At 69.7% G+C, this 54,565-nt stretch carries 56 protein-coding genes and 9 pseudogenes (1 of these 65 cut by a window edge); 46 read left to right on the top strand and 19 right to left on the bottom strand.

Translation table 11 applies throughout. The annotated features are described in order from the left end of the window. From ACFXJ5_RS14035 to ACFXJ5_RS14025, 3 genes and pseudogenes are all read right to left on the bottom strand, one after another. Positions 1–221, bottom strand: the 5' end (the start) of a protein-coding gene (locus tag ACFXJ5_RS14035) for a LytR/AlgR family response regulator transcription factor (RefSeq protein WP_384630610.1). 559 nt of this gene lie to the left of the window's left edge; the window shows 221 of its 780 coding nt (coding positions 1–221); the start codon lies at positions 219–221; its stop codon lies off the left edge, out of view. Further along, complete coding sequence (locus ACFXJ5_RS14030) at positions 218–1,408, bottom strand: sensor histidine kinase (RefSeq protein WP_384630609.1); 1,191 nt, start codon at positions 1,406–1,408, stop codon at positions 218–220. Before ACFXJ5_RS14030 ends, ACFXJ5_RS14035 begins: the two co-directional genes overlap by 4 nt. A 70-nt stretch (positions 1,409–1,478) precedes the next feature. Beyond that, positions 1,479–1,715, bottom strand: a pseudogene (locus tag ACFXJ5_RS14025) (LysR family transcriptional regulator); the annotation flags it as partial. Between the two features lie 110 nt (positions 1,716–1,825). Between ACFXJ5_RS14025 and ACFXJ5_RS14020 the strand changes: the two are divergent. The 7 genes and pseudogenes from ACFXJ5_RS14020 (at position 1,826) to ACFXJ5_RS13990 (ending at position 8,074) form a co-directional block, all read left to right on the top strand. Next, positions 1,826–2,857 carry an aldo/keto reductase gene (locus tag ACFXJ5_RS14020; RefSeq protein WP_384630608.1) on the top strand — a complete coding sequence of 344 codons (1,032 nt, stop codon included), beginning with the start codon at positions 1,826–1,828 and terminating at the stop codon, positions 2,855–2,857. 9 nt (positions 2,858–2,866) lie between these two features. Further along, the gene (locus tag ACFXJ5_RS14015) at positions 2,867–4,153 is read left to right on the top strand and encodes an MFS transporter (RefSeq protein ID WP_384630607.1); all 1,287 of its coding nucleotides are present in this window, start codon (positions 2,867–2,869) and stop codon (positions 4,151–4,153) included. A 5-nt stretch (positions 4,154–4,158) separates the two neighbouring features. Further along, positions 4,159–4,317 (top strand): annotated as a pseudogene (locus tag ACFXJ5_RS14010) (TetR family transcriptional regulator); the annotation flags it as partial. A gap of 328 nt (positions 4,318–4,645) precedes the next feature. Then, a pseudogene (locus ACFXJ5_RS14005) lies at positions 4,646–4,828 on the top strand (transposase); the annotation flags it as partial. Between the two features lie 106 nt (positions 4,829–4,934). After that, on the top strand, positions 4,935–5,585 hold the full coding sequence (locus ACFXJ5_RS14000; protein WP_384630606.1) for a DUF1326 domain-containing protein: 651 nt from the start codon (positions 4,935–4,937) through the stop codon (positions 5,583–5,585). Beyond that, the gene (locus tag ACFXJ5_RS13995) at positions 5,586–6,359 is read left to right on the top strand and encodes a DUF2182 domain-containing protein (protein ID WP_384630605.1); all 774 of its coding nucleotides are present in this window, start codon (positions 5,586–5,588) and stop codon (positions 6,357–6,359) included. It begins immediately after the preceding gene. A gap of 752 nt (positions 6,360–7,111) precedes the next feature. Next, the gene (locus ACFXJ5_RS13990; protein WP_384630604.1) at positions 7,112–8,074 is read left to right on the top strand and encodes an NAD(P)H-dependent flavin oxidoreductase; all 963 of its coding nucleotides are present in this window, start codon (positions 7,112–7,114) and stop codon (positions 8,072–8,074) included. A gap of 49 nt (positions 8,075–8,123) precedes the next feature. On the opposite strand, the pseudogene ACFXJ5_RS13985 reads toward ACFXJ5_RS13990, so the two are convergent. Beyond that, a pseudogene (locus tag ACFXJ5_RS13985) lies at positions 8,124–8,261 on the bottom strand (IS5/IS1182 family transposase); the annotation flags it as partial. 227 nt (positions 8,262–8,488) lie between these two features. Here ACFXJ5_RS13985 and ACFXJ5_RS13980 point away from each other — a divergent pair. From ACFXJ5_RS13980 to ACFXJ5_RS13955, 6 genes and pseudogenes are all read left to right on the top strand, one after another. Then, entirely contained in the window at positions 8,489–9,289 is an 801-nt protein-coding gene (locus ACFXJ5_RS13980) for a hypothetical protein (RefSeq protein ID WP_384630603.1), read from the top strand. A gap of 232 nt (positions 9,290–9,521) precedes the next feature. After that, a pseudogene (locus tag ACFXJ5_RS13975) lies at positions 9,522–9,836 on the top strand (transposase domain-containing protein); the annotation flags it as partial. A gap of 295 nt (positions 9,837–10,131) precedes the next feature. Next, positions 10,132–10,617: a hypothetical protein gene (locus ACFXJ5_RS13970; RefSeq protein ID WP_384630737.1), complete on the top strand. Its 486-nt coding sequence runs from the start codon at positions 10,132–10,134 to the stop codon at positions 10,615–10,617. Between the two features lie 224 nt (positions 10,618–10,841). Next, on the top strand, positions 10,842–11,864 hold the full coding sequence (locus tag ACFXJ5_RS13965) for an isopenicillin N synthase family dioxygenase (RefSeq protein ID WP_384630602.1): 1,023 nt from the start codon (positions 10,842–10,844) through the stop codon (positions 11,862–11,864). A gap of 13 nt (positions 11,865–11,877) precedes the next feature. Then, positions 11,878–12,546 carry a solute carrier family 23 protein gene (locus ACFXJ5_RS13960; protein ID WP_384630601.1) on the top strand — a complete coding sequence of 223 codons (669 nt, stop codon included), beginning with the start codon at positions 11,878–11,880 and terminating at the stop codon, positions 12,544–12,546. Next, on the top strand, positions 12,438–13,241 hold the full coding sequence (locus ACFXJ5_RS13955) for a solute carrier family 23 protein (protein WP_384630729.1): 804 nt from the start codon (positions 12,438–12,440) through the stop codon (positions 13,239–13,241). The genes ACFXJ5_RS13960 and ACFXJ5_RS13955 overlap by 109 nt, the downstream gene beginning before the upstream one ends. Positions 13,242–13,270: 29 nt before the next feature. Here ACFXJ5_RS13955 and ACFXJ5_RS13950 read toward each other — a convergent pair whose 3' ends face one another. Continuing rightward, positions 13,271–13,474 carry a hypothetical protein gene (locus ACFXJ5_RS13950; RefSeq protein ID WP_384630600.1) on the bottom strand — a complete coding sequence of 68 codons (204 nt, stop codon included), beginning with the start codon at positions 13,472–13,474 and terminating at the stop codon, positions 13,271–13,273. A 59-nt stretch (positions 13,475–13,533) separates the two neighbouring features. Next, positions 13,534–14,139 carry a helix-turn-helix domain-containing protein gene (locus ACFXJ5_RS13945; protein ID WP_384630599.1) on the bottom strand — a complete coding sequence of 202 codons (606 nt, stop codon included), beginning with the start codon at positions 14,137–14,139 and terminating at the stop codon, positions 13,534–13,536. Positions 14,140–14,243: 104 nt separating this feature from the next. Here ACFXJ5_RS13945 and ACFXJ5_RS13940 point away from each other — a divergent pair, with 104 nt between their 5' ends. The 17 genes and pseudogenes from ACFXJ5_RS13940 (at position 14,244) to ACFXJ5_RS13860 (ending at position 32,014) form a co-directional block, all read left to right on the top strand. Then, positions 14,244–14,747 carry a flavin reductase family protein gene (locus ACFXJ5_RS13940; RefSeq protein ID WP_384630598.1) on the top strand — a complete coding sequence of 168 codons (504 nt, stop codon included), beginning with the start codon at positions 14,244–14,246 and terminating at the stop codon, positions 14,745–14,747. Further along, positions 14,744–15,631, top strand: coding sequence for an MBL fold metallo-hydrolase (locus ACFXJ5_RS13935; RefSeq protein WP_384630597.1), 888 nt, complete (start codon positions 14,744–14,746; stop codon positions 15,629–15,631). The genes ACFXJ5_RS13940 and ACFXJ5_RS13935 overlap by 4 nt, the downstream gene beginning before the upstream one ends. Further along, entirely contained in the window at positions 15,628–16,830 is a 1,203-nt protein-coding gene (locus ACFXJ5_RS13930; RefSeq protein WP_384630596.1) for an amidohydrolase family protein, read from the top strand. Before ACFXJ5_RS13935 ends, ACFXJ5_RS13930 begins: the two co-directional genes overlap by 4 nt. 101 nt (positions 16,831–16,931) lie before the next feature. Then, complete coding sequence (locus ACFXJ5_RS13925) at positions 16,932–17,678, top strand: ABC transporter ATP-binding protein (protein ID WP_384630595.1); 747 nt, start codon at positions 16,932–16,934, stop codon at positions 17,676–17,678. After that, positions 17,675–18,694 (top strand): ABC transporter permease, encoded by a 1,020-nt coding sequence (locus ACFXJ5_RS13920; protein WP_384630594.1) that lies wholly within the window; start codon positions 17,675–17,677, stop codon positions 18,692–18,694. The genes ACFXJ5_RS13925 and ACFXJ5_RS13920 overlap by 4 nt, the downstream gene beginning before the upstream one ends. Before the next feature lie 55 nt (positions 18,695–18,749). Continuing rightward, positions 18,750–19,919, top strand: a complete 1,170-nt coding sequence (locus tag ACFXJ5_RS13915) for a hypothetical protein (protein WP_384630593.1) — start codon at positions 18,750–18,752, stop codon at positions 19,917–19,919. Further along, on the top strand, positions 19,919–21,322 hold the full coding sequence (locus ACFXJ5_RS13910) for an FAD-binding oxidoreductase (protein ID WP_384630592.1): 1,404 nt from the start codon (positions 19,919–19,921) through the stop codon (positions 21,320–21,322). The genes ACFXJ5_RS13915 and ACFXJ5_RS13910 overlap by 1 nt, the downstream gene beginning before the upstream one ends. Continuing rightward, entirely contained in the window at positions 21,319–22,092 is a 774-nt protein-coding gene (locus tag ACFXJ5_RS13905) for a creatininase family protein (protein ID WP_384630591.1), read from the top strand. Before ACFXJ5_RS13910 ends, ACFXJ5_RS13905 begins: the two co-directional genes overlap by 4 nt. 55 nt (positions 22,093–22,147) lie before the next feature. Beyond that, positions 22,148–22,576 carry a cupin domain-containing protein gene (locus tag ACFXJ5_RS13900; protein WP_384630590.1) on the top strand — a complete coding sequence of 143 codons (429 nt, stop codon included), beginning with the start codon at positions 22,148–22,150 and terminating at the stop codon, positions 22,574–22,576. Continuing rightward, positions 22,573–24,096 (top strand): amidase, encoded by a 1,524-nt coding sequence (locus tag ACFXJ5_RS13895; protein ID WP_384630589.1) that lies wholly within the window; start codon positions 22,573–22,575, stop codon positions 24,094–24,096. The genes ACFXJ5_RS13900 and ACFXJ5_RS13895 overlap by 4 nt, the downstream gene beginning before the upstream one ends. After that, positions 24,089–24,841, top strand: coding sequence for a cysteine hydrolase family protein (locus ACFXJ5_RS13890; RefSeq protein ID WP_384630588.1), 753 nt, complete (start codon positions 24,089–24,091; stop codon positions 24,839–24,841). The genes ACFXJ5_RS13895 and ACFXJ5_RS13890 overlap by 8 nt, the downstream gene beginning before the upstream one ends. Continuing rightward, on the top strand, positions 24,838–25,899 hold the full coding sequence (locus ACFXJ5_RS13885; RefSeq protein WP_384630587.1) for an acetamidase/formamidase family protein: 1,062 nt from the start codon (positions 24,838–24,840) through the stop codon (positions 25,897–25,899). Before ACFXJ5_RS13890 ends, ACFXJ5_RS13885 begins: the two co-directional genes overlap by 4 nt. An 88-nt stretch (positions 25,900–25,987) precedes the next feature. Further along, positions 25,988–26,932: pseudogene (locus ACFXJ5_RS13880) on the top strand (ISAzo13 family transposase); the annotation flags it as partial. A gap of 363 nt (positions 26,933–27,295) precedes the next feature. Continuing rightward, positions 27,296–27,661, top strand: a pseudogene (gene thyA, locus ACFXJ5_RS13875) (thymidylate synthase); the annotation flags it as partial. Positions 27,662–27,721: 60 nt separating this feature from the next. After that, a pseudogene (locus ACFXJ5_RS13870) lies at positions 27,722–28,741 on the top strand (multicopper oxidase family protein); the annotation flags it as partial. An 832-nt stretch (positions 28,742–29,573) separates the two neighbouring features. Beyond that, positions 29,574–30,734: a PLP-dependent cysteine synthase family protein gene (locus tag ACFXJ5_RS13865; protein WP_384630586.1), complete on the top strand. Its 1,161-nt coding sequence runs from the start codon at positions 29,574–29,576 to the stop codon at positions 30,732–30,734. Further along, a complete protein-coding gene (locus ACFXJ5_RS13860; protein ID WP_384630585.1) occupies positions 30,731–32,014 on the top strand; it encodes an MFS transporter in 1,284 nt (427 codons plus the stop codon). Before ACFXJ5_RS13865 ends, ACFXJ5_RS13860 begins: the two co-directional genes overlap by 4 nt. A 60-nt stretch (positions 32,015–32,074) precedes the next feature. On the opposite strand, the gene ACFXJ5_RS13855 is transcribed toward ACFXJ5_RS13860, so the two are convergent. After that, positions 32,075–32,653, bottom strand: coding sequence for a TetR/AcrR family transcriptional regulator (locus ACFXJ5_RS13855; RefSeq protein WP_384630584.1), 579 nt, complete (start codon positions 32,651–32,653; stop codon positions 32,075–32,077). A 128-nt stretch (positions 32,654–32,781) separates the two neighbouring features. Between ACFXJ5_RS13855 and ACFXJ5_RS13850 the strand changes: the two genes are divergently transcribed. After that, positions 32,782–33,033 (top strand): hypothetical protein, encoded by a 252-nt coding sequence (locus ACFXJ5_RS13850; protein ID WP_384630583.1) that lies wholly within the window; start codon positions 32,782–32,784, stop codon positions 33,031–33,033. Here the strand turns inward: ACFXJ5_RS13850 and ACFXJ5_RS13845 are convergent. Then, positions 33,015–33,245: pseudogene (locus ACFXJ5_RS13845) on the bottom strand (cation transporter); the annotation flags it as partial. The gene ACFXJ5_RS13850 and the pseudogene ACFXJ5_RS13845 sit on opposite strands and share 19 nt — an antisense overlap. Before the next feature lie 54 nt (positions 33,246–33,299). Then, positions 33,300–33,593, bottom strand: a complete 294-nt coding sequence (locus tag ACFXJ5_RS13840) for a heavy-metal-associated domain-containing protein (RefSeq protein ID WP_384630582.1) — start codon at positions 33,591–33,593, stop codon at positions 33,300–33,302. Positions 33,594–33,735: 142 nt separating this feature from the next. On the opposite strand from ACFXJ5_RS13840, the gene ACFXJ5_RS13835 reads away from it, so the two are divergent. Both ACFXJ5_RS13835 and ACFXJ5_RS13830 read left to right on the top strand, forming a co-directional pair. Beyond that, positions 33,736–34,143: a DUF6153 family protein gene (locus ACFXJ5_RS13835; RefSeq protein WP_384630581.1), complete on the top strand. Its 408-nt coding sequence runs from the start codon at positions 33,736–33,738 to the stop codon at positions 34,141–34,143. Between the two features lie 85 nt (positions 34,144–34,228). Beyond that, the gene (locus ACFXJ5_RS13830; protein ID WP_384630580.1) at positions 34,229–34,858 is read left to right on the top strand and encodes a DUF305 domain-containing protein; all 630 of its coding nucleotides are present in this window, start codon (positions 34,229–34,231) and stop codon (positions 34,856–34,858) included. A gap of 147 nt (positions 34,859–35,005) precedes the next feature. On the opposite strand, the gene ACFXJ5_RS13825 is transcribed toward ACFXJ5_RS13830, so the two are convergent. After that, positions 35,006–35,182 (bottom strand): metal-sensing transcriptional repressor, encoded by a 177-nt coding sequence (locus tag ACFXJ5_RS13825; protein WP_459253986.1) that lies wholly within the window; start codon positions 35,180–35,182, stop codon positions 35,006–35,008. A 100-nt stretch (positions 35,183–35,282) separates the two neighbouring features. After that, the gene (locus ACFXJ5_RS13820) at positions 35,283–36,071 is read right to left on the bottom strand and encodes a peptidoglycan recognition protein (protein ID WP_384630579.1); all 789 of its coding nucleotides are present in this window, start codon (positions 36,069–36,071) and stop codon (positions 35,283–35,285) included. Positions 36,072–36,406: 335 nt separating this feature from the next. Between ACFXJ5_RS13820 and ACFXJ5_RS13815 the strand changes: the two genes are divergently transcribed. Both ACFXJ5_RS13815 and ACFXJ5_RS13810 read left to right on the top strand, forming a co-directional pair. Further along, positions 36,407–36,913: a SigE family RNA polymerase sigma factor gene (locus tag ACFXJ5_RS13815; protein ID WP_384630578.1), complete on the top strand. Its 507-nt coding sequence runs from the start codon at positions 36,407–36,409 to the stop codon at positions 36,911–36,913. After that, complete coding sequence (locus ACFXJ5_RS13810; RefSeq protein WP_384630577.1) at positions 36,910–37,503, top strand: hypothetical protein; 594 nt, start codon at positions 36,910–36,912, stop codon at positions 37,501–37,503. The genes ACFXJ5_RS13815 and ACFXJ5_RS13810 overlap by 4 nt, the downstream gene beginning before the upstream one ends. 75 nt (positions 37,504–37,578) lie before the next feature. On the opposite strand, the gene lhgO is transcribed toward ACFXJ5_RS13810, so the two are convergent. The 3 genes from lhgO to ACFXJ5_RS13795 all read right to left on the bottom strand — a co-directional run bounded on the left by lhgO (position 37,579) and on the right by ACFXJ5_RS13795 (position 40,571). Then, the gene (lhgO, locus tag ACFXJ5_RS13805) at positions 37,579–38,823 is read right to left on the bottom strand and encodes an L-2-hydroxyglutarate oxidase (RefSeq protein WP_384630576.1); all 1,245 of its coding nucleotides are present in this window, start codon (positions 38,821–38,823) and stop codon (positions 37,579–37,581) included. After that, positions 38,820–39,638, bottom strand: coding sequence for a fumarylacetoacetate hydrolase family protein (locus ACFXJ5_RS13800; protein ID WP_384630575.1), 819 nt, complete (start codon positions 39,636–39,638; stop codon positions 38,820–38,822). The genes lhgO and ACFXJ5_RS13800 overlap by 4 nt, the downstream gene beginning before the upstream one ends. Positions 39,639–39,743: 105 nt before the next feature. Continuing rightward, positions 39,744–40,571: an IclR family transcriptional regulator gene (locus ACFXJ5_RS13795; protein WP_384630574.1), complete on the bottom strand. Its 828-nt coding sequence runs from the start codon at positions 40,569–40,571 to the stop codon at positions 39,744–39,746. Positions 40,572–40,978: 407 nt separating this feature from the next. Here ACFXJ5_RS13795 and ACFXJ5_RS13790 point away from each other — a divergent pair, with 407 nt between their 5' ends. The 9 genes from ACFXJ5_RS13790 to ACFXJ5_RS13750 are packed head-to-tail and all read left to right on the top strand — an operon-like array spanning position 40,979 to position 49,627. After that, positions 40,979–41,782: a cyclase family protein gene (locus tag ACFXJ5_RS13790; RefSeq protein WP_384630573.1), complete on the top strand. Its 804-nt coding sequence runs from the start codon at positions 40,979–40,981 to the stop codon at positions 41,780–41,782. Then, on the top strand, positions 41,779–42,573 hold the full coding sequence (locus ACFXJ5_RS13785) for a cyclase family protein (protein ID WP_384630572.1): 795 nt from the start codon (positions 41,779–41,781) through the stop codon (positions 42,571–42,573). Before ACFXJ5_RS13790 ends, ACFXJ5_RS13785 begins: the two co-directional genes overlap by 4 nt. Positions 42,574–42,578: 5 nt before the next feature. Beyond that, positions 42,579–43,382: an SDR family NAD(P)-dependent oxidoreductase gene (locus tag ACFXJ5_RS13780; protein ID WP_384630571.1), complete on the top strand. Its 804-nt coding sequence runs from the start codon at positions 42,579–42,581 to the stop codon at positions 43,380–43,382. Beyond that, a complete protein-coding gene (locus ACFXJ5_RS13775) occupies positions 43,379–44,296 on the top strand; it encodes a 3-hydroxyacyl-CoA dehydrogenase family protein (protein ID WP_384630570.1) in 918 nt (305 codons plus the stop codon). Before ACFXJ5_RS13780 ends, ACFXJ5_RS13775 begins: the two co-directional genes overlap by 4 nt. Further along, a complete protein-coding gene (locus ACFXJ5_RS13770) occupies positions 44,293–45,054 on the top strand; it encodes an SDR family NAD(P)-dependent oxidoreductase (protein ID WP_384630569.1) in 762 nt (253 codons plus the stop codon). Before ACFXJ5_RS13775 ends, ACFXJ5_RS13770 begins: the two co-directional genes overlap by 4 nt. Positions 45,055–45,064: 10 nt before the next feature. Next, the gene (locus ACFXJ5_RS13765; RefSeq protein ID WP_384630568.1) at positions 45,065–45,676 is read left to right on the top strand and encodes a DAPG hydrolase family protein; all 612 of its coding nucleotides are present in this window, start codon (positions 45,065–45,067) and stop codon (positions 45,674–45,676) included. Then, positions 45,673–46,554: a branched-chain amino acid ABC transporter permease gene (locus ACFXJ5_RS13760; protein ID WP_384630567.1), complete on the top strand. Its 882-nt coding sequence runs from the start codon at positions 45,673–45,675 to the stop codon at positions 46,552–46,554. Before ACFXJ5_RS13765 ends, ACFXJ5_RS13760 begins: the two co-directional genes overlap by 4 nt. Further along, a complete protein-coding gene (locus tag ACFXJ5_RS13755; RefSeq protein WP_384630566.1) occupies positions 46,551–49,079 on the top strand; it encodes an ATP-binding cassette domain-containing protein in 2,529 nt (842 codons plus the stop codon). The genes ACFXJ5_RS13760 and ACFXJ5_RS13755 overlap by 4 nt, the downstream gene beginning before the upstream one ends. Further along, positions 49,076–49,627, top strand: coding sequence for a cupin domain-containing protein (locus tag ACFXJ5_RS13750; RefSeq protein ID WP_384630565.1), 552 nt, complete (start codon positions 49,076–49,078; stop codon positions 49,625–49,627). Before ACFXJ5_RS13755 ends, ACFXJ5_RS13750 begins: the two co-directional genes overlap by 4 nt. On the opposite strand, the gene ACFXJ5_RS13745 is transcribed toward ACFXJ5_RS13750, so the two are convergent. Further along, positions 49,615–50,385, bottom strand: a complete 771-nt coding sequence (locus ACFXJ5_RS13745) for an IclR family transcriptional regulator (protein ID WP_384630564.1) — start codon at positions 50,383–50,385, stop codon at positions 49,615–49,617. The genes ACFXJ5_RS13750 and ACFXJ5_RS13745 overlap by 13 nt on opposite strands. Before the next feature lie 60 nt (positions 50,386–50,445). Beyond that, the gene (locus ACFXJ5_RS13740; protein ID WP_384630563.1) at positions 50,446–50,817 is read right to left on the bottom strand and encodes a cupin domain-containing protein; all 372 of its coding nucleotides are present in this window, start codon (positions 50,815–50,817) and stop codon (positions 50,446–50,448) included. A 252-nt stretch (positions 50,818–51,069) separates the two neighbouring features. On the opposite strand from ACFXJ5_RS13740, the gene ACFXJ5_RS13735 reads away from it, so the two are divergent. Both ACFXJ5_RS13735 and ACFXJ5_RS13730 read left to right on the top strand, forming a co-directional pair. After that, positions 51,070–52,284: an amino acid ABC transporter substrate-binding protein gene (locus ACFXJ5_RS13735; protein ID WP_384630562.1), complete on the top strand. Its 1,215-nt coding sequence runs from the start codon at positions 51,070–51,072 to the stop codon at positions 52,282–52,284. A gap of 387 nt (positions 52,285–52,671) precedes the next feature. Continuing rightward, complete coding sequence (locus ACFXJ5_RS13730; RefSeq protein WP_384630561.1) at positions 52,672–53,721, top strand: IS110 family RNA-guided transposase; 1,050 nt, start codon at positions 52,672–52,674, stop codon at positions 53,719–53,721. Here ACFXJ5_RS13730 and ACFXJ5_RS13725 read toward each other — a convergent pair. From ACFXJ5_RS13725 to ACFXJ5_RS13715, 3 genes are all read right to left on the bottom strand, one after another. Continuing rightward, positions 53,705–53,971 carry an IS3 family transposase gene (locus ACFXJ5_RS13725; RefSeq protein WP_384630560.1) on the bottom strand — a complete coding sequence of 89 codons (267 nt, stop codon included), beginning with the start codon at positions 53,969–53,971 and terminating at the stop codon, positions 53,705–53,707. The genes ACFXJ5_RS13730 and ACFXJ5_RS13725 overlap by 17 nt on opposite strands. Beyond that, complete coding sequence (locus ACFXJ5_RS13720) at positions 53,940–54,203, bottom strand: transposase (protein WP_384630559.1); 264 nt, start codon at positions 54,201–54,203, stop codon at positions 53,940–53,942. The genes ACFXJ5_RS13725 and ACFXJ5_RS13720 overlap by 32 nt, the downstream gene beginning before the upstream one ends. Before the next feature lie 185 nt (positions 54,204–54,388). Beyond that, positions 54,389–54,565 (bottom strand): aldehyde dehydrogenase family protein (locus ACFXJ5_RS13715; protein ID WP_384630728.1); only part of this gene is annotated, 177 nt, incomplete at its 5' end.

Genomic DNA, 54,565 nt, shown 5'->3' with positions numbered 1-54,565 from the left:
AACCGGCTCAGCACCCGGACCAGGTCGAGGCCGTCGAGGCCCGGCATGCGGATGTCGAGGAACACCGCGTCCACCGTGTCGTCCTCCAGCAGTCGCAGCGCCGCGTCACTGCTGCCCGCAGCCAGCACCCGCCCGATCCGCCGGTCGCCGCGCAGCAGGTACGTCAGGTCCTCCAGCGCGGGCGGCTCGTCGTCCACGGCCAGGATCTTCAGCGGCTTCATGACGCGTGCACTCCGTTCCGGTACTTCGGCACCCGGACGTTGACCTTGGTCCCGGCGCCCGGGGCGGTCTCCACGACCAGGCCGTACTCGTCGCCGAACACCGTGCGCAGCCGCTCGTCGACGTTGCCCAGGCCCAGCGAGTCCCCTTCGGCCTCGCCCGCGAGCTGTGCCCGCACCTGCTCCGGATCCATACCGACCCCGTCGTCCTCCACACTGATCCAGCACTCGGCGCCCGCGTCCACGGCCCGGATCGTAACCCGGCCGGGCGCCGGCTTGGGACCCAGGCCGTGGCGTACGGCGTTCTCCACGATCGGCTGCAGGCACAGGAACGGCACCGCGACCGGCAGCACCTCGGGGGCGATCAGCAGGTCCACCCGCAGCCGGTCGCCGAACCGGGCGCGCTCCAGCCGGAGATAGCGGTCCACCGAGCGCAGCTCTTCGGCGAGAGTGCTGAACTGGCCGTGCCGGCGCAGGCTGTAGCGGGTCAACTCGGCAAATTCCAGCAGCAGTTCGCGGGCCTGGTCGGGGTCGGTACGGACAAAGGAGGCGATCGCGGTGAGCGAGTTGTAGACGAAGTGCGGGGAGATCTGGGCCCGCAGCGCGCGCAGCTCCGCCTCCATCATCCGGGTGCGGGAGCGGTCGAACTCGGCGAGTTCGAGCTGGGCGATGACCCAGTGGGCCACCTCGCCCGCGGCGCGGACCAGGCCGGCCGACACCTGCCGCCCGTACGCCGACAGCGCGCCGACCACGAGGCCGTCCACCACCAGCGGCACCACGACAGCGTTACGGATCGGGCAGTCGACGTCACCGCACTCGATGGCCTCCACGGGCACCACCCAGGGACGTCCGGCGTGTATCGCGTCCTTGGCGTGCTCGACCGCCTGCGCCGCGTGCCGCCTGCCTGGGCCCTCCCAGGCGAGCAGCACCCCGTCGCCGACGACGGCCAGCGCCGGGGTGCCCAGCAGGGCCCGCAGGTGCCGCGCCGCCCGGCGCGCGGACTCCGGGGTGAGTCCGTCGCGCAGCGGCGGAGCGGCCAGCGAGGCGGCGTGCAAGGCGGCGAAAGCCGCGCGATCGGCGGGGGTTCCGAAGCCCCTGCGGCCGCGAACCAGCCAGAACAGCACCGCCGCGGCGCCAGCGATCACCAACGTGACGGATACCACGGTGATCACCGAACCCATGGCCCGCATTATCACCACGCCCGGCGGCGGCGGACAACCGCCTGGACCAGGCGGTTATTTTCGCGGGGGGGGGGGGGGGGGCGTCCCGGGCGGCATCGCTCACCGACAGCACGCGCCGGGCCTCGACCAGGAAGGCCCGGCCCGCAGGCGTCAGCTCGACCCGGCGGGCGCTACGCACGAACAGATCGGCACGCAGTTCACGTTCGAGCGACCGGATCGAGGCCGACAGTCCGGACTGGGCGACGTGCATGCGCTTGGCCGCGCGCGTGAAGGGGCGCTCCTCGGCAACGGTGACGAAGCACTCAAACTGCCGCAACTTCCACGATTAATCACTCCCGCTGCTCAAAGGCATCAGATTCCGCTGTTGGACGGCTTAATCCTCGATGAGCAGACTCTGAATCGGATCCCGACCCTGGAGGTAGACCGATGGAGTACCGCACCTTGGGCAGCACCGGCACAGTGGTGTCGACGCAGTGTCTGGGCACGATGACGTTCGGCAAGGAGAGCAGCGAGGAGGTGTCCCACGCCCAGCTCGACCGGTTCGTCGAGCGGGGCGGGAACTTCGTCGACACCGCCGACGTCTACTCCCGCGGGGTGTCGGAGGAGATCATCGGCCGCTGGCTGGCGGCTCGGCCGGGGGTGCGGGACCAGTTGGTCATCGCGACGAAGGGACGCTTCCCGATGGGGGACGGGCCCAACGCCGCCGGCTTGACGCGCACTCATCTCTCCCGGGCACTGGACGCGAGCCTGCGGCGGCTCGGGGTCGAGACCATAGACCTCTACCAGGCGCACGCCTGGGATCCGCTGACCCCGGTCGAGGAGACACTCGGCTTCTTCGACGACGCGGTGCGCGACGGCAAGATCCGGTACGCGGGCGTCAGCAACTTCCTCGGCTGGCAGCTTCAGAAGGCGTCGCTGTTGGCGCAGTTCCGTGGGCTCGCGCCGATCGTGACACTGCAGCCCCAGTACAACCTGCTGATCCGCGACATCGAGTTCGAACTGGTGGACGTCTGCCGCAACGAGAACATCGGGATCCTGCCGTGGTCGCCGTTGGCCGGTGGCTGGTTGACCGGGAAGTACCTGCGCGACCAGAGCCCGACCGGTGCGACCCGGCTCGGTGAGGATCCGCGGCGTGGCATGGAGGCCTACGCCCCGCGCAATGCGCAGGAGCGCACGTGGCAGGTCATCGACGCGCTACGGCAGGTCGCCCAGGGACGCGGGGTGTCCCTGGCACAGGTGGCACTGGCCTGGGTCGCGGACCGGCCCGCAGTCACCTCGGTCATCCTCGGTGCGCGCACGCTCGGACAGCTCGACGACAACCTTGCCGCCGCCGACCTGCACCTGTCGCAGAAGGAGACAGCGCAGCTCACCGAGGCCAGCTCACCGATCGTGTCCGACTATCCGTACGGCACCCCGGGTGTCCAGCAGCGCTCGCGCGCCCTGAACACCTCCAGCTGACGGGCGATCATGACCATCGGCTCGGGACGGCTCGGCTCGGAGCGCCCCGCTCTGCTCGCACTTGCCGTCGGCGGGTTCGCCATCGGCACGGGCGAGTTCGTGATGCTGGGGCTCCTTCCCCAGGTGGCCGCAGACCTGTCGGTGCCGGTTCCGCAGGCCGGCCAGCTGATCGCCGCCTACGCGCTCGGGGTGGTGGTGGGCGCGCCACTGCTCACCGCCGCCTCAATGCGCCACCGTCGCAAGACCGTGCTGATCGTGCTCATGGGCTGGTATGCGGCGGGCAACCTGCTCTCGGCGGTCGCCCCGACCTTCGGTCTGGTGATGCTCGCCCGGTTCGCGACCGGCCTGCCGCACGGCGCGTTCTTCGGCGCCGGGGCGGTCGTTGCGGGATCCCTGGTCCACGAGTCCCGCCGGAACACAGCCATGGCGGTGATGTTCGCCGGTCTCACTGTCGCCAACATCGTCGGAGTGCCGCTGACCACACTCCTGGGCCAGCACTCCGGTTGGCGGCTGGTCTACGCGATCGTCGGCCTGATCGCGGCAGCCGCTGTGGCCGCGATCGCCCGCGCCGTGCCCTCCGCGCCGGCCTCCGCCCAGCGGGGGGCACTGCGAGCCGAACTGCGCACCTTCACCGAACCGGAGGTCTGGCTCGTCCTCGGCACCGCCATGCTCGGCGGCGGCGGGCTGTTCGCCACCTTCAGTTACATCGCACCGATGATGACCGACATCACCGGCTACGCCGATTCGAGCGTGACCTGGCTGCTGGTCCTCTTCGGACTCGGCATGACCGCGGGCAACCTGGCCGGGGCGCGACTGTCCGACCGCTTCCCGGCGCGAACCCTCCTGCTGTCCATGATCGCTGAGTTCGCGGTCGCGCTCGCCTTCATCGGCGCGGACCACAACCGGGTCACCGCGGCGCTCCTCGTCTTCCTGTTCCCGCTGACCGCGCTCGCCGGCCTGCCGGCATTGCAGGGCCGGGTCATCGCCATCGCGGGCGGCGCGCCCAACCTGGCCGCGGCATCCCTCCAGGCGGCGTTCAACATCGCCAACTCCCTCGGTGCCTATCTCGGCGGCCTGGCCATCGAGGCGGGCCTGGGATACAACTCACCCAACGCCGTCGCCGCCGTGCTCGTCGCCGCCGGCCTCATCCTGGCGGCAGGCGCCGTCCGCGTGGAGCGTCGCCGTTCCGCACACCACGACACCCGTGGCGCCACCAGCGACGACACCGCAATCGAGGCTCTGAGCGAAGTCGAACGTGCACGGCTGGAGCGCCGCCCCTCCCTTGAACGAGGATGATGCCGGCGGAGATCGCAGAGTCGGCCGACGTCTCGGTCAACACCTTCTACAGCTACTTTCCGGCCAAGGATGACCTCTTCCCGGAGCGCGCCCGGCCGGGCGCCACCCGCCGGTCGCGCTTTGTGCGCGATCGCCGGGTCGGCGAGTCGGCCGCAGTGGCGGTGCGCTCGGTGACGCGGTCGACGCGCGCGCTCCCGAACTGGGACTGGTCTGCCCTCATCCAGCGCCCCGAGCGTTGTGACCTTCGAGGTCAGCGCGGCTGGCAACAGGACGGCGGGTATCCACGGACGTGTGCCGGACGCCTGTCGAAAAGCTGTCATTGACTTCAACATGGCCGTCGAGTTCGCGGAGCTTGGCAAAAACTCCCCGCCGAGCGGCCCGCAGGAGACCTGGCACATCACCATCCTGGCCAATTGCCCGACGAATGGCTTTATTCACGAATCGTGGTTCTGGCTCAACAACTGCACTCGACGGGGTGGCAGCGTGGGGTCTTCCGCCGACGGGCGGGCGGGCCTGTCGCCCGCGAGGCTGGCCTTGGTGTCGGTGCTGCAGTGCGCGGAGAACCTCACCGACCGGCAGGCCGCCGAGACGGTCCGCCGCCGATTGGACTGGAAGTGCTGCTGGGGCCTGGAGCTGGATGATCCGCGCTTCGACCATTCGGTGCTGAGCGAGTTCGATGTCACAGCCAGTCACGGCCCCGCGCAAGTGGATCAGAACCGCTTGTCACGACGCCGTCAACCTGACCGCCCGCGCGTTGCCGGGTGATCGTCGAGGGCGGAGAATGGAGTCCCAGACGTGTGCCTCAGCCTCAGGAAGGGAGCTTCCGATGGCATGGCGTATCGAGGGGACGTATTTCGAGAACTGCAATTGCAATATGGTGTGTCCCTGCTCCACCTCCGGCCTCTCGGCTCCGGCAGACTACGACCGCTGTCAGGTGGTCCTGGCCTTCCACCTCGACTCCGGCCAGGTCGACGATGTCGACGTGAGCGGCCTGACGGTCGCCGTGGTGGCCGATACCCCGCCGCTCATGAGCGAAGGCAACTGGCGGCTGGGCATGATCATGGACGAGGCCGCCTCGCCGGAGCAGGCCGAAGCGCTCGGGGCGGTCTTCTCCGGTCAGCGCGGCGGCCCGATGGAGGACCTCGGACCGCTGGTCGGCGAGATGCTCGGGCTGGAGGTCGCCCGGATCGACTACGCCGATGACGGCCGGAGCCACCGCGTGACGATCGGCGACGCGATCGCCATCGAAGTCGAGGACTTCGTCTCCCCGCTCGACGCGACCGGAAAGGGCGTAAGGGTCAGCGGGGTCGGATTCCCTGCGGACACCCTCGCGGCCGGAGTCGCGACGAGGTCGCGGGTGAACGCCTTCGGCCTTGAGTTCGGAAACGAAGGGAAGAACGCCTTCTCGGCGCCGTTCTCCTGGGCGGCCTGAATGTCGCCACCGCTTGCTCGACGGGCCGTCGTCCCGGCGAGCTGGGCCGCGCTACTGGCTGCGGCAGCGCTGGCCTGGGTTCTGACGGTCCGCAGCTCGTCCGGCATGGCGCCCGGGCCAGGCACCATGGGGCGCGACCTGTGGGGATTCCTGGCCCTGTGGGGGCTGATGATGGCCGCGATGATGCTCCCCGCCGTCACGCCCGTCGTCTCGTTGTATCTGCGGACACTGCGCGCCCACGCGACGGGTTGGACGCGCGCAGGCCGCAGCACCGGCCTGGTCGTCGGCTACCTGTGCGCGTGGGAGGCCTTCGGGCTGGCCGCGTTCGGCGCGGCCTGGGCGGGCGGCGAACTCGCCACCAGGGCGCCGAGCGCCGCGCCCTGGGTCGGCGCCCTCTTGCTGGCGGGGGCCGGCCTGTACCAGGTGACCCCGCTCAAGGACCGCTGCCTGAGCCACTGTCGCTCCCCAGTCGGTTTCCTCATGCACTTCGGCGGCTACTCCGGGCGGCTGCGTGACCTGCGCGTCGGCCTCTATCACGGCGGTTACTGCGTCGGCTGCTGCTGGGGCCTGATGGTCGTCTTGATCGTGGTCGGCGTGATGAACCTCGCCTGGATGGCCGGTCTGGCCATGGCCGTGTTCCTAGAGAAGACCTGGCGCCGCGGCAAGGCGTTCAGCCTCGTTCTGGGCGTCGCCCTGATCGGCTACGCCTGCTTCGTGCCCTGGAACCCGAGCCTGATCCCAGGACTGCACGTGCCGCCGACCATGCCCATGTGAGCGACTCTTCGCCGGGAAGAAAGCGTTCATCCGGAGGACCGGTCACGCGCCGCACGCTGCTCCGAGAAGCGTGCCGTGGCGCGTCCTGCCGGGGAGGTGCCACGGCACGCTGCCGTGACCCAGCCGTCGATGTTGGACCGGATGCCGCTCGCATTCAAAATAGAACACGCGCACGATGCGGCTGTGCGGCCCACCGACCTTCCCCGCGGGCAGGACGGCGACCGCGCCTGGTCGGGCCAGGCGAGCCTGTGGCCGGGTCAGGTTGCTTGGCGCCGCGCCTGAGCTCGAAGAAGGTCCGGCGATGGCACTCCTGGGCCGGGCATATGAACCGGGCACGAGCACGTCGATCACGGCCCGGTGCCCGAACACCGCCACGTCGGCCAGGCGCCTGCGGTACCCGCCGTGGACACGGTCCGAAACCGTGTCCCGCACCCCGGGCACACGGCCTGCCGTGTCGCGGTACGTGCCGAGAAGGTCATCAGTCCGTCGTCCACCACGACGTCGTCCACCATCACCGTCGACAGGTGGGGGAAGGCGGTCGAGAGCACGCTGCAGTCACACGAACGCCCATCCTTCCAGGCGTCCGTGACGGCAAGTCACGGCTCCACAACAAGTGGATCAGAACCGTTGCGATTCCCCGCTCGCGGTCATTTGGCGGGGAGTCATCTGGCCACGAAAGCCACAGTGTCTGATCTGTGCGGCGGGCGTCCTGGGGCTGCCCCTGGGTGGTGGCCTGGGTCATGATGATGGTCATGACCTTGTCGACGGCGTTCACGAAGTTGTTCGGTGTGCGGCATCCGATCGCGCTGGCGCCGATGGGGGGTTCGGCCGGTGGTGAACTGGCGGCGGCCGTCTCACGCGGCGGCGGGCTCGGGTTGCTGGGCTCCGGGAACGGGGACGCGGACTGGCTGGCCCGTGAGCTGCCCATCGTGGCGCAGGGCACCGCGGGCCCCTGGGGTGTCGGCCTCTTGACCTGGGCGATCGACGTCGGGGCGGTCGAGCGGGTATTGGAGCACGGCCCCAGGGCGGTGATGTTGTCCTTCGGGGACCCGAGCCCTTTCGCCGAGCGCATCCGCCGGGCGGGCGCGGCACTGATCATTCAGGTCACCAGTGTGGAGGAGGCCAGGCAGGCGGTGGATCTGGGCGCCGACGTGATCGTGGCGCAGGGCACGGAGAGCGGTGGACACGGCGCCCGGCACGGACGGTCCACCTTGCCGTTCGTGCCGCTGGTGGTGGACCTGGCGGCACCCGTGCCCGTGCTCGCGGCCGGCGGGATCGCCGACGGCCGCGGCGTGGCCGCGGCCCTGGCCCTGGGCGCGGCGGGGGCGCTCATCGGCACCCGCTTCCAGGCCACGGCGGAAGCCCTGGTCCATCCGTCGATCGCAACCGCGATCGTCGAGGGACGCGGGCAGGACACCGAACGCAACCGCGTCCTCGACATCGCCCGCAGCTCCCGGTGGCCCTCGCAGTACACCGCTCGCACTCTGGGCCATCGCTACCTTGACCAATGGCGGGGCCGGGAAGCGGGACTCGCTGCGGATCCCCAGGCGCAGCGGGCTTACCAGGACGATGTGGCACGAGGCGAGGTTCCCCCGCTGCCCGTGTGGGCCGGCGAGGCGGTCGACCTCATCACCGACCTCCCACCTGCAGCCGACCTCGTCGCCACCCTGGCCGCGCAGGCCGAGGACGCCCTGAGCCGAGCCGGGAGGCACTGACCGAGAGCGCCCGCCAGGCGCGGCCACCACCGGCCTTACCGGCCACGGGTTCGTAGCGGCGGTGGAGTCGGCGGCAGCCGGCGAGCCACGCCACGGACGGTTCTACGACCCCGCGGTGACGGCCCAGACGGGTGGAGGACTCAATGCCGCGTCGGGCCAGGCGGTGCGTGATGGTCCCCCTCTGCCTCCGCACGTGATCCGCCGGACTGCCCGGTGCCGGGTCGGCGGGCAGTGATCTTTTCGGGTGAAATATCTGGATTCTGTGGCGTGTCGGGTATGGCTTCGCTGTCGCGCGGTTACACCTCCATCGCCGCCGCCTTGCCGGGAACATGTCGAGTCCAGGAGATGGGGGCGGCGTTGTCATGTAAGGCCGGGAGTCATGGTGGCTCCCAGCGCGAAAAGCGAGGACAAGAGATGACACGCCGCAAGACGATCACGACCGCGATACGCCCCCTGGCCACGGTGGCGCTGGCCGGCTCGATACTGGCCTTCCCCGCCGTGGCGCCCGCCCAGGCGGCGGGCACGGTGACCGTGGCCTGCAGCGCGACGGCCGGGGCAGACCTGGCCCACGCGATCGACGCCGCCTCCAGCGGCGACACCCTGGTCCTCGCCGACCACTGCGTCTACTCCCTGACCACGGCGGCGGCCGGCGAGGACGGCTTGCCCCGGATCGAAAAGAAGCTCACCATCGAAGGCCACAACGCCACCATCCGGCGCGACGCCACCGCCTCCTTCCGTATCGTCGACGTCGGCGCGAGCGGGAACCTCACGCTGAAGGACCTCACCGTCGCCAACGGCTCGGTCGCCACCATGGGCGGCGGCATCCTGGTCCAGAGCGGCGGCGTCATCGTCGGCAACGCCGTCACCATCCAGAGCAACACAGCGGCCATCGGCGGCGGTCTGCACGTCGCCCTGGGCGGCTCCGCCAATTTCACCGGCGGCAGCATCAGCGGCAACGTCAGCAGCACGGGCCCGACCGTCGGCGTCAGCGCCGTTGGCCCGGCCACGCTCAGCGGCACGGTGGTCGTCGGCAGCCTGGTGCAGATCGGCGCGGTTGTCCACGAAGCGGCGAACGCCAACGTCGGTATCGACGAGGATGTCAATGCGGGTGTCAACGCCGGGGTCGACGCGGGCGTCGACGCCGGGATCAATGCGGGTGTCAACGCCGGGGGCATCGTCGGCGTCAACACCGGCATCGGAATCCTGGCCAACTGAAGCGGCGTCGTGAGCCCGCTCGGGCTGTTCGGGCTGTTCCGTGAGCGGGTGCCTGCCGCAAGAGCGTGGGGTTTACCCAAGGCCCCGTAGTTAGCGTTTTCGCAGGTCATGCAAGCTAGTTGAAGTATTTCGGACGCAGAACAACGGAGCTCGTTGGTACAGGCAGTCGACCAAGACAGCTTGTTCCCGAGGGGCTCCGTTGTCGTCTCATCATGTCCTGCCCGCCCCGGTGATGGCCATCACCCGTACGGTCACTGTGGCTGCGGGGAGGTTCGCGCCCGGTCACCTGGGCGAGCTGACGGCCGTCGTGCCGTTCGAGTTGGTCGATGCGATCCTTCAGGAGACACCGACAGTGCAGCGGCGGCTGCGTGATCTCCCTTCCCGGGTCGGGGTCTACTTCCTGCTCGCGATGTGCCTCTTTCCCGAGGTCGGCTACCGGCTGGTCTGGGACAAGCTGACCGCCGGGCCGGCCGGGATGCCGGTCGTCGCTCCGACACCGAAGGCCCTGCGCGATCTGCGCCGCAGGCTGGGAACCACGCCGGTCGGGGCGTTGTTCGAGGTGCTCGCGGCACCGCTGGCCCGACCGGCGACACCCGGGGGGCGGTTCGGCCCGCACCGGACGGTGTCGTTCGACGGCCGCAGCTCACAGAAGGTCCTCGGCACGGAGCGCAACCGGTCCTGGCTCGGCCGGACCTCCCACCATGGCTATCCCACACTGGAGTTGATGACGCTGGTCGAGACCGGAACGAGGGCCCTGATCGGCGCGGTCTTCGGCCCCACCACCGAGGGCGAGACCAGCTACGCCTCCCGCCTCCCGCCTCCTGCGCCTGATCCGGCCGGACATGCTGGCGCTGTGGGACAAGGGCTTCGACGGCAACAGCTTCCCCGCCGCCGTGACCGCGCCCCGCGCCCTGTTCCTGGGCCGGCTCCGCAGCAACCGGCGCACCCCGGTCCTCGCGCGCCTCACCGACGGCTCGTACCTGTCGGTGATCGGCACCATGAAGGTGCGGGTCATCGACGCGCAGATCACCGTGACGTGCGCCGACAGCACGGCGGGGCGGTGTGACGTCGGCGGTGCGGGTCAGCGTCCGCGCTTTCCACGGCGCCGAGGTGCTACTGGAAGACAAGTCCGTCCCGCCCGGTCCGCGTCCCCGGTGTCGAGGAGACCGACGAGCTTTTCGTGCTCGGCGATGGACTGGGCCTGGTCGCCCCCCAGGGCCGACCTCGTGCTGCAGCGTTGCGACCGGGACTACGCGTGCCTTCCGGTGCGCGACGGTCGCAGTGCCCGCCTTCCCGCGGCGTTCCTCGTGGACGTGCTGTCCCAGTAACAGAACTGGTTCCCGGACGAAACACGGTGCCGCCAGGCTGGCTTCATCGCGCATGGCCCCTGTCGACGGGGCGTATGCCAGCCCACGGCGCCGGGCCCACGGACGGGTCCGAGGCCGACCGTGCCCGCGGACCTCTGTGTGTCCGCGGTGGGGGTGCAGGGGCGGTGACTGCACCTCGTAGGACTCGGAGAACACCTCCGACGTACTCAGGAGTACTTGCCGCGATGACTGACATCACAACGCGTGCTGTGCCGCACACGACGCCTCGATCGACGTACGGCCTCGCCGAACTCGACAAGGAAACCCGCATGGGCGGGGCCGGCACCGAGACCACGGCGCGGGAGATCCGCCGCATCGACCTCTCCGACTTCGAGGCCCGCAAGGCCGAGATCACCGAGGAGCTGTGGGCGGCGGCCACGGACATCGGGTTCTTCCAGCTGGTCAACCACGGGATCGAGCAGGCCCTGGTGGATCAGGCGTTCGCGAACGCCGAGCACTTTTTCGCGCTGCCCGAGGCCCACAAGGCCCGGCATGGGCTGAAGAAGGGCCTCAACTCCGGGTGGGAGTCCATGACCCAGGTCCGGCCATCTGTCGGGACACCGGACCGGAAGGAGTCGTACCAGGTCACCCGCCCTCACATGGAGGGGCTCTGGCCCGACGACGTACGGCCCGAATTCCGGCCGCGGACCCTCGACTTCGAGGCGCGCTGCCGCGAGGTGGCGATGCGGGTCCTGTCCTGCTTCGCCGACAAGCTGGGCTTCGCCGGCGACTTCTTCACCCGCGCCCACGACCCGCAGAGCGCGCACTACCAGTCCACCCTGCGGATGCTGCACTACTTCGCGCTCCCCGAGGACGCCGAGCCCGACCCGAACGTGTGGCGGGCCGGTGCGCACACCGACTTCGACTGCCTGACGCTGCTCTTCCAGCGGGACGGGCAGGGCGGGCTGCAGGTGTGCCCGGGAAAGGAGGCCGAGGCGCAGGAGTGGACTCCTGTCGTGCCCTCGGCCGACGTCATCACCTGCAACATCGGCGACATGCTGATGCGGTGGAGCGACGACCGGCTGCCGTCCAACTTCCACCGGGTCACGTCCCCGGGCCCCGGCGAGGACCGGGGCGCCCGCTACAGCATCGCCTTCTTCGCCCAGGCCGACCGTGACGTGGTGATCGAGGGGCCGGAGGGCCGGTATCCGCCGATCACGGCGGAGCAGTACATCCAGCAGCGAATCGCCGCCAACTTCGCACGATAGGGGTGCTGTTGTGATGATGTCTGTGAAGAAGCGGGCGCCGTTCGGGCGGCTCGCGGTGCTGGGTCTTCAGCACGTCCTGGTGATGTACACGGGCTGTGTCACGGTGCCGCTCGTCTTCGGCGCGGCCGCCGGGCTCGATGCCTCGACCATCGCGCTGCTCATCAACGCGGACCTGCTGGTCGCGGGCGTCGTCACGATGATCCAGGGCGCGGGCGTCGGGCGGGTGCTCGGCGTCCGTATGCCAGTGATGGCCGGCGCGGCCTTCACCGCCGTGGCGCCGATGATCCTGATCGCCGGTGAGTACGGGCTCCAGGCCGTATACGGTTCGATGCTCGCCGCCGGGATCTTCGGCATGCTCGTCGCCTGGCCGTTCGCCAGGGCAGCGCGCTTCTTCCCGCCGCTGGTGAGCGGTGTGGTGATCACCGTGGTCGGCCTGGCGCTGATCGGTGTCGGCGTCAACCTTGTCGCCGGCAGCGACCCCAAGGCGGCGGACTACGCGGCGCCGTCGCGCCTCGCCCTCGCCGCCTTCGTCGTCATCGTGATCCTCTGGTGGCGAGGTTCGGCCGGGGCTTTCTGGCCCAGACCGGCGTCCTGCTCGGGCTGCTGGCCGGTACGGCGGTCGCGGTACCGCTGGGTCTGGTGGACCTGTCGGCCGCCCGTGGCGCCGACTGGATCGGGGTGAGCGCTCCGTTCCACTTCGGCGCGCCCGAGTTCCCGCCGGTAGCGGTCATCTCCATGTGTGTCGTGATGCTGGTCCTGTTCGCCGAGTCGACCGCGGACCTGATCGCGGTCGCCGAACTCACCGGCAAGGAGCTGACGACCGGGGACATGGCGCGCGGTCTGGCCGCCGACGGGCTGTCCGGGGTGCTCGGCGGGGTGATGAACGCCTTCCTCGACACCGTCTTCGCCCAGAACGTGGGCCTGGTGTCGATGACCCGGGTGCGCAGCCGCCATGTGGCCACCGTCGCGGGCGCCATCCTGGTTGCCCTGGGCATGGTTCCCAAGCTGGGGGCGGTGGTGGCCGGGCTTCCCGGACCGGTCGTGGGCGCGGCGGGACTGGTCATGTTCGCCACGGTCGCCGCCGTCGGCATCAGCACACTGCGGAAGGTCGAGTTCGAGGGAACCAGCAACCTGCTGATCGTCGCCGTGTCGATCGGCGTGGGCATGGCACCCGACGTGGCACCGGACCTCTACTCCCGTTTCCCGGACGGTGTGCGTATCGTGCTGGGCTCACCCGTGACGAGCGCGACCCTGATCGCGTTCGGGCTGAACCTGGCCTTCAACCGGACCCGCCCGGCACGCACGGCGGACGGCGAGGCAGAGGCAGAGAAGCAGACTCGGCCGACGTCCACCACCCGGGCGGAATACGTCCCGTAGCGCGGGTGCCTGGGCGACCACGCACATCATCAGCGCGGGCTCGGGTCGGCGGGGTGCTGGTCGTGGCTGGCGAGTGCGCTCTGGACCGCGAGGATACGGACGCGGTCGCGGTCGCCGAGCGCAGGCCGGCGGTGCGGGACGCCACCCGGGTAGATGAGGCTGTCGCCCGGGCCCAGGCGTTCGAGACGCGGGCAGGACGGAGTCTGCGGCTCGACTTCTGTCTCGCTGTCCACCACGTGGACGAACTCGTCACCGGGGTGCCCTCTACCCCTGTCGCTCTTTGTTCGGCGTTCTAGCGAGGGGCGTTCTGTACGGTGAGGATGCGCACCCCGGAGAGGTCCTGATCTTCCGTCAGAATCCGCCAGCGGTGCGGGGTTCCGCCTGGGTAGAGCAGGCTGTCACCGGCGTGCAGACGGTGCAGTTCGCGGCCGGCGGGGCCCAGTAGGTCGACCTCGATCGCGCCGTGCACTACGTAGAGGAACTCATCGCCCGGGTGGTCGTAGTACTCCTCGAAGTCGGTGGGTCCTCCGGAGTACTCGACCGGGTGGACGGCGAATTGGGGTGCCCCGAGCATCCGGGCCGAGCCGCCGCTGTTGGCGACCGGGGTGCCGGTCCCTTCCCGTACGACATGGATGTCGGCGGGGGAGGTGGCCGAGTGTGCCAGCAGGGCCTGTTGGGTGGTGCCGAGTGCCTGGGCGATCCGGTGCAGCGAGGGCATGCTCGGGCGGGTCAGCCCGCGCTCCAGCTGGCTGAGGAAGGGGTGCGAAAGGCCTGCGCTGCCCGCGAGTTGGACAAGGGTGAGGCCGCGCTTCTTGCGCAGCCGACGGATCGCGGCACCGAGCTGCTGGTCCGGATCGGCGGGGGTACCGGTGGGGGGTTCGGTGGGGCGGTCAACCATGACGGAAATCCTAAGCGGTCACTTCGGAGGGGATTTACTCCCGCGAAACACATGTCTCCTACGATCAATGTTGATGTGACGAACATTCTAGGCGAGGAGCCCGAATGACCGCGACCACCGACGACCGACCCGCCACGGCCGGATTCCTCGATGCCATGGCCGCCCTCGCGGGCGGCGTCTGCGTGGTGACCGCCGCCGCGGCCGATGGCACACCGGCCGGATTCACCAGCACCGCCGTGATGAGCCTCAGTCGCACGCCGCAGCTGGTCGCGATCGGAGTCCAGCGCGGCAGCCGCACCCTGCCGCTGCTCCAGGACGGCGGCAGGCTCGCCCTCAACATCCTTGCCGCGGACGGCGAATCCGTTTCGCGGCTCTTCGCCGATCCGGCCGCCGACCGGTTCGCCGGGCTGGAGTGGACGACGGGAGAGGGGGGTGTGCCGCTGCTGCTCGCGCAGAGCACGTACGCCGTTGTGTGCCGCGTACGGGAAGAGGTGGCGGCCGGGGACCACCTGCTGCTGATAGCCGACATCGAGGAGATCATCCCTGGCCAGGGCGGGGTCAGCGCTCTCGTCCACCACGCCCGCCGCTACCACGGCGTCGGCGCATGAGCGGGCGCGACTGGTTCTCTGTGCGGGAGACCGGCCCCGGGACCTTCCTCATTGCCGAGCCCGGGCACGTCAACAGCTATCTCGTCGTGGGCGACGACCTCGCCCTGCTGTACGACACCGGGATGGGCATCGGGGACATCGGGCGTGAGGTGCGCGCGCTGACCTCGCTGCCGCTGCTCGTCGTCAACTCCCACCACCACTACGACCACCGGGGTGGCAACGCCTCACTCGTGGGCGAGGCCAAGGACTTCGCCGTCCACGAGGCGGGCGCGGACCTGCACGGCGAGCCCGCACCGCGCGAGTGGCTCGAGGCGTACGGGCACATCGCCCAGGACATGCGACAGCGCTACACCGAGCTGGGCGCACTCTCCGCCGAGGGCTTCTTCCTCACCGACTCGCGGATCGAGGTGCGGCCCGTGCCCGAACTGGCCCAGTGGCGTATCGACGCGGTGCGCCCGACCCGGCTGCTCAGGGAGGGGGAGCAGCTCGACCTGGGCGGGCGGAGGCTGCACGTCCTGCACACCCCCGGGCACTCGCCCGACGGCATCTGCCTCTGGGAGCCGGAGAGCGGCCTGCTCCTCGCCGGCGACACCCTGATCAGCGGCACCTTCTTCGCGCATGTGCCGGGCGCCGATGTACCCGCCTTCGCCGCATCGACCCGGCGACTGTCCGAACTCCCGGTCAGCACAGCCCTGTTGGGGCACAACCTCCGCCACCGTGAGGACCATTACTTCGTGGGACGGGTCGCCGAAGCCTTCGACCTGGTGGTACGCGGACAAACCCACCCGGTCCGCCGCCAGGACATGTTCGGCGCGCCCGCGATGTGGCACGCCTTCGACGGCTTCGCGGTACTCACCGCACCGGAGAGCGAGGAGGCACGATGACGGCGACGGCACTGCTACTGCGCGGGGCGCGGCTGCCCGAAGGGCAGGTCCGGGACGTACTGATCGAGGACGGGCGGGTGTCGGCCGTCGCGCTGACCGGTCAACTCTCCTTCTTGTGCCAGGAGATGGACCTCTCCGGCTTCCTGTTGCTGCCCGCCCCCGCCGAACCCCACGCCCACCTCGACAAGGCCCTCACCTGGGACCTGGCCGGCGCGCCGCCCTGCGACCTGCCGGGGGCGGTCGCCGCCTGGCGCGGCTATGCCGAGCAGGTGACGGAGGAGGACGTGCTGGTCAGGGCCCGCCGCGCGTTGCACGAGCTGGTCGCCAACGGTGCGACCGCCGTCCGCACTCACGCGGACGTCCTGCCCGGCCCCGATCCGCTGCGGGGGCTGCGGGCGCTGTTGCGGCTGCGCGAGGAGCTGAGCGAGCGGGTCGCACTGCAGATCGCCGTGCTGCATATCGAGTCACCCGACGAAGTTCTCGACGAGGCACTGGAGTTGGGGGCCGACCTGCTCGGTGGCTGCCCGCACCTCTCCGACGACCCGCAGGCCGCAGTCGCCCGCGCCCTGACCATCGCCGAGCGGCACGGCGTAGGCGTCGATCTGCACGCGGACGAGCATCTCCGCCCCGACCCGAAGGATCTGCTGCTGCTCGCCCAGGCGGTACGGGAGCGGGGCTTCGCCCACGGTGCGACCGCCAGCCACTGCGTGGGACTGGGCGGCCTGGACCCGGCCGAGGCCGCCCGGATCGCCAAGGAGGCGGCGGCATCCCGGATCGGGGTCGTCGCACTGCCGCTCACCAACCTCTACCTCCAGGGCCGCGATACCCCTGCCCGCACCCCGCGCGGTCTGACCGCCGTACGCGCACTCCTGGACGCGGGCGTGCCCCTGGCCGGGGGTGGCGACAACATCCGCGACCCCTTCAACCCGGTAGGCAGGGCGGACCCCCTGGAGACCGCCGGACTCCTCGTCGCGGCAGGTCACTTGACGCTGCCCGAGGCTGTCCATGCGGTGACCACCGGCGCCCGCACGGTCCTCGGGCTACCCGCCGCAGGGCCGTACGAGGGTGCGATCGCCGATCTCCTCGCCGTACGGGCCGACTCGCTCTCCGGGGCTGTCGGGGCCTCGTACCCGGACCGGATCGTCTTCAAGGGCGGGCGAGCGGTGAGCCGTACCACGGTGATCCGCGAAGTCCTCTGACTGGTCCAGGGCGTAAACGCCCGGGACATCCCCCCGAAACAATGAATGTTGATGCTACGAACATCGGTGAATGCACCACAGGCCCACAGGATGGAGTTGACGTGGCGACAGCAGTGCAGACGGCGCTGAGCTTCGTAGCCGTCGACAAGCGTTTCGACAGCGGGACCACCGCGCTCTCGGGAGTGGAACTCCACGTCGGCGCAGGGGAGTTCGTCGTAGTCGTCGGCCCCTCCGGATGCGGCAAGTCCACCCTGCTGCGGCTCGCCTCCGGTCTCGATGCCCCCAGTGCGGGCGAGATCAGCACCCCGGGCGGGGACATCGGTTACGTCTTCCAGGACGCCACCCTGCTGCCCTGGCGCAGCGTCCTCGCCAATGTGGCGCTGCCGGCCGAACTGGCCGGCCGTCCCAAGGCCGAACGGCACGAGCGCGCCATGGACGCCATCCGTCTCGTTGGCCTCGAAGGCTTTGAGGAGCAGTTGCCGGGACAGCTCTCGGGCGGGATGCGGATGCGGGTCTCGCTGGCCCGCGCGCTGATGATGCGCCCCGCGCTCTTCCTCTTCGACGAACCTTTCGGCGCGCTGGACGAGATGACCCGGCTCCGTATGCAGGAGGAGCTCCAGCGGATCTTCGGCGAGACGGGGTTCGCGGGTCTCTTCATCACGCACTCGGTGACCGAGGCGGTCTTCCTGGCCAACCGGGTCGTGGTGATGTCGGCCCGCCCCGGACGCATCACCGCCGAATTCGAGGTCCCGTTCGCCCACCCCAGGCCCGCTTCGCTCCGTTACGAACCGGAGTTCGCCGCGATCGCGGGCGCGGTCTCCGCAGCTCTGCGAGGAGACGCCCAGTGACCGCGAACACCCCGGCCGCCACGGCCGCCGACGCGCCGACTGCCCACGCAACCACGGCCGCCTCGGTCACCGTCGGCCCGAGCGGCGAACCGTCTGCCGCTTCCGAACCGGCCGTCACCGGTTCGAGCGCTGCCGCTCCGGCCCACGAGGGGAAGACCCCCGTGCACCAGTTCGATGCCGCCGCCGGCGCCACGGTCGAGACTTTCCCGGCCGCCGAGGCGTCCGTCCGCACACGCCGCAGCCCCGTCGCCCTGCTCGCCCCCATCGGCTCGCTCGCCGTCGCCATCGGCCTCTGGTACGCGGTGAGTTACCTGCTCCTCGCCCCCGCCCGCCGCTTCCTCGTACCGCCCCCGCACCAGGTCCTCCAAGTCGCCGTCCTCGACTGGACCCACCTGCAGCCCATGCTCCAGGCCCTCGCCCTCACCGCGCAGGTCGCCCTCGCCGGACTCGCCATCGCCGCCGCCCTCGGTATCACCGGGGCCGTCGTGATGAGCCGCGCCCGCTGGCTGGAGCGCTCCCTCTATCCGTACGCCGTCATCCTGCAGACCGTCCCGATCCTCGCCATCGTCCCCCTCATCGGCCTCTGGTTCGGCTTCGGCTTCACCAGCCGGGTCGTGGTCTGTGTCCTCATCGCCCTCTTCCCGCTGATCGCCAACACCCTCTTCGGACTGCAGTCCGTGGACCGCGCCCACCACGACCTCTTCACTCTCCAGAAGGCGAGCGGCTGGGCCCGCCTGCGCAAGCTGGAACTGCCCGCGGCGCTCCCCGCCATCTTCACCGGGCTGCGCACCTCCTCCGGGCTCTCCGTCATCGGCGCGATCGTCGGCGACATGTTCTTCAAGCAGGGCGCGCCCGGTATCGGCACCCTCCTCGACGTCTACCGCTCACGGCTCCAGTCCGAGGACCTCTTCGCCGCGATCATCCTCGCCTCCCTCTTCGGGGTCGCCGTCTTCGCGCTCTTCACGTTCCTGTCCCGCCTCGCCGTCGGTTCCTGGCACGCCTCCGGACGCAGCTGAGCCGGCCCCACCCCCCTGTCCGCTTCCTCGTCACAGCCCCTCCCGGGAGACAGCCATGCCAATTTCCGCCAGAAGAAGCCTTGTCGCGGGACTGAGCGCCTCGCTCCTCCTCGCCGCCACCGGCTGCGGCGCCGGCGCCACCACCGCCGCCGGTTCGTCCGCCGACCTCAAGCCCGCCCCCGCTGCCCAGCGCCTCGACAAGGTCTGTCCCGCCACCGTCGTCGTCCAGGCCGACTGGGAGCCCGAGGCCGAACACGGTCCGATCTACAACCTCGTCGGCCCCGGCTACACCGTCGACACCGACAAGAAGCGGGTCACCGGCCCCCTCGTCATCGGCGGCAAGGACACCGGCGTCAAGATCCAGGTACGGGCGGGCGGCAGCGCCGTCGGGTACCAGACCCCCGCCTCGGAGATGTACATCGACCAGTCCATCACCCTCGGCATGGTCACCACCGACAGCGCCATCCAGGCAGCGGGCAAGCAGCCCGTCACCGCGGTCGCCGCGCTGATGAAGAAGAGTCCGCAGGTCCTGATGTGGGACCCCAAGACCCACCCGGACTGGAAGACCGTCGCCGACATCGGCAAGAGCGGCGCCAAGGTCGTCTACCGCGACGGCGAGGTCTTCGCCCCGATGCTGGTAGCGAAGGGGCTCATCAAGAAGAGCCAGCTGGACGGGAGTTACGACAGCTCACCGTCCCGTTTCGTCGCCGACCCCTCCATCGCGCAGCAGGGCTTCGCGACCGCGGAACCGTACATCTACGAGCACGAGGTCGCCGCCTGGAAGAAGCCGGTCAAGTTCCAACTGCTGTCCGATGTCGGCTACACCGTCTACCCGGAGGCACTCTCCGTCCGCACCGGTGCGCTGAAGAAGCTCAGCCCCTGCCTGAAGAAGCTGGTCCCCGTCATCCAGCAGTCGGCCGCCGACTTCGCCGCCGCACCGGACACCGCGGTCACGCTCATCGACGACATCGTCAAGCAGTACGGCACCAGCTGGGTCTACTCCACGGGCACCGGCCAGTACGCGGCCAAGGAGATGGTCAAGCTCGGCATCCTCGGCAACGAGGCCGACGGATCGATCGCGAGCTTCGACAAGACGCGGGTGACCGACTCCCTGAAGACCTTCGGGCCGATCCTCACGCAGAGCGGCGTCAAGATCCCGGCCGGGCTCAGCGCCGACGACCTGGCGACCAACGCATTCATCGACACCAAGATCGGAATGAAGTGATGGCCGTCGACCCCAAGGGCACGACCCTCTCCGCTACCGAACTGCGCCGGATGACCGAACTGGTCGTGGACGAGGCGGTATTGGACGCCGGCACAGGTACCACGCACCGCACCCCCGGCATCGAGGAATTCTGTACGGAGGCTGCCGCACTCCTGGGCGCGGACGCCGTCGTACGCGAGGACTCCGCCCTCGACAAGGCGTCCCGCGACTGGGCGCACATGTCGCCGATCCTCGCCGCCAAGCTCCCCGCCGGTCGCGCCGAGGTGGTGCTGCGCCCGTCCTCGTACGAGCAGATCCAGCCCCTCGTCGCCCTCGCCCACCGCCTGCGCATCCCGCTCACCCCGCGCGGCAAAGGCACCGGCAACTACGGCCAGGCGATCCCGCTCCACGGCGGCGCCGTCCTCGACCTCACCGGATGCGGACGCATCCTGGGTGCGGGCGACGGGTGGATCAGGGCCGAGGCGGGCGCGAAGATGTCCGACCTGGAGGCGCATGCGCACACGCTGGGCCAGGAGCTGTGGATGTTCCCCTCCACCTTCGGGACATCGCTCGGCGGCTTCCTCTCCGGTGGGAACGGCGGCACGGGATCGCTCGCCAACGGCACCAACGGGGACGGTTTCGTACGGGAGTTGACCGTCATCCCGTGCACAGCGGAGGCCGAGCCCTTCACCGTACGCGGCGAGGAAGCACTCCCGTACATCCACGCCTACGGCACCACTGGCATCACCACGACCGCGACCGTCGCACTTCAGCCGGCCCGCGTCTGGACCGGCCTTTTCGCCTCCTTCGACACGTGGACCTCCGCCACCGCCGCGCTCGGCGACCTCGTACGCCTGGAGCCCGCCCCGCGCCTGGTCTCCCTCGACGAGCCCGGCCTCGTCGAGACCTTCGAGGCCGACCCGGCCCTCGACCCGGCCGCGCTGAGCGTCCGCGCGATCATCGAGGAACAGGCCGGGGACGACGCCCGGGCGATCATCGAGAAGCACAGCGGCCGGGTGACGGAGGTACGTCCCGCGCCGCGCGGTCCCGCCCTCATCTCCTCGCTCTCCTTCAACCACCCCACGTACCACCTGATGAAGGCCCAGGACGGCTACTTCCACCTGGAGATCGGCGGCGACGTACTGCTCGGCGACCCGGCGGCGGTCAAGGCCGTCTTCCCCGGGACGGTGCTGCACCTGGAGGGGATGCGCTCGGGGAGCGTCGGCATGCTGATGGCCCACTACCAGGACGAAGCCACCGTGTACGAGGGGATCGCCGCCCTGGAGGCACTGGGCGTAGGCGTCCATGACGTCCACAACTGGTACGTCGACCGGCGCCTCGACCTCGTCCGTGCCACCGCCCGTACCGCCGACCCGCTGGGGCTGCTCAACCCCGGCCACCTCCTGGGAGCGCGCCGACCATGACCTTCACCCGCTTCACCGACCTCAGTGGACCGTCGGTCACCGACCTGTCCGCCGACACCGTGGCCGTCCTTCCCGTCGGCGCGATCGAACAGCACGGGCCCCATCTTCCCGTCGCCACCGACTACTTCATGGCGGAGGCGATAGCTCAGGGCGCCGCCCTGGCCGCATCCGACAGCTGCGACATCACCCTGCTGCCGGGCCTCGCGTACACCAAGTCCGACGAACACGCCTGGTCGCCCGGGACACTGTGGCTCAGCGCCTCGACGCTCTTCGCGGTACTGGACGACCTCGGACGATCCCTCGCCAAAGGGCCCGTCCGGCGGCTCGCGTTCCTCAACGCGCACGGCGGCAACAGTGCGCTGCTGGGAGTCGCTCTGCGCGAACTCCGCACCAAATACAGTCTGTTCACCTTCCTGCTGCACGCCGCTCTCCCCGCGGACCAGGGCGGCGCGTCCCCGTCCGGCGAGCTGGGTCTGGGGGTGCACGGCGGGCTGAACGAGACCGCGGCGATGCTCCACCTCCACCCGGAGACGGTGGACATGTCGCTGGCCGAGCGGAGTGTCCCCGAGCACCTGACCGCCTACGAGCACATCGGCTTCGGCAAGTCCGTCTCCTTCGGCTGGACGAGCGACGACTTCGGTACGGGCAACGGCGTCATCGGCGACCCCACCGGAGCCACCCCCGAACTCGGCCGCAAGCTCGTCGACACCGCCATCGCCAACAACGCGGCCGCACTGCGCGAATGCGCCCGCTTCCTGCCTTCCGCCTGACCGCCTTCCGCCTGACCGCCTTCTTCCTGAACGCCTGACGTCGAGGACACCCGCCATGGCCATCCCCCCGCTCCACAAGCCGCTCAGCAAGATCACCGCTCACCACATCACCGCGGGCGACACGGTCAGGCTCGCCCTCCTCACCGGACCGGCCGACGGCTCACCGACGACCGTCGTCTTCGAGGTGTGGGAGCCGGGCGGCGCCCAGCCGCTCAACTGGCACCCCGAGTCCGTGGAGACCTTCGTGGTGCTCGCGGGCGAGGGCCGCGCGGTCAGCGACGAACACGAACGCGACCTCGCACCGGGAGATGTCCTCGTCCTGCCCCTCGGCTCCAAGCACCGCATCACCAACACCTCGGCCACCGAGCGTCTCTACACCCTCACGATCATGTCCCCCGACGAGGGCTTCGCCGACCTGATCCAGCGCGGCCCCTTCGCGGTGCTCGACGACGCGGACCTGGCCGTCCTCGGAGCCACCCGATGAGCGAACTCCTCGACGCCTTCTGGTCGTACGAACAGGCCCTCGGCGCCAATGACCTGGCGGGCCTGGACCACTGGTTCCTGGACGCCCCGGACACGGTGCGCGCCGAGGGTTCCATGGTGCTGAGCGGGCACGCGGCCATCTCGGAATTCCGTCGCGGCCGCAGCGGGGGAGCCCCGGCCCGTACGGTCGAGCGCGTCCATGAGGTGCGGATCGCCGAGGACGTCGCCGTACTGACCGCCGAAACGCTGCGGGCCGGCGGATCGCGCGGGATGCAGACACAGGTGTGGCGGCTGACGGGGGAGGGCTGGCGGATCGCGGCCGCGCACGTCAGCGCGGTGCCGGATCCGGTGGCGGACGAGGATCCGGACCCCGCGGTGTGGCGGGTCGTGGGCGAGCCGCTGGTCGCCGGATCGGAGGCGGGACCGCTCGCCGGTGTACGTACCGCCGTCAAGGACCTCTTCGCCGTTGCCGGACAGCGGATCGGCGGGGGCAACCCGCAGTGGCTGGCCGATGCGCCGATGGAGCCCCACCATGCCGACGCAGTAAGGGAATTGCTCCGCGCCGGCGCCCAGCTCACCGGGATCGCCCAAACCGACGAACTCGCCTACAGTCTCGCCGGGACCAACATCCACTACGGCACCCCCGTCAACCCCGCCGCCCCCGGCCGCATCACCGGCGGCTCCAGCAGCGGCCCGGCGGCGGCGGTCGCCCGCGGCTGGGCGGATCTCGGACTCGCCACGGACACCGCGGGCTCGATCCGGGTCCCCGCCTCCTACTGCGGCCTCTACGGCTGGCGCCCCACCCACGGAGCCGTCCCCACCGGCGGCCTGCTCCCGCTGGCCCCGTCCTTCGACACGGCGGGACTGCTTGCCCGGGACCCGGACCTGCTCCGTACAGCGGCGAAAGTGCTCCTGCCCCAGGACGACGAAACCCCGATGACCACGCTTCTGGTCGACGACGCCCTCACCGCGCTCGCCGAACCCGAGGTCCAGGCATCCTTCGAGGTGGCATGCCGGGCGCTCTCCCTCCGCACCGGCCTGGAACTCGCACGGACCGACACCGGCATGGCCCCACACCTGGAGGAGTGGCTGCCCGCCTTCCGTACCGTCCAGGCGGCCGAGGCGTGGGCCGCGCACGGGGAGTGGATCGAGAAGCACCCAGGCGCGCTGGGGGCCGACATCGAGGCCCGGTTCGCCGGGGGGAGCCAGGTCACGGAGGGTGAAGTACGTGACGCCACCTCCGGGCTCCTGTCCGCCCGTTCGGTCATCGCCGAAGCCCTCCCGCCCGGCACCGCGCTCCTTCTCCCCGCCACGAGCAGCCCGGCCCCCCGCGCCGATGCGACACCGGCCGAGGTCGAGACCGTACGAGCCGCAACCCTCCGCCTCACCTGCCTTGCCTCGCTCGCCGGGCTGCCCGCCGTCACCATGCCCCGGCTGCGGGTCCGCGACCTCCCGGTCGGCCTCTGCGCGATCGGCGCACCGGGCACGGACCACGCCCTCCTGGAGCTGACCCATGCATGAAATCGGCCCCAACTCCCGCAACTCCTGGCGCGCGGACGCCACACACGTCGACCTCCGCCGCCCGCAGCGCCCGGCCCGCCCCGTGACCCTGGAGGCTCAACCCCAAATCCTGACGCTCGACCTGGCCTCAACGGCGATCGTCGTCATCGACATGCAGAACGACTTCTGCTCGCCCGACGGCTGGCTGGCCTCGATCGGCGTGGACGTGTCCCCGGCCCGCACGCCCATCCCCGCACTCCAGCGGCTCCTCCCCGCCCTCCGGGCGGCCGACGTCCCCGTCGTCTGGCTCAACTGGGGCAACCGCCCCGACCGCGCGAACCTCCCACCCGGCGTCCTCCACGTCTACGACCAGGACGGCGCCGGAGGCGGCCTCGGCTCCCAACTCCCCACCGGGGCCAGGGTCCTGGAACGCGACAGCGCATCCGCCGACATCACCGCACCCCTCTTTGCGGCACCCGGCGACCTGCACATCGCCAAGTACCGCATGAGCGGCTTCCAGGACACCGAACTCGACAGCGTCCTGCGCAATCTCCGCGCCGACACGCTCCTGTTCGCCGGAGTCAACGCCGACCAGTGCGTCCTCGCCACCCTCATGGACGCCGCGAGCCTCGGCTACGACGTGCTGATGCTGGAGGACGCGGTGGCCACCACCTCACCCGCGTACTGCATGGACGCCACCGTCTACAACGTCCGCCAGTGCTTCGGCTTCACCCTCACCGCCGCCGACCTCCAGGAAGCCCTGTGACCCTCCTCCAACCCCACCGGGGCCCCGTCGACGGCGACCACTACCTGCCCGCAGACCCAGCCGCAGTCCACTGGGGGCTACTCCCCAACGCCCGCTCCAAGCCGGCCCTTTCGGTCCCCTCCGGCGCGACCGTCAGCCTCGACACCATCAGCCACGAGGGCATCCTCGCCGACCAGGGCCGAGACCCGGCCGCCTTCTTCGCCGCGGCCGGCATCCACGGCATCCTCCACGACACGGCCGAACTCGCCGCTTCCACCCGCCTTCACGACCCCGCCGCCCACGGCCCGCACGTGGTCACAGGACCCGTCCACATCCAGGGGGCCGAGCCCGGCGACGTACTCGAAGTGGAAGTCCTCCGCCTACGCCGCCGCGCCCCCTACGGCGTGATCAGCAACCGCCACGGCAAGGGCGCGCTCCCCGGCGAATACCCCCAAGGCCCCGGCCCGGACCCGGTCAGCCTGGTCGCCACCGTCGACGACGACGGCCGCGGCCGCCTCCCCGTGGGCGACGGCCGCGACCTCCACTTCCCGCTCCGTCCCTTCCTCGGCATCATGGGCACCGCCCCCGCCACCGAAGCCCCGGTCCACTCGGTGCCTCCCGGCCCGCACGGAGGTAATCTCGACGTACGCCACCTCGGCGTCGGCGCCCGCCTCTTCCTCCCCGTCGCCGTCGAGGGCGCCCTCTTCTACGCCGGCGACCCGCACTTCTCCCAGGGCGACGGCGAAGTAGCCCTCACCGCCTTCGAAGCCCCTCTGCGCGCGACCCTCCGCCTCACCGTCCACCGCGACCCCGCCCTCCGCCGACTCGCATCCCGCCTGCGCGCCCCCTTCGCCGAGACCGACACCGAGCACATCGTCATGGGCCTGGACACCGACCTCGACGAGGCGATGCGCCATGCCGTACGCGACGCCCTCACCCTCCTCGACGAGCGCTTCGGTGTCCCCGGCCCGGTTGCCCTCGCCTACCTCAGCGCGGCCGCCGACTTCCAGGTCTCCCAGGTGGTCGACATCGTCAAGGGCGTCCACTGCCGCATTTCCAAGGCGGACCTGACCTTCTGACGCCACACCGCTCGCGCTCTGCCAGCAGGGAGCTGTCGATCAATAACTCCTCGATTTGATGGGATGGTTGGGGTCGTAGGATCCTGGTGTGGCGGAGGGGACTGAGGCGGTATTGGCGGAACAGTTTCGGCAGGCTGTTGCCGCATCTGGATGAGCGGCGGCGCCTGGTGCTCGGGGCTGCGGCTGGCGTGTTGGGGCATGGCGGGGTCCGTGTTGTCGCCCGCGCTGTCGGGGTTGCGGAGTCCACGGTCTCGCGTGGTGTCGGTGAGCTGGACTGCGGAGTGGAGCCGTCGGGGCGCGTGCGGGCGGCGGGGGCGGGCCGCAAGCGGCTGGCCGATATCGATCCGGGGCTGGTCTCGGCCCTGCTGTCGCTCATCGAGCGAGATCAGCGCGGCGATCCGGAGTCCCTGCTGCGCTGGACGGTCAAGTCCACCCGGAACCTGGCGGCCGAGCTGACCCGTCAGGGGCATCGGGTCGGCCATGACACCGTCGCCACCCTGCTGAAGGCCGAGGGGTTCTCCTTGCAGGGCCACCTCGCGGACCACCGAAGGCGCCCGCCACCCCGACCGCGACGCGCAGTTCCACTACATCAACGACCAGGTCAAGGAGTTCACTACCGCAGGACAGCCTGTCATCAGCGTCGACACCAAGAAGAAGGAAGTCCTGGGCAACTACGCGGTCGCCGGGACCGAGTGGCACCGCGCCGGGCAGCCCGTGCAGGTGCGTGCGCACGACTTTCCTGAGAAGGACGCACAGAAGGCGGTCCCGTACGGGATCTACGACCTGCATGCCGATGCCGGCTGGGTGTCGGTGGGCTGAGACGGGGATACCGCCGCGTTCGCGGTCGCCACCCTGCGCCGCTGGTGGCACGGCGAAGGACGGCACCGCTACCCCGGCGCGACCCGGCTGCTGATCACCGCTGACGCCGGCGGCTCCCAACGGCTACCGGGTCCGCGCCTGGAAGAAGGAGCTGGCCGGCTTCGCGCACGCGGCCGACCTTGAGGTGACAGTCTGTCATTTCCCGTCCGGAACTCGATGCCGTTGTTTGAGTGTTCAGACAATGAGCCTTTTCCAACCTCAGCTTGAGGCATTGAGGTGGAGCGCGAGGACGGCTTGGACGAGTGCGGTGATGCGGGTGGTGAAACCCTCCGTGGTCAGTCCACAGAACCAGCGCCAGAACCCAATCTCGCGGACAGAACCAGGCCCGCTCCCGCCACGCCTCCGTCGGCTCCGTGGAGCGGCACGCCCGCCCCGGAGTCGACGCGGTCGCCCGGCACGTCGCCGAACGCGACCCCGCCGCCCGCCGCCGGGGCCCAGCCGCCCACCGGTGCCCCGGCGTACGGGGGAGAGATGACCGTCGAGTCCGCCTTGAAGGTGGCCAGTAGACTCGACGGCTGTGGCGGACGCCCAGTACGAAGACCTGTTGCGGCTGGTGCTTACTTCCGGGACGGCCAAAGCCGACCGGACGGGCACCGGCACCCGAAGTGGCTTCGGGCACCAACTACGCTACGACCTCTCGCAGGGGTTCCCGCTGGTCACCACCAAAAAGGTGCATCTCAGGTCCATCGTGTACGAGCTGCTCTGGTTCCTGCGTGGCGACTCGAACGTCGGCTGGCTGCATGAGCACGGCATCACCATCTGGGACGAATGGGCCGACGCGAACGGCGAACTCGGTCCGGTTTACGGCGCACAGTGGCGCTCCTGGCCCACCCCGGACGGCAGGTACATCGACCAGATCAGCGATGTTCTCGACACTCTGCGCCTGGTGTAGGGGGTGAGCATCGCGGCGGTGTGGGCGGTGAAGCTCATCACGCCGCCCCAGCTCGACTGCGTCACCGGCACACCCGACGAGGTCTTCGCCGAGCTCAAGCAGGGCATGGGCGGCATGAGCGGCATGGACATGGGCAGCAACAGCGCCAACCCGAGCAGCAGCACGGACATGGGTGACATGGACATGGGCGGTGGCTCCGCCTCCCCGTCCGCGTCGTCGGGCGGAATGTCGATGAAGTTCATGCTCGCCGGTGCCAAGAGCGATCTGCTCGGCGGCGACGCCGGCGACGTGAAGTACCCCTACCACCTGATCAACGGCCGCGTTCCGGCCGACCCGGACGTCTACACCGGCAAGCCGGGCAAGAAGGTGGGCCTGCGGATCATCAACGCCGGCTCCGACACCGCCTACCGGGTCGCGCTCGGCGGCCACAAGCTGACCATCACGCACACCGACGGCTACCCGGTCGACCAACAGGAGGTCGACGCCGTGCTGATCGGCATGGGCGAGCGCTACGACGTCCCTGTGACCTTCGGCGACGGCGTCTTCCCACTGGTCGCCCTGGCCGAAGGCAAGGACCAGACCGGCATGGCCCTGGTACGTACGGGCCCGGGCAGCGCGCCTTCCGCTACTGTGCGCCCTCCCGAGCTCAAGGGCATGATCACGACCGCGTCCCAGCTCAGCGCGGCCGCCGGCGTACGGCTGAAGTCCGCCAAGACCGATGTCGCGCACCAGATCAAGGTCACCGGGGGTATGGAGAAGTACAACTGGGCCATCAACGGCACGAGGTTCGACATGAACAACCCGACTGTCAACCCCCTGCGGATCGAGGAGGGCCAGTGGGTGCGGCTGGACTTCGTCAACGACACCACCATGTGGCACCCGATGCACCTGCACGGCCATACCTACCAACTCGGCGCCTCCGGCCCGCGCAAGGACACCGCGATCGTGCTGCCCAAGAAAAAGTTGACGGTGTTCCTCGACGCCGACAACCCGGGCGAGTGGCTGCTGCACTGCCACAACGCCTACCACGGTGAGGCCGGGATGATGGCGCTCCTGGCCTACCAGGCCTGACCACTCGTACGCGTTAGGTGCTCGGGCGTTGCGGCCCGGATCTGGGAGCGAGAGTCGAGACAACGGTGGGGGCTGGGCATGGTGCCCAGCCCCCACCGTCGGTGATCAGCCGCAGCCGCACAGCTCAGGCGGGCAGCCGGCGGGGTCGTCGCAGCACGAAAAACAGGTTCCGCGTCGGTGGCATGTTGCGATGCGCCTCGCCCCAGCGTGATTTGATCATTTCGCGACACGGGGCATTCGTCCAAAAGGGGACAAAATATATATACAGTAACGAATTGGATACTGTCTGTCGTGTGCTGAGGGATGTGGAGGCGGGGTCGCGGAAGCGCTGTTCCTTGATCGCTCTTTTCGTGGGCCTCGCGCTGGTCGCCGCGGCCCATGTGTTTGCCTGCGCTGGCCACGAACACGAGGGGCATCGCCACCCGGTCACCGCCTCGGCCCCGGCCGCCGTCCCGCACGCTGTGGACTGCCCGGCGGAATTCATGGCGCACGACCATGGCACCGGCGGGTCCGACGATTGCTGCTGCCCTGCGGGTCATGTGTGCGACGGTCCCCTACGCACCCAGCAACTGTCGGTGTTGGTGTTGCTGCTCGGCCTCGCCGTTCTGGCGTCGGCCATGCCATACGAGTGGCCCGGCCCCCGCGGCCCGGCTCGCCGCCCGTCCCCAGCGCCACCGCCGCGGGCCGGCGCCGTCTTGCTCCAACTGGCCTGCGTCAGCCGTACATGACACGGCCTCGCCGCTCGCTCGCTTCTCGCGACCGAGCGTGCGCGCCGTCCGCATACGTACGCAGCTGACCTACGGCCCGGACCGGGCCGCGGAAGGACCAGGCCATGACGACTGCCCTGCGCAACATCTCCACCGACGACTTGCGTGCCTTCGCAACCGCCCACGAGCTGCCAGAACCGGTCGGAGCGCCGCGGCGCTCGCCCGCCGGGATGGTCGGCAACACCCCGGTGTTGTGGATCGGTGAGCCCTTCAGCGCGCCCGGCCGTGGCTTCTGGGCCAAACTGGAGGGCGTCAACCCTGGTGGTATCAAGGACCGGCCGGGATTGCACATGGTTGCGGCCGCCCGCGCTCGCGGCGAACTCGCCCCGGGGGCACAGATCGTGGAGTCCACCAGCGGTACGCTCGGGCTCGGCCTGGCGCTGGCCGGTATCACGTACGGCCATCCGGTGACCCTGGTCGCCGACCCGGGCCTGGAGCCGTTGATGGTGCACCAGTTGCGGGCGTTCGGAGCGCGGGTCGAGGTGGTGCCCGAGCCCGACCCGGTCGGCGGCTGGCAGCAGGCCAGGCGTGACCGTGCCCGCGAGATCCTTGAGCGGCGAGCTGGGGCCTGGTGCCCCGACCAGTACCACAACCCGGACAACCCGGCCGCCTACACCGCCCTTGCCCTGGAACTGGCCGTCCAGCTCGGCCGGGTGGACATCCTGGTCGCGGCGGTCGGTACTGGCGGGCACTCGGCCGGAACCGCCCGCGCGCTGCGCAACTTCTACCCCGGGATGCGGCTGGTCGGCGTCGACTCGGTACGTTCCACGGTCTTCGGTCAGCCCGCGGGGGTTCGGTTGATGCGCGGCCTGGGCAGCAGCATCCACCCCCGCAACGTCGACCACGCGGCCTTCGACGAGGCCCACTGGGTCGCCCCACACGAAGCGGCGTGGGCCGCCCGCCGACTGGCCCGGCACCACTACACAAGCGGCGGGTGGAGTGTAGGCGCCGTCGCACTGGTCGCCGGCTGGCTGGCCCGTACGCATCCGCCGACCACCCGGATCGCGGCGGTCTTCCCCGACGGAATCCACCGCTACTGGAACACCGTCTACAGTGACGACTACTGCCGCACCCACGACCTCCTCGGGCATCCGCCCGCTGACGATCCCGACGAGATCGTCCACGCCTGCGAGCGGGTCGTGGAGCGCTGGACGCGCTGCGTCAACGTCACCGCCCCACCTGCCGCGGTCGGCACCGACATCGGAGCCGAGATGGGTGCGCGATGAGGCACCTCGTCCAGCAATTCCGCTCCTTCGGCGGCTGCGTACGGCTGCTGATGGTCCAGCAGTTCACCATCAATACCGCGTTCTACATGCTCATGCCCTACCTGGCCGTCCATCTCTCGGATGGCCTGGGCATGGCCGCCTGGGCCGTCGGGCTGGTCCTGGGGGTGCGCAACTTCTCCCAGCAGGGCATGTTCCTGATCGGCGGCACCCTTGCCGACCGGCTCGGCTGCAAACCCGTGATCGTCGCCGGGTGCGTGCTGCGCACCGCGGGCTTCGGCCTGCTGGGCTTCGTCCACACTCTGCCCGCGCTGATCGCTGCCTCGGCCATGACCGGCTTCGCGGGGGCGCTGTTCAACCCGGCCGTGCGGGCCTACCTCGCGCGGGAGGCAGGGGAACGGCGAGTCGAGGCGTTCGCCCTGTTCAACGTCTTCTACCAGGTGGGCATGCTGGTCGGACCGCTGGTCGGACTGGCGTTGATCGCGTTCGACTTCCGCGCGGTCTGCACGGTCGCGGCGCTCCTCTTCGTCGGCCTGACGGTAGTGCAGATCCGGGCGCTGCCCGACCGGCGCGCCGACAAGCCCGTACAGGCTGGAGCGCGCGGGGTTCTCGCCGACTGGCGGACGGTGGTGGCCAAGCGGTCTTTCCTGCTGTTCTCCGCCGCGATGATCGGCTCGTACGTCCTGTCGTTCCAGATCTATCTGGCCCTGCCGTTGCAGGCGCACCGCGCTTCCGCCGGCAGCGGCAACGGCGTCACCACCGTGCTGTTCGCGGTCTCCGCCGGCGTCGCGGCGGCCGGGCAACTGCGGATCACGGCCTGGGCGCGGGCGCGCTGGTCAGCGCAGCGGGCCATCGTCTACGGAATCGCGTTGATGGGCGCGTCCTTCACGCCGTTGCTCCTCGCGGGAACTCCGCCACAGGGCAGTGGGCTGGTCGACCGTACGACAGCCTTGGCGCCGCTTGTTCTCGCCGCCGGCCTGCTGGCACTGGGCACGGCGCTGGTCTATCCCTTCGAGATGGACACCGTCGTCTCGCTGTCCGACGGACGGCTGGTAGCCACCCACTACGGCCTGTACAACACCGTCTCCGGCGTGGGCATCACGCTCGGCAACCTGGCGACCGGTGCGGTGTGGGACGCCTCCGCCGACCACCCGCGGCTGCCCTGGCTGGCGTTGAGCGCGGTGGGCGCGGCCTGCGCCGCAGCGGTCGCGGTCCTGGCCCGTACGGGGCGACTGTGCCCCGCCGGGGTCCGGCCGGTGGCGGAGGCCGCAGTAGCGCGCTGACTCTGCCGTAGGGGTTCGGATCGGGAAGCAGTTACGCCTGCACCGGCACTGTGAGGTGGATCAGGGCATGGGGCGCAGCCCGGCGAGAGTGACCGTGACCAGTCGGTGGACAGCGGCCTTGGAGGGCAGGCTGCCGGCTGCGGTGAGGGCGTGCAGGCAGTAGTTCGCGAGCTCGTCGGGTGCCACGTCATCCCGGAGGGCGCCGCTCGCGGCGCCCTCGGCGAGCAGGTCCCGGACCATGTCGCGGAGGTGCTGCTGTGCGTGGTCGACATGCTCGTCCCGATGCAGGAACCCCGCGATTTCGGTGCCGTGGTGCCCGTGGGTCTCGCGGGAGATGAGGGCGTAGGCCGTGAGTACGGCTTCGAGTCGCTCGTAGGCGCCGTCAGCCTGGTCGCGGACCTCGGCGAGCTGTGCGAGATGGGCTGTGATCTGACGTTGGTGCCAGGCGAGCAGGATCGCTTCGACGTCCGGGAAGTATTTGTACAGCGTCGCCCGCCCGATGCCGGTCCTCTCGGCGATCTGCGACATCGTCACCGCCCGCAGCCCCTGCTCGGCCACCAACTCGGCCGTGACGTCCAGGGTCGCATCGCGCACCGAGCGGCGGTGCGCCTCGATCGTCTCGTTCCACAGCTTCGGCACCACGCCAGTGTACGCGGCGACGATATCGAGACGCCATGGATTGACAGCGACAGAGTGTCTCGATAAAACTGTGGTCGTCGTCGTCATGGAGACCCGGACCAGCACGAGCTGCAAGCAAGGACACGTATATGGCCGCCTCGCCCGCCTCGCCCCACTCCGGCTCCATGCCTCCGAGGGGGCCCGAGGACCTGTACACGACCCCGCCGCCCTGGGACATCGGCCGGCCCCAGCCTGCGTTCCTCGCCTTCGCCGACGCGGGTGCCATTCGGGGCCGGGTGCTGGATGTCGGCTGCGGGACCGGCGAGCACGTACTCATGTCCGCCGGCCTCGGCCTCGACGCCACCGGCGTCGACCCGACGACGGGGAGGGCGGCGGTGTAGCCGGTCTGCTCGACCGTGCTGATCAGGTCGGTGACGTTGACGTCGCTTTGGAAGGTGACCTTGGCCTTCTCCGTGGCGTAGTTGACTGTGGCGTCGACGCCGTCCATGCGGTTGAGCTTCTTCTCGATGCGAGCAGCGCACGAGGCGCAGGTCATGCCGCCGATCGCCAATTCGACTTCGGTCGCGTTCGCGCCAGGTGTCGCGGTGTTCATCACCACTCCTCGGGGTTGCGTGGTGCTCTGGCGGAAAGGGCGCCTGAGCACGTGTCAGTGCGCCGCCGCGGCCTGGATGCGGCCGGCCAGCTCGTATCCGGCGTCGTCCACCGCGTCGCGGACGAGCGTGTCGTCCAGTTCGCTGCCGAAGGCGACGGTGACCAGACCGGTGATGACGTCGACCTTCACATGGGTCACGCCGTCAAGGGCGGAGAGGGCCGAGCCGACGGCCTTCTCGCAGTGCCCGCAGGACATCCCGGTGACCGAGTACACGGTCGTGATGCCGTCGGCCTGCGTCCCTTCGCTCTCGCTGGTGGAGCAGCGGCCGTCAGGGCTGCCACACGACATGGGAATCCTCCTGGTGGAGCGGTTCGCTTCTTCATACCCCTAGGGGGTATCTCTCGCTGTCCTGTATACCCCCTACCGGTATTCGAGGCAAGGGCGGGGTGTGTCAAAAGAGAAGCAACTGCCGTTCCCCTACGATGGGCCTGTGATCGGCCTGTCTCAGCTCGTGCCATGTCCGCAGCCCAGGCTGCGGCCTTCTGCCTTGCTCGTCTTCGGGCTGCTGATAGGGCTGGTCGGCATGCACGGCTTGGGACCGGGCGGGATGTCGATGCCCGAGCACCGAATGGCGGCCGCCGCCGGTCATGGTGTCGTCGTCACAGCCGTACCCGACGACTGCGGCTCGGGCGGGCACGGCTGTGACGGTCAGCCCAACCACGTCGACGCGACTTGCGCCTCCGGCTCAGTGGCCGCTGCACCCGCGCTACCCGCCCTGATCCCCTCGCCGGTGTGTGCCCCCGACGAGGCTCAGGTGCGTCTCGCGTCCGTACCGGACGTCCCCGAGGGCGGACGCGCACCGCCATCACTGGCCGAACTCCAACTCCTGCGGATATAGGCAAACGCCTTCAGCGCCACGCGCCCCGAAAGGGCCGGCGTCGAGCAAGCGCACGCCTCCCATCCCACTCCCAGGAGTTCACATCATGACTTCACGACGTTCCCTGATCCGTCGCAGTGCCCTTGTCGCGGCTGCCGGCGCTACCGCCCTCGTGCTGGCTGCCTGTAGTAGTAGCAGTAGCAGCGGCCACGACATGTCGTCGATGGATTCGAGCTCGACCCCGTCCGCCAGCGCCTCGGCCTCGGCCGGCGCGCACAACGCCCAGGACGTGGCGTTCGCCCAGCAGATGATCACGCACCACCGCCAGGCCATCGAGATGGCCGATCTGGCCGCCACCCGCGCTTCCTCCAGCGAGGTCAAGTCCCTCGCCACGACGATCAAGGGCGCGCAGGACCCCGAGATCAAGACCATGTCCGGCTGGCTCACCTCCTGGGGCGCAGCCGTCCCCCAGGACATGAAGGGCATGGACATGTCCTCCGGCATGCCCGGGATGATGAGCGCAGCCGACATGACCAAGCTCGACAAGGCCTCCGGCACCGAGTTCGACACCATGTTTCTGCAGATGATGGTCCAGCACCACCAGGGCGCCGTCGAGATGGCCAAGACCGAGCAGAGCAAGGGCGAGTACGGCCCCGCCAAGACACTCGCCGCCTCGGTCATCACGGCCCAGACCGCCGAAATCAACCAGATGAATACGCTGCTCAAGAAGAGCTGACCAGGAACCGGGTGTACGGGGAAGGCCGCCGCGGCTGCCTTCCCCGTACACCTCGGTCATGCCAATACCGTCGAGGCCGTCCCCAGCTTGTCCTGCGTCCGGACGGTTGCTTCCCAACTGCCGCCCATGACCGAACCCGTGGCCCGGTCAGCTGCGGACGAGGCGGGCGATGGCAGTAGAAGCTTCCGCTGCCTTCGCGAAGGCTTCCTCCCCGCCGGCGCTGACGGCTTCGGTGACACAGCACTTGAGATGTTCGTCGACCAACGCCAAGGCGACAGACTGCAGGGCCCGGCTGGCCGCCGACACCTGGGTGAGGACGTCGATGCCTCGCCGCCCCAGCCATCGCCACCGGCCACCCGCACTACTGCCCGACGGGTCCCTCGCCGCCGCGTCAATGCCCTGACGACCGTCGTCACGGCGATGGTCAGCCGAAGCGGTGCGCGGCGGCGCGACCCTGGAGGCGGGCGGCCTCGGCGCGGATGCGGGGAAGCTGAGCGTGGAGCGCTGAGCCGGGGCACAGCGTCTCGTCGACGTCGCGGTGCCCTGACACCACATCGACCGTCGCGCGGACGCCCTTGTGATAGCGGCTGGCGGTGTTGGTGCAGGTGAGGGTCGCCATCGCGCGGGGGTCGACCCCGTGCCGACCGAGCTTCCACGCGGTGAGGCGGGCGATGGCATCCAGCATCGCCGCCGGCACGGCCACGCCGGAGGTAAACGTGCCGATCGCGGCGATGCCGACGGTGCCGATGTTGAAGCCACTGGTGTGGGCCCCTACCACCGGCTCGTCTATCCCGCCGTGGCGGCCCTCGTAGATGGTGCCGTCCTTGTCGACGAGGAAGTTGTACCCGATGTCGTCCCAGCCACGTCGTTGGGTCTGGTCGCGGTAGATGTTTCTGATGATTGCCGGGACGTCGCTGGGCTGATAGTCGTTGCCACTGTCGGTGTGGTGGATGAAGACGGCCTTCACCGCGCGTGCGTAGCGGGCCGGCGGCACGCCGGACGGCGTGTGGCCGGTCTCCCAGTGTGCGCGGGCCACGACTACGGGCTTGGGCGCGGACCACTGAGCGGCGTACCGCGCGGCGACCTGTGGGTGCACGGGCACGCGGGTGGTCGCGGCCGGTTCGGCCTCGCTCCTCGTAGACAACGCGCCAGCGCCGCACACGGCGGCTGCCTGGGCTATGCGACGCAGCACCAGGCGGCGGGCTATGAGCATGACACCGACGATAGGTAGGAGCCCGGCTGCCCGCATCCGGGGCGATCACCTGGGTGAATCCGGAGCCAACTCGAGCGGATCGGTCATACGGGCGTATCGGGGAGCCGCCACCGACCTCCTGGTCCCCGTGCCGTCGCCAGTGTCCGGTGTCGTCCTCGGCTGTCATGCGCTGCTGCGGAGATTCAGCCCCGGGAGAGCACCGCTCCCCGCTGGAGCCGCTCACCTCGATGCGGAAATTGATGGAACCTGATCCGCTCCCCAAGTGGTCGAAGGAGTGACAGGGTTCTCAAGCCATGCGCTCGTTGAAAGGGTGATCGGTGGGGGCTGACCAGTCCATGCGGGACGCAGAGTTCGCGGAATTCGCCGGGACCGCGTACCGATCGCTCCTGCGCACGGCGCGTTTGCTGACGGGCGATCCACATACCGCCGAGGACTTGGTGCAGGCCGCATTGGTGCGGGTGTACCTGCACTGGAGCCGGGCCGCGACCTGGGCGTCGCCGCACACCTACGCACGGAAAGTCGTCGTCAACCTCTTCGCGACGTGGCGGCGGCGCCGATGGCACACCGAGGTTCCCCAAGGCGAACCCGAGAGCAGTGCCGACGGGTACGACATGGCAGGAAGGGCGGATGCGCGGCTCGAGCTGGCGGGCGCGCTCGCCGCTCTGCCACGTGCCCAGCGCTCGGTGCTGGTGCTGCGGTGCTACGAGGATCTGTCGGTTGAAGAGACGGCCGAACTGCTCGGCTGCTCGCCCGGGACGGTCAAGAGCCGGACCAACAGGGCCCTGGAGCGCCTGCGCGACGCAGACACGCTGGCGGGCTACACCCGAAGGAGCGTGCGATGACAAAAGCGGATCCCACCGATGAAGACCTCATGAGGCAGCGGATGCACGACCTGGCGGAGGCTCAGGCGGACGGGGGACCGTTCACTGTTGCTCCGTTGCTGGCCCGCGGACGCCGGGCCCGCCGTGTCCGCCGCGTCACCACGGTCTGCGCTTCAGCGGCACTCGTGGTCGTCGCTGGCTCGGTGCTCGGCCTGAGCGTCACCGACGGCGGAGGCACGGACCGTACCTCCGTCGCCGCTCCCACTACGAGCCCAACGGCTTCGCAGTCCCCGCTCCCCGCGCGGACCCTCGCCCCGGACCACCTCCAGCTGGGACCTGCCCATCCCAGCATTGGAACCAGTTACCGGTTCGATCTGCCGGTGCACTGCGGCATCCGCTACGCCGAATTCGGTGGCCGTAGCTGGCAGACCGACCAGGACGTCAAGGTTCCGACGCCGACTCCGGACCCGACGACCGGGATTACCACGGCGACACCAATGCTGCCCGGATACATGACCCTCGTCACCGCCACCACGGCGCGGTTCGAGATGCCGGGGCTCATCCCGGTCACCTTCCATGTGCTGGACCACGACGTGCCCCTGTGCGCATGATGCCCTCACTGCGACGCGCTGCCGGCCGATCGCAGGGACCAAAAACGACCACGTGACCGGAAAAGAGAACGCTTCTCAGAGGCCGAGTTGGTCGCGTGCGCGGTCCGCGATGTGGCGGCCGATGACGATCGAGGCGGTCGCGGCGGGGGAGGGGGCGTTGATGACGTGGATCATGCCGGGGGACTCCTCGATGAGGAAGTCGTCGACCAGGGAGCCGCTCCGGTCCAGGCATTGGGCGCGGATCCCGGAGGGGCCGAAGGTGACGTCGCGGGACCGTACGCCGGGGAGGTAGCGGCGCATCCGGGCCAGGAAGGCGGGCTTGACGAGATCCCGGTAGATCTCCCGCGCGCCGGTGCCCGCGTAGGTGAGCGCGAGGCGGCGCGTGCCGGGGAAGCGCAGGGTGTCGAGCAGGTCCCTGCCGTTGACCGAGAGCCGGCCGTAGCCTTCGCGGGCAAGTGAGGGGACCGCGTTGGGCCCCGCGCGGAGGGTGCCGTCGATGCCGCGGCTGAAGTGGACACCGAGGAAAGGGAAGGCGGGATCGGGTACGGGATAGACCAGCCCCTGGACGAGGTCCGCGGCCTGCGGGCGGAAGGTGTAGAAGTCGCCGCGGAACGGGACGATGCGATACGCGCCGGTGGCGTGGCCGGTCATGGCGGCGGTGCGGTCGGCCTGGAGGCCGGCGCAGGCGATCACGGTCCGGGCGGCGAAGGTGCCGGTGTCGGTCTCGACGGTCCAGCCGCGTGCGTTCCGTACGAGGCCGTGTACGGCACGGCCGCAGAGCACGGCACCGCCGTGGCCGGCGATCACCTCGGCGTAGGCGGCGGCGACCCTGGTGAAGTCGATGACGCCGGTCGCGGGGATGTGCAGGGCGCGGACGCCCCGTACCTGCGGCTCGATCTCGGCGAACGCGGCAGGCTCCAGCTCGCGCAGGGTCAGCCCGTTGGTGCGGCCGCGGTCGGCCAGGCCGGCCATCCGGGGCAGCTCCGCCGGATCCGTGGCGACGACCAGCTTGCCGGTCAACCTGTACGGGATCTCGTGCTCGTCGGCGAAGGCGAGGAGCCGTTTGCGGCCCTCACGGCAGTACGCGGCCTTGAGGCTGCCGGGGGTGTAGTAGAGGCCGGAGTGGATGACGCCCGAGTTGTGGCCGCTCTGGTGGGGCGCGAGCGTGGCCTCCTTCTCCAGCACCGCCACCTTGAGGGAGGGTGTGGCTTCGAGGAGGGCCATCGCGGAGGCGAGTCCGATCAGCCCGGCACCGATGACGACCACGTCCACAGGGCCGTCCGCGCGGCCCTCCGGGTCGAGTGCGAACGGCGTGGTCATCGCGCTCCGATGCGGTTGCGCAGCACTCCGAGGCCCTCGATCTCCAACTCGACCACATCGCCGGGCCGGAGCCACCGTCCGTCGTCGTGTTCGAGGATGCAGCCGCTGCCGACCGTCCCCGACCCGATGACGTCCCCGGGCCGGAGCCTGGTGTTCTCGGCGGCGCGGGCCATCATCGTTTCCCATGAGTGGTAGAGGTCGGACAGATTCCCCCGGGAGCGCTCCTCACCGTTGACCCGGGCGACCATCTCGCCGTGCGAACCGTCGAATTCCTCGGGCGTCACCAGAACGGGCCCCATACTCGTGGCGAAGTCCTTGCCCTTTGCGGGGCCGAGCCCGACACGGGTCTCCTTTCGCTGGAGATCCCGGGCCGACCAGTCGTTCATTATGGTGAAACCGCCGATCTCGCCGCCTTCTTTGATGACGGCCGCCACTTCCAGCTCGTAGTCGAGCATCGTGGTTCCCGAGGGGTACGGTATTTCCGCCTCCGGGCCGTAGACCGCGGCGGGGTTGGAGAAATAGAAGACCGGTATCTCGAACCACTCGTCGGGCACCACCGCGCCACGAAGGGCACGGGCGGTCGCCACATGCTGCTCGAACGCGAAGAAATCGCGGACGGCGGGCGGTTCGGGGACGGGCGCGAGCAACTCGATGCCGTCCAGCGGGAATCCGGGGCCGTCGGGCACCTTCCCGGAGACGGCGAGGACCGCCTGGAGGGTCGGTGCCTCCAGGCGCACGACATGGCCCCCCTCGATCCGGCCGGGCCGGGCGTCCGCCGGGTCGCCGCCCTTCGGCTTGAACGTGCACAGACGCACCGGACCTCCGTTGCGGGGCCGTGCCCGGGCCGGGCCCACTGCATGGGCCACGATGCGGGACAGAATTTCCTTATCGTGGGACGATAGGGGAGGTCCGTTGCCGCGTCAATCGATGCGTGCTCCCATGGCGCCGGCCTCCCCGGCGACCTTGTCAGGCTCGCCGAACGCGGTCCGTGCCTCGCGGCGGACCTGCTGGAGGACCCGGGTGATCTTCTCCTTCTCGTCCCAGTACCGCTGTGTCGGCACGGGCACCGACAGGGCGAGGAGCGTGCCGGAGGGCTCGCGAAGCGCGATCGCGGCGGCGCAGATCCCCACCGTGGTTCCCTCGTGGTCGTACGCCACCCCCGTCTCGCGCACCCCGGCCAGCTCCGCGAGGAGCGTCTCGACGCTCAACGGCGTCTTGTCGGTGTAACGGTCCAGCCGGGCCGGGAGCATGCGGACCACCGTGTCGGGACTGAACTCCGCCAGCATCGCCTTCCCCTTCGAGCTGGAGTGCAATGGGAAAGTGGCCCCGACTTCCGCGACGGCGCGCAGTTCGTGCCTGGTCGGCATGACGTGGACCACCCGCACCTGATGTCCGTAGACGACCGCGCAGTCGACGGTCTCGCCCAGCTCGCTGAAGATCCGCCGCATGAACGGCTCGGCCACCTCCCACGGCTCCAGCCGGCTCGAGGTCGCCAGGCGGGTGAACTCCGCGCCGATGCGCACCCGTCCGGCCGGTGAGGCGCTGGCGAGGAAGCCCTCCGTGACGAGGGCGGTCACGATGCGGTGGACGGTCGAGCGCGGAAGGCCGAGCCGCGCCGCGAGCTGCGCGAGGCTGAGCCCCTGCGGTTCGCCGTCGAGCGCGCGGAAGACCTGCGCGACCCTCGCAATGACCTGGACCCCGCCCTGCGATCCCGGAGTTTCGGGGATCTTCGAGGAAGATTGCGTCATGGGCGCAACAATACTCCTGACCGAAGTCCGGTCATCTGTGCTGCCTGCCATGGACTTTGCCCGTACGTGATTACCGCGCCCGCGCGGCGGCCGGCGGTCATGTCCTGGATTCGACGCGGACATTACGGAGTACGGGTCAATTCGCGAACCGGCGATTATCCCCCTCTCGCGGATTCGGCGGCGAAAGCGTATTGGCGCCGCCGGGTCCGTCGCTGCGTCCGTCGCTGCGTCCGCCGCCGGGTCCTCCGCGCCGGGCGCGGTGCTCCCGGCGAGCGGCGTCGAGACGCCCCGCGATACATCTCCGAAACCTTGACACGCCCCTATGCCGACCCTACTGTCCCGTCATACGGATCAAGTCGCCCGCATCGTGGTCCTGCGGGGTTGCTGCCCAGGCTAAGGAGTCAGCGATGGTGATCGAACCGGCTACCGGGCTCGCGTTCGCGGAGCTGAGCCACGAGTGGGGCCACCACACCCCGGCGTTCCCCGGATACAAGGACATCGAGGTACGCCGGGTCGCGACGCACGCCAAGCACGGCGTGCTCACCCAGCATGTGGTCTCGTCCATGCACCACGGAACACATGTGAACGCCCCGATCTATCTGGCGCAGGGCGGCGAGGGCGTCGGGGAGTTGCCCCTGGACCGCTTCTTCGGCAACGGAGTCGTGCTGTCCGTCCCCAAGGGCGAGTGGGCGTACGTGGAACCCGCCGACCTGGAGGCGGCCGGCCACGAGGTCCGGGCCGGTGACATCGTCGTGGTGAACACCGGGTGGCACCGGAACTACTCGGACAACATGGAGTACTTCAGCCACGGCCCCGGCCTCAGCGAGGCCGCCGCACAGTGGCTGGCCGACCGTGAGGTGAAGCTCGTCGCGATCGACACCGCGACGATCGACCACCCGTTGGCCACCTCGCTCGCCCAGGAGCACCGGGGAGTCGGCCCGTTCGTGGTGGAGGTCCCGCGCCGGTACCGCAACCGCACCGGCCGGGAGGTCGCCGAGGACTTCCCGAAGTGGAATCCGGCGAACCGGCTGCTGCTCAAGGCCGGCATCCCGACGATCGAGAACATCGGCGCCGAGGTCGACTCGGTGAGCGGCAAGCGCTGCGCCTTCCATGCCTACCCGTGGTTCTGGCCGGAGGCCGACGCCTGCGCCGTCAGGGTCGTCGCCATCCTCGATCCCTCGGGTGAGTACCGACTGGAGAACGGCTCATGAGCACCGAGAACCTGCGTTTCTACAATCTCAGCCATACCCTCGGGCACAACATGGTGCAGTGGCCGTCGCCGTTCAGCGCCCCTCTTGTTGTCAACCGGCTCTACTACCACTCGATGCACGACTTCTTCACAGTGGAGTACGACGGGATCATGCACCGTGGCACGCACATGGACGCGCCCGTCCATGTGACCGCCGACCAGCCCTACCTGGACTCGTACGAGCTCTGGCGCTTCTTCGGAACGGGCGTCGCCGTCTCGATCCCCAAGGGCAAGTGGGGTGTCATCACCCCCGAGGATCTCGAGAACGCCACCCCGGCGATCCAGCCCAACGACATCGTGATGATCAACACGGGTGCCCATCACCATTTCGGTGACAACGACACCTACTACTCCTACTCGCCCGGCCTCTACACCGAGGCCGCGCAGTGGCTGGTGGACAGGCAGGTGAAGCTGGTCGGCGTCGACGTGCAGGCGCTGGACCACCCGCTCGGCACCCGGATGGTGGAGCACGGCCCCGGGCCGATCCTGCCGCACCTGATCGACGAGTACCGGGCCGAGACCGGGCGCGACGTGCACGAGGACTTCCCCGACTGGGAGCCGGCGCACAAGACGATGCTCCTCAACGGCGTCCCCGGCATCGAGAACGTCGGCGGCGAGCTCGACGCCGTCACCGGCAGGCGCTGCACCTTCATGGCGTTCCCCACCCGGATCAAGGAGGGCGACGGTTCGCCGATCCGCATCGTCGCCGTGGTCGACCCCGACCAGCGATTCCGTATCCCGACCGGAGTGTGACCGTGATGACACAGGACGCACTGAGGAAGCCCCTCTCTCTGTTCGACGTGTCCGGCAAGGTCGTCGTGATCACCGGCGCCTCCGGGGCGCTCGGCCGTGCCGTGGCGATCGCGCTCGGCACGCTGGGGGCCCGGCTGCTGCTGGTCTCCGGCTCGGCGGGCGGCCTCGACGCGGTCGCAGCGGAGGTACGGGAAGCGGGCGGCGAGCCCGAGTTGATGGTCAGGCGGACCGAGGACCTGATGGACGCCGAGGCCATCCTGGGCGCGGCGGTGGCGGCGTACGGGACGGTGGACTCGGTCTTCTTCGCCTCGGGCTACAACAAGCCCGCGCCGATCGAGGAGATGCCGTACGACGACTGGCAGGCCATCATGGACGCCAACGTACGCGGCCCATGGCTGATGGCGAAGGCATTCGGCAGGCATGTGTCGGAACGCGGGGGCCGCGGCAAGCTGGTGCTGATCTCCTCGGTCCGGGGGCGGCAGGGCAGCCCGGCCGGATACACGGCCTACTGCACGTCCAAGGGCGCCACCGACGCCCTCACCAAGACCCTCGCGACCGAGTGGGGGCCGCGGGGCATCAATGTCAACGCCATCGCCCCGGCTGTCTTCCGGTCCACCCTCACCGACTGGATCTTCGCCGACACCGAGGCGGGGCGGCTGGCCAGGGAACGCAACTACTCCCGGATCCCGATGAAACGGCTCGGGGAGCCCGAGGACTTCGTCGGGCTCGCCCTCTACCTGCTCTCCCCGGCCTCCGATTTCGTCACCGGCCAGATCATCTACGTCGACGGCGGGTACACGGCGGCATGAGCCTCTCCATCGCCATCGTGGGCGCCGGCGTGATGGGCACCGCCATCGCGCAGGTCTTCGCGACCGCCGGGCAGCCGGTGACCGTGTACGACCCGGATCCCGTGGTCCTGACAGGAGTCGAAGCCCGGCTGCGGGCCGGGACCGAACTGGCCGGGACGTCGGCCGAGGACGCGCTGGGCCTGCTGACCCTCGCCCCCGGTCTCGCCGCCGCCGTACGCGACGCGGACCTGGTCATCGAGGCGGGCCCGGAGCGGGTCGCCGTCAAGCAGGCCATCTTCCGTGACCTCGATCAACTCACCGCGCCCGGCGTGGTGCTGGCAAGCAACACCTCCGCCATCCCGATCGGCGAGATCGCCCGCGACACCCGGCGCCCGGAACGGGTGATCGGCACGCACTTCTGGAATCCGCCCTACCTGGTCCCGCTCGTCGAGGTCGTCCAGGCCCGGCGCAGCGACCCCGAACTGATCGCGTGGACGTGCCAGGTCCTCGACGAGGTCGGCATGAAGCCGGTGCATGTCGTCGCCGACGTGCCCGGGTTCGTCGGCAACCGCCTGCAACACGCTCTGAAACGCGAGGCGATCGCACTCGTCGCCGCCGGGGTGTGCAGTGCCGAGACGGTCGACACGGTCACCCGCTACGGATTCGGGGCCAGGCTCGGCATCGTAGGACCGCTGGAGCAGTCGGACCTGAGCGGCCTGGAACTGACCCTGGCCATCCACGAGGTCCTCATGCCGTCCCTGGACCGGACGGCCGGGCCGCATCCGCTGCTGGTCGAGAAGGTCCGTAAGGGAGAGACCTTCCGGGAGTGGCGCCCCGGCGAGGCCGAGGCCCGCCGCGCCGAGATCACCCGGGCGCTGGCCGAGGCGGCGGCCCGTAGGCGTAACAACGAGCCAGGAAAGGACGGTCAACGATGACCCGACTGACGGGAAAGACGGCACTGATCACCGGCGCGGGCAGCGGTATCGGCCGGGCCATGGCGCACAAGTTCGCCGCCGAGGGGGCCGGCCTCGGACTCACCGATCTCGATCCGGTGGCCCTGGAGGAGACGGTCACCCAGGTGCGGGCGGCGGGCGCCAAGGCGGCGGCCGTGGCGGGGGACATCGTGGACCCGGCGACCATGGACGAACTGGTGGCGTCGGCCGTCCGCGACTTCGGCCGGATCGATGTGCTCGTCAACAACGTCGGAATCCTGATCATGAAGTCGCTGGCCGACACCACGCCGGAGGACTTCGACCACCTGATGCACGTCAACTGCCTCTCCCAACTCATCGCCATCCAAAGGGCGGTGCCCGAGATGCGGCGGTCCGGTGGCGGCTCGATCATCAATGTCGCCTCGGTCGGCGGGCTGCTGGCGCTGCCGAATGTGAGCGCCTACTGCCCGTCCAAGTCGGCCGTGATCGGTCTGACCAGGGCGGCCGCCGCCGAGTTCGCCCCCGAGATCCGGATCAACGCGATCTGTCCCGGCGGCGTCGACACGCCGATGGCGCAGAACCACCTCGCGAGCTTCGAGGACAAGGAGGCGGCGATCAAGCAACTGACCGGTCGTCAACTGCTGAAGCGCTACGCCCGGCCGGAGGAGATCGCCAATGTCGCCGCGTTCCTGGCGAGCGACGAAGCGTCCTTCATGACGGGAGCGATCGTCCCCGTCGAAGCCGGCCACAGCGCCTGGTGAGGCGGCACCCATGGAGATCGAGTCGGCGGACCGCGTTGTGTCGGCGCCTGAGTGGCGCGACGAGATCGAAGTGCTGTCGCCGGAGCGGATCAGGGTCGCCGCGCTGGACCGGCTGGGGGGAGTGGCACCGGGGATGATCGACTGGTGGTTCGGCCGCATGGACGAGGAGACCTACCACCGCTTCCATCCGGTCGACCACAAGGCGTTCGCGTGGGTACGCGGCAAGGAGCCGGGCCGCCACGTGGGCGCGACCCATCTGGCGCACCACTGCTACGGGGGCGCCCCGCCCCTGCTGCGTACGGAGATCAGCTTCGTCCCTCCGGAGCAGATGCTGGACGTCTCCGCCTTCGCCGCATTCGATGTCGGAGCCGCGGTCTGCGCCGTCGTCCACGCGCTTGACGACAACGACCGTCCCCACCCCCACGAGGCCGCGCGCTTTCTGCACGTCGCCGTCCGCCGCGGGTACGGCACCGAATTGCGCAGCTGCTGGTGGCTCAACCTCGCCCCCGGCGGCGATGTGGACGTCCTGACCAACGGCCGGCTGCGGCACGTGCACGAGGAGTTCGCCTACCTGACCGGCTTCCTGCCCGCACTCCACGCGTCCGAAGGGCACGGAACATGAGCATCCTGTCGGGCCTCGGCCTTCTCAACGCATTGATCTCCGGCGTGCTTCTCGGCGGGCTGTTCGCGGTGACCGCGCTCGGACTGTCCCTGGTGTTCGGCGTGATGCGCCTGGTCAACATCGTGCACGGCGAGCTGATCATGCTCGGCGCCTATCTGTCGTTCGAACTCGCCGCACACGGCGGCCTCGACCCGCTCGTGTCGATCGTGATCGTCGCACCCCTGGTCTTCCTCATCGCCGCGCCGGTGCACCGGCTGCTGCTCCAGCCGCTCATGACCAAGAGCCCGGAGCCGGCCATGCTGACCACCTTCGCGCTGTCGGTCATCGCCCAGAACCTCTTCGTCCTCATCTGGTCCGGCGACACCCGGTCGCTCAAGGCGTCCTACGCGACCAGTTCACTGGAGTTCCTCGGGGTGCGGGTGCCCGGCGTGTATGTGATCTCCTTCGTGATCGGGGTGGTCCTGTGCGGCGCGGTGCACCTGATGGTGCAACGCACCGGCGTGGGCCGGGAGATCCGGGCCAGCGCGGAGGACCCGGCCGCCGCTGCCGCGCTCGGCGTCGACGTACGGCGGATCCACGTCTTCGTCTACGGCCTCGCCGCGGCCTGCGCCGCCGTGGGCGGCGTGCTCGTCGGCACCACCTTCGACTTCACACCGACCTCCGGGCTCTCCTACCTGCTGACCGGATTCGTCGTGGTCGTCCTCGGCGGACTGGGATCGGTCAAGGGAGCCTTCCTCGGCGCGATCACCCTCGGAGTGATCGAGAGCGTCGGCGCGGCGTTCTTCGGCGACGGCTACCGGGACTTCATCGGTTTCGTGGCCTTCCTCATCGTCCTGTCTCTTCGGCCGCAGGGCTTCTTCGGGCGGGTGTACGCATGATGACCATCCGTAAATACGCAGTGCTCGGCGGCTCCGCGGTCGCCGTCGTGCTCCTGGCCGCGCTGCCGTGGCTGACCTCCGACTACGGGCTACTCGTCGCCTTCGAGGTCGTACAGCTCCTCGCGCTGGCCCAGGCGTGGAACATCATGGCCGGCTTCGGCGGGGTGGTGTCGCTGGCCGTGTCGGCGTTCGTGGGCGTCGGTTCGTACGCGACCGGGAAGCTGGCCCTGTCGGCGAGCCTGGGCATCTATCCGTCGATCCTGGCCGGCGGGGTGTTCTCCGTCCTGTTCGCCCTGGTCGTGGCCGTGCCGATGTTCCGTTTCCGCGGGCTGTACTTCACGATCGGCTCCCTGGTCCTGGCCCAGGCGCTCGGCATCTTCATGTCCAACTACAACGGCCTCGGCGGCAACCAGGGCATCACCTTGATGGGTGCCGCGCCCAGCGCCAGAACCGTCTATCTGCTCTCGCTGGTCTGCGCCGTCGTGGCCACGGGCGCCGTCGGCTGGATCGTACGCAGCCGGCTCGGCCTCGGCCTCATGGCGATCCGCGACGACGAGGACGTCGCCGGGCGCATCGGTGTCGCGGCCTTCCGCACCAAGCTGGTCGCCTTCGCGCTGGCCGCCTTCGTCATGGGCATCGTCGGCGGCATCCAGGCGCAACGGACCGGCTACATCGAACCGTCGGGCTCGTTCACCTTCAACTGGACCATCGAGACGGTCAACGCCGCCATCATCGGCGGTGTCGGCACGATCATCGGCCCACTGATCGGGTCGGGTGTCTCCGTCGCCCTCTCGGAGAGCCTCGCGAACTACCCTGAGGCGCACCTGGCGATTCTCGGCGTCCTTCTCATCGCCATCATCCGGATCGCTCCCGACGGCATTTGGGGTGCCGCCACCCGCCTGGCCAAGGCCCGTTGGGCACCGGTACGTGCAGCAACGCCCGTCCCGCACGCCGCCGTGGCCGGGCCGGTGGAACGTACGACCACCGACCCCGGGACCGTATTGCTGCGCGCCGCCGGCATGGGGAAGACCTACGGCGGCGTCCGCGCGGTCGACGGCGTGGACCTGGAGTTGCGGGTCGGCGAGGTGCTCGGCATGGTCGGCCCCAACGGCGCCGGCAAGAGCACCCTCATCGGCCTGCTGTCCGGGGCGGTCCCGGGCGACGGCACAGTCGAACTGTTCGGCGCCGATGTCACGGCTCACGGGGCGCGGGCACGGGCTCGCGCCGGCATCGGACGGACGCACCAGGTCCCGCGGCCGTTCGGGCAGATGACCGTGCTGGAGAACCTGCTCGTGGCGCAGATGCACGGTGCTGGACGGCGCAGCGCCGTGGCGCGGGCGGAGTGCGAGCGGATCCTCACGCGGTGCGGACTGCTCGACTTCGCCGACACCCCCGCGGCGGAGCTGGGCCTGCTGCGCCTGAAGCGGCTGGAACTCGCCCGCGCCCTCGCCGTCCATCCGCGGATCCTTCTGCTGGACGAGATCGGCGCCGGGCTCGTGGAGTCCGAACTGCGTGAACTCATCGAGCTGATCGGCTCGTTGCGCACCGAGGTCGACGCCGTCCTCATCGTCGAGCACGTTCTCGAGGTCATCCGGGAGTGCTGCGACCGCCTCGTCGTGCTCGACGGAGGACGGCTGCTCGTCGAGGGCGAACCCGCGGACGTGCTGGGGGATCCGCAGGTCGCCGCGGTGTACCTGGGCACCTCCGGTGGCGCGGACGCCGGTCACCGGGCCGTCAGGCCGAGTCCGGGTTCCCCGGGCCGTCCGCTGCTGGAGGTCAAGGGCGTTGCCGCCCGGTACGGGGCCTTCCGCGCCCTGCACGACGTATCGCTGACCGTAGGCGAGGGCGAGGTGCTGGCCCTGCTGGGCGCCAACGGAGCCGGCAAGACCACCACAGCCAGGGCCCTGAGCGGCATGGTGCCGGTCAGCGGCGGCGAGATCTGGTTCGACGGCCGACGCACCGACCGCATGCCCGCGCACGAGATCGTACGCCTCGGGGTGGCCCACTGCATGGAGGGCCGGCGGATCTTCGGCGACCTCACGGTGGAGGAGAACCTGTTGCTCGGGGCCCGTACCGCGCCGTCACGGGCGGAGCGCGAACACCGGCTGTCGGCCGTCTACGACCTCTTCGAGGCGCTGCGGGACCGCCGCGGCAACTCCGGCCGCGCGCTGTCGGGCGGCCAGCAGCAGATGCTGGCGATCGGCCGCTCGCTGATGGCGGCACCGCGACTGGTCGTCTTCGACGAGATCTCCCTCGGGCTGGCACCCATCATGGTCGACCGCCTCTACGAGGCCCTCGCGGAGATCAACGGACGCGGCGTCGCCATGATCGTCATCGAGCAGAACGTCGAACGCGGTCTCGCCCTGGCCGACCGCGTCGTGGTCCTGGAGAAGGGCCGCGTCGCCCTCGCGGGCACCCCCGCGCAGGTGCGCACCAGTGACAGCCTGCTCTCGCTGTACGTCGGCGAGGCCAAGGGCGCGGCCGCTCCCGAGGACCCTGTTCTGAACGGGAAGGAGAGTCGATGAAGATCCGCAGAATCGTCACCGGCCGCACCCCGGAGGGGAAATCCGTCGTCGTCAGCGACGCACCGGCCCCGCGCACCCACGATCTGGTGCACGTACCGGGCATGAGTTCCACGGTGCTGTGGGGCACGGCCCCGGACGGCGCGGCCCGCCTGGACGGCGCCGATCCCACGCCGGGGTTCCGGTGGCAGCTGCCCGGACCCGGCGGGACACGGTTCGTGATCGTGGTGTTCCCGCCGGACGCGGTGTTCACCGACTCCGGTTTCGACCCGGTGGCCGCCGACATGGAGCAGCGTGAAGTCTCCCCGGGGCTGGCCGGGTTGTTCGAGCCGGACAACCCCGGGATGCACACCACCGACACGGTCGACTGCATCGTCGTGCTGGACGGGGAGGTCTGGCTGGAGCTCGACGACGGGGCGATGACCCCGGTCCGCCGGGGTGACACGGTCGTCCAGAACGGCACCCGGCACGCCTGGCGGAACCTCGGTGACGCCCCGGTCACCCTTGCGGTCTTCCACGTCGGCGTACGGCAGGAGGTTCAGCCGAGCTGATCGAGGTGCTGCTCGACGCGCGCGGCCCATCCCACCAGGGCGTCGCGGAGCAGGAGTTCCCTGCCGTGGAAGCGCTGCGCCGGGAGCGGGATGCCGACGGCGAACGGGACTCCCAGCGGACCGTGGATGAGCCTGCTCACCGAGCAGACGCCCTCGGTGTGCTCCTCGATGTCGTAGGCGACCCCCTCGTCCCGCACCCGCTGCAGCTCGCGCTCCAGCGCGGCCCGGTCGGTGATGGTGCGGGCGGTGTGTGCGGGCAGTTCGTCCGGCAGTACGGCGGCCAGTTCCCGGGCCGACATCGCGGCCAGGTAGGCCTTGCCGTTCGCGGTGCAGTGCAGGGGGTACGACTCGCCGACGGCGCTGACCGCCTGGAGCCGGTGCGGGACCACCACCTGGTCGATGAAGGTCACATGGTTCCGGTCGAGCGCGGACAGGTCGACGGTCTCGAAGACCTCGCGGGACAGCTCTTCCAGCAGCGGATGGATCTGGGCCACCAGCCCCTGCCGGGCGGTGTCGGCCATCCGCCGGACAACCGACCCGATCCAGTACCGGCCCCGTGGCCCGCTGGACTCCACCAGGCCCTCCTCCTCGAGGGCGTTGAGCAGCCGGTGGACCGTCGACTTGGCCAGGCCGATGTGCTCCACGAGCTCCGTCTGGGTCATGCCACCGGGCACCGCCTGCAGGGTGCGCATGATCTCGGCGGCGCGGGTGATCACCTGGACCCCGCTTGTCCCAGGGACGTGTTCGGTTGTGCTCATCGTGCTGTGGACCTCCATGCAGACCATCATCCGCCGCCCCCGGTGGGGGCGCTCACGCGCTCACAACCCTGGCACCGACGGGGGTTCGGCGATGACCACGAGGAGCGTGGCCGGCCGCGCACTGCGATTCTCCAGCCGCCGCAGGGTGCCCGGGGTCAGATGGACGGAGTCCTGCGGGCCCAGGGTGACCTCCTGACCATCGGCGTGGAGGGTGAGTTCGCCGTCCAGGACGACGTACACCGTCTCCTGGCCGGCCGGGACCTCCTCCGTACCGCCGCCGGGCAGGTAGTACGTCAGGCCGACCCAGAAGTGCTCCGTCGGCCCGGCCTCGCGCCCCTGCAGGCGGAACGTCGCCACGCCGTGATGGGCCGGCGCGGTGTAGGCGGGTGCGTCGGCCAGCCGGGTCACACGCATCTGGGGCTTGACGGCCATGGACGGCTCCTTGTATCGCATCGTGGGAGTTTCAACCCGCATCCCGGAACAAGCTAGAGCTGCTTGTGGTGCTGGTCAAGCGAGCGCGCGCGAGTTCGTAGCGCGACGAAAGTTCCGTCAAGGCGGTCGCTTCCTGACCCTTGACGCTCCACTGGGCGGGGTCTAGCGTCAGCGCTCCCACTAGGTGGTACAGAAATCCCGCATGATGGGCCACGTTGACTCGCAGAGTCAGTCACCGGAGGTTGTACGTCGATGAAACTCACAGCCCCAGCCGCCTGCGGAGTCATGGCTCTCGCGCTGGTCGGCACGCTCACCGCCTGCGGTCACGGTACGAGCGGTTCGAGCTCCTCCGACGGCATCACGATCGGGGCGTCGATCCCCCTCAGCGGGACCCTGGCCAGCTTCGGGTCCTTCGAGAAGTGGGGCTACCAGCACGCGGTCGACGCGGTGAACAAGACCGGCGGCATCAAGATCGGCGGCGTCAAGCGCAAGGTCAAGCTGATCATCCTGGACGATCAGACCGACCCGAACCGTACGGTCAACAACGTCCAGCGGCTCATCACCAGTGATCACGTCGATGCCCTGCTCGGCTCGTGCACCGACTCTCTGGTCGAACCCGGTGCACTCATCGCCGACCGGGCAGGTGTCCCCCTGGTCACCGGCTGCGCGGCCACCAACACCTTCGGCACCACGAAGAAGTGGAAGTGGGCCTGGGACCTGTTCTTCAACTCCGACCAGCTGACGGAGACGCCGTTCAACACCATCGACGAGCTGGGGCTGAAGACCAACAAGAAGGTCGCGATCCTCCACTCGAACGGCAAGAACGAGAACGTCATCGGTGGCGAGGAGTGGCCGAAGTGGGCGGCCAAGCACGGCTTCACCGTGGTGTACAACGCCGCCTTCCCGCCGGACACCTCGCAGTTCAGCTCGGCGCTGGCGAAGATCAAGGCGACCGGTGCCGATGTGCTGCTGTCCGTCTTCGGGCCGCCGTCGTCGATCGCCCTGCGCAAGCAGATGGTCTCGGCCGGGTACTCGCCCAAGATGACGGTCATGGAGGAGGGCGCCGAGCCGGTCCAGTTCGCCACCGCGCTGGGCAGGCTCGCCAACGGCGTCATGGTGGGCGGTTACTGGGACCCCTCGTTCCCGTACGCCGGAGCCAAGACGCTGACGGCCGAATTCGAGGTGCAGACCCACCAGACGTCCTCGCAGCACATCGCCGACACCAGCACCGCCGCTCAGATCCTGATCGACGCCATCACCCGGGCCGGCACCACGGACAAGGCCAAGGTCAACGCCGAGATCGGCAGGACCGACGCCACCTACGTGGTGGGCCGCATCAAGTTCGGGGCGGACCACACCGCCACCCTGCCGATGGTCGAGGACCAGTGGCACAACGGGAAGACCGTCGTCATCGCCCCGGCCAAGGAGGCCACGGGCAAGGTCCTCTTCCCGCTCCCCACCGGCTGAGCAGGAATCCGTACGCCTTTCGCCTGACCTCCCCGTTTCGCTTGGGGTGGCTGGACTGGGCTGATCGCGGTGGATCCGCGATGTTGTTTCTGGTCGCCAGGCGGGGATGGCTGGGGCCCGACGCTGGGGTCGGGTGAACCGCCGACTTGTATGGCTGCAGCGGAACGCGGTCGGGTTGGCCGCTCGTAGCGTTTCGTAGGACGCCGGCTCGGGTGACTCGTGAACCGTCTGCCGCTCTTCGGGGCTGGCTGTCCCGGGGTATGTCACCGGATCGGCGTCCGTCCGCGGTCTGACTCAACAGATGCGTGTCCCGGGTCGGTTGGTTCCGGAAGTCGGCGTGTCGGCCGTGGACGCCCCCTGTCGTCCGACCGCGAGGAACGCATTCCCGTGATATTGATCGGTGTCGATCCGCACAAGTCCACCCACACTGCCACCGCCGTCGAGCCCGCCTCGAACCAACAGATCGACTCATTGCGGATCGAGGCGAGTCTGGCGGAGTACCGGCGGCTGCTGACCTGGGCTCGCACGTGGCCGCAGCGCACGTGGGCAGTGGAGAACGCCAACGGGCTGGGGCGGCACCTGGCGCAGTGGCTCATCGCCCGTGGTGAGCGCGTCGTCGACGTCCCTGCAGCCGCGACCAGCCGGGTCCGTGAGCTGTCCCGCGGCGGTCGGCGCAAGAACGACCGGATCGACGCGGCGGCTGCCGCGACGGTGGCCTACCTGCACGGCGATGGCCGCGAAGTCGGCGCCGAGGACCAGGCCACGGCGTTGGCCCTGCTGGACGAGCGGCGCGTCAACCTGACGCAGGCCCGGGTCCGCACCGTCAACCAACTCCACGCGCTGTTGCGGGATCTGCTGCCCGGAGGCGCCCCGGCTCAGTTGTCCGCCGACCAGGCGGCCGGGCTTCTGCGGACGGTCCGCCCTGACGGAGACGTCGAGCGGGTCCGCAAGGACCTCGCTCGCGACCTCGTCGCCGAGATCCGCACGCTGGACCGGCAGCTCGCCGAGAACAGTGCCCGCATGCAGACCCTCGTGGAGGCGGCCGAGAGCACGCTGATGAACACCCCGGGGATCGGGCCGGTGATGGCCGCCCGGCTGATCGGCAGGGTCGGGCGAGCCAGTCGCTTCCCCACTTCGGCAGCGTTCGCGAACTACGTCGGTGCGGCCCCCGTGGAGATCGCGAGCGCGGACAAGGCCCGCCACCGGCTCTCTCGCTCCGGAGACCGACAGCTCAACTCGGTCCTCCACACGATCGCCGTCGTGCAGATCCGGATGCCCAGCTCTCCCGGGCACGCCTACTACCAGCGCAAGCTCGCGGAAGGAAAGACGCCCAAGGAGGCGAAACGGTGCCTGAAACGCAGGCTCGCCGACCACGTCTGGCGCGTCATGCTCGCCGACGAACGCCGAGTCAAATCCCGTCTCACAGCGGCAGCTTGACAAACACAGAGGCACCCCGGGTTCGGTAGAGATCTCGGATTGTGGTTGTGACCTGGGGTTTCGTGGATTCCATGTAGTGGTTGATCTCGTACTCGACGGGTGGGACGTGGCCTACCTTCTTACCGTGGAGTCGGCGGTGGCAGTACCACTCGATCCACTCGGCGGTGGCGAGCTCGACCTGGGAGAGCGTCTTCCAGGGCCGGCCGGGTTTGATCAGCTCAGCCTTGAACAGGCCGATCGTCGATTCCATCAGGGCGTTGTCGTAGGCGTCGCCGACCGAACCGATCACCGCTCGTCAGCCCGTCGCGCTCGCCCGCGTCGACCTCGGCCTGGCTGACCCACAATCGCACCGCGGTCTCGGTCAGGTCGAAGTCCTTGGCGATCTGGCCGACCGAGCGGTCACCGCGCCGGCACAGCTCGACGATCTCGGCCTCGAACTCCGGCGTGAACGAACGGCGAGGCCGAGGCTTCTTCTTCCCCATGCTCTCCATGATGGACATCCTCCTGGGGCAGAACCCCTGATCTCAGATGTCCGTCAAAGCGAATCAAGCCCAGTTCGACGCCACTTCGGGGTAACGCGGCTTTGACGGGGCCGGAGTCGGGCCGTTGACGGCATGCCGCGGCCCCGGGTGCCCATGTGGGCGCCCGGGGCTGTGCATCGCGGGTGTCAGCCGTCGAGTGAGGTCATGACGTGTTTGATGCGGGTGTAGTCCTCGAAGCCGTAGGCGGAGAGGTCCTTGCCGTAGCCGGATTTCTTGAAGCCGCCGTGGGGCATTTCGGCGACCAGGGGGATGTGGGTGTTGATCCAGACGCAGCCGAAGTCGAGGCGCTTGGACATGCGCAT

This window comes from Streptomyces sp. NPDC059373 (genome assembly GCF_042751495.1).
Taxonomy (GTDB): Bacteria; Actinomycetota; Actinomycetes; order Streptomycetales; family Streptomycetaceae; genus Actinacidiphila.
This window is presented reverse-complemented; position numbering and strand designations above follow the sequence as displayed.

Coding starts and splice junctions, on each gene's coding strand:
- ACFXJ5_RS14030 (WP_384630609.1), bottom strand. CDS start 1,408: ATGCGGGCCATGGGTTCGGTGATCACCGTGGTATCCGTCACGTTGGTG.
- ACFXJ5_RS14020 (WP_384630608.1), top strand. CDS start 1,826: ATGGAGTACCGCACCTTGGGCAGCACCGGCACAGTGGTGTCGACGCAG.
- ACFXJ5_RS14015 (WP_384630607.1), top strand. CDS start 2,867: ATGACCATCGGCTCGGGACGGCTCGGCTCGGAGCGCCCCGCTCTGCTC.
- ACFXJ5_RS14000 (WP_384630606.1), top strand. CDS start 4,935: ATGGAGTCCCAGACGTGTGCCTCAGCCTCAGGAAGGGAGCTTCCGATG.
- ACFXJ5_RS13995 (WP_384630605.1), top strand. CDS start 5,586: ATGTCGCCACCGCTTGCTCGACGGGCCGTCGTCCCGGCGAGCTGGGCC.
- ACFXJ5_RS13990 (WP_384630604.1), top strand. CDS start 7,112: ATGACCTTGTCGACGGCGTTCACGAAGTTGTTCGGTGTGCGGCATCCG.
- ACFXJ5_RS13980 (WP_384630603.1), top strand. CDS start 8,489: ATGACACGCCGCAAGACGATCACGACCGCGATACGCCCCCTGGCCACG.
- ACFXJ5_RS13970 (WP_384630737.1), top strand. CDS start 10,132: ATGCTGGCGCTGTGGGACAAGGGCTTCGACGGCAACAGCTTCCCCGCC.
- ACFXJ5_RS13965 (WP_384630602.1), top strand. CDS start 10,842: ATGACTGACATCACAACGCGTGCTGTGCCGCACACGACGCCTCGATCG.
- ACFXJ5_RS13960 (WP_384630601.1), top strand. CDS start 11,878: ATGATGTCTGTGAAGAAGCGGGCGCCGTTCGGGCGGCTCGCGGTGCTG.
- ACFXJ5_RS13945 (WP_384630599.1), bottom strand. CDS start 14,139: ATGGTTGACCGCCCCACCGAACCCCCCACCGGTACCCCCGCCGATCCG.
- ACFXJ5_RS13940 (WP_384630598.1), top strand. CDS start 14,244: ATGACCGCGACCACCGACGACCGACCCGCCACGGCCGGATTCCTCGAT.
- ACFXJ5_RS13935 (WP_384630597.1), top strand. CDS start 14,744: ATGAGCGGGCGCGACTGGTTCTCTGTGCGGGAGACCGGCCCCGGGACC.
- ACFXJ5_RS13930 (WP_384630596.1), top strand. CDS start 15,628: ATGACGGCGACGGCACTGCTACTGCGCGGGGCGCGGCTGCCCGAAGGG.
- ACFXJ5_RS13915 (WP_384630593.1), top strand. CDS start 18,750: ATGCCAATTTCCGCCAGAAGAAGCCTTGTCGCGGGACTGAGCGCCTCG.
- ACFXJ5_RS13910 (WP_384630592.1), top strand. CDS start 19,919: ATGGCCGTCGACCCCAAGGGCACGACCCTCTCCGCTACCGAACTGCGC.
- ACFXJ5_RS13905 (WP_384630591.1), top strand. CDS start 21,319: ATGACCTTCACCCGCTTCACCGACCTCAGTGGACCGTCGGTCACCGAC.
- ACFXJ5_RS13900 (WP_384630590.1), top strand. CDS start 22,148: ATGGCCATCCCCCCGCTCCACAAGCCGCTCAGCAAGATCACCGCTCAC.
- ACFXJ5_RS13895 (WP_384630589.1), top strand. CDS start 22,573: ATGAGCGAACTCCTCGACGCCTTCTGGTCGTACGAACAGGCCCTCGGC.
- ACFXJ5_RS13890 (WP_384630588.1), top strand. CDS start 24,089: ATGCATGAAATCGGCCCCAACTCCCGCAACTCCTGGCGCGCGGACGCC.
- ACFXJ5_RS13865 (WP_384630586.1), top strand. CDS start 29,574: ATGACGACTGCCCTGCGCAACATCTCCACCGACGACTTGCGTGCCTTC.
- ACFXJ5_RS13860 (WP_384630585.1), top strand. CDS start 30,731: ATGAGGCACCTCGTCCAGCAATTCCGCTCCTTCGGCGGCTGCGTACGG.
- ACFXJ5_RS13850 (WP_384630583.1), top strand. CDS start 32,782: ATGGCCGCCTCGCCCGCCTCGCCCCACTCCGGCTCCATGCCTCCGAGG.
- ACFXJ5_RS13840 (WP_384630582.1), bottom strand. CDS start 33,593: ATGTCGTGTGGCAGCCCTGACGGCCGCTGCTCCACCAGCGAGAGCGAA.
- ACFXJ5_RS13830 (WP_384630580.1), top strand. CDS start 34,229: ATGACTTCACGACGTTCCCTGATCCGTCGCAGTGCCCTTGTCGCGGCT.
- ACFXJ5_RS13820 (WP_384630579.1), bottom strand. CDS start 36,071: ATGCTCATAGCCCGCCGCCTGGTGCTGCGTCGCATAGCCCAGGCAGCC.
- ACFXJ5_RS13815 (WP_384630578.1), top strand. CDS start 36,407: ATGCGGGACGCAGAGTTCGCGGAATTCGCCGGGACCGCGTACCGATCG.
- ACFXJ5_RS13810 (WP_384630577.1), top strand. CDS start 36,910: ATGACAAAAGCGGATCCCACCGATGAAGACCTCATGAGGCAGCGGATG.
- lhgO (WP_384630576.1), bottom strand. CDS start 38,823: ATGACCACGCCGTTCGCACTCGACCCGGAGGGCCGCGCGGACGGCCCT.
- ACFXJ5_RS13795 (WP_384630574.1), bottom strand. CDS start 40,571: ATGACGCAATCTTCCTCGAAGATCCCCGAAACTCCGGGATCGCAGGGC.
- ACFXJ5_RS13790 (WP_384630573.1), top strand. CDS start 40,979: ATGGTGATCGAACCGGCTACCGGGCTCGCGTTCGCGGAGCTGAGCCAC.
- ACFXJ5_RS13785 (WP_384630572.1), top strand. CDS start 41,779: ATGAGCACCGAGAACCTGCGTTTCTACAATCTCAGCCATACCCTCGGG.
- ACFXJ5_RS13780 (WP_384630571.1), top strand. CDS start 42,579: ATGACACAGGACGCACTGAGGAAGCCCCTCTCTCTGTTCGACGTGTCC.
- ACFXJ5_RS13775 (WP_384630570.1), top strand. CDS start 43,379: ATGAGCCTCTCCATCGCCATCGTGGGCGCCGGCGTGATGGGCACCGCC.
- ACFXJ5_RS13770 (WP_384630569.1), top strand. CDS start 44,293: ATGACCCGACTGACGGGAAAGACGGCACTGATCACCGGCGCGGGCAGC.
- ACFXJ5_RS13765 (WP_384630568.1), top strand. CDS start 45,065: ATGGAGATCGAGTCGGCGGACCGCGTTGTGTCGGCGCCTGAGTGGCGC.
- ACFXJ5_RS13760 (WP_384630567.1), top strand. CDS start 45,673: ATGAGCATCCTGTCGGGCCTCGGCCTTCTCAACGCATTGATCTCCGGC.
- ACFXJ5_RS13755 (WP_384630566.1), top strand. CDS start 46,551: ATGATGACCATCCGTAAATACGCAGTGCTCGGCGGCTCCGCGGTCGCC.
- ACFXJ5_RS13750 (WP_384630565.1), top strand. CDS start 49,076: ATGAAGATCCGCAGAATCGTCACCGGCCGCACCCCGGAGGGGAAATCC.
- ACFXJ5_RS13745 (WP_384630564.1), bottom strand. CDS start 50,385: ATGAGCACAACCGAACACGTCCCTGGGACAAGCGGGGTCCAGGTGATC.
- ACFXJ5_RS13740 (WP_384630563.1), bottom strand. CDS start 50,817: ATGGCCGTCAAGCCCCAGATGCGTGTGACCCGGCTGGCCGACGCACCC.
- ACFXJ5_RS13735 (WP_384630562.1), top strand. CDS start 51,070: ATGAAACTCACAGCCCCAGCCGCCTGCGGAGTCATGGCTCTCGCGCTG.
- ACFXJ5_RS13725 (WP_384630560.1), bottom strand. CDS start 53,971: ATGGAATCGACGATCGGCCTGTTCAAGGCTGAGCTGATCAAACCCGGC.
- ACFXJ5_RS13720 (WP_384630559.1), bottom strand. CDS start 54,203: ATGGGGAAGAAGAAGCCTCGGCCTCGCCGTTCGTTCACGCCGGAGTTC.